This window comes from Rhodococcus sp. I2R (assembly GCF_020889545.1).
Lineage (GTDB): Bacteria > Actinomycetota > Actinomycetes > Mycobacteriales > Mycobacteriaceae > Rhodococcoides.
In genome coordinates this window covers 1-54,026 of record NZ_JAHUTG010000029.1, presented here as the reverse complement: position 1 = coordinate 54,026, position 54,026 = coordinate 1, and the positions used below count along the sequence as shown (strand labels likewise).

The following is a 54,026-nucleotide window of genomic DNA, read 5'->3' as shown; positions in this document are numbered from 1 at the left end:
GCAAACGCCGTCAACGGCGCCTCGGCAAGCTCACCCCTATCGAGTTTGAGACAATCAACCGGACCGCACACGCGGCCTGAATCGCTCAACCCCACTAGTCAACTGAAGTCGGGGCAGTCCCGACAGTCGATGCCGGCCCTTTGCATGCTTGGGGTCGAGACGTGATTGCCTTCGGGGCGTTGCCTCAGTCTGAATGGTGCAAGTCTGCCCACTACCTACGCACATTGTTCGCATGATCAAGCAGGACGCGAGAGGCTGCCTCACACTGAGTAGCTCTCTCACAAGTCGTACGCGACGGCGTCGCCGATGACGCAGATGGCGACTCTGTCGCCGGGCGTCAGAGCCGTGGTGCCGAAGCGACGTACGGTGATCCGCTGGGCCATGGCGGTGTCCGCGGTGTCGAGGCGGATCCCGAGCAGCATCTCCGATCCGAAGTACTGCACGTCGACGATGGTCCCCGATGCACCCATGCCGTCGGGTGCCACCTCGATTTGCTCTGGTCGCAACAGGATTCGGGCTGTGCCTTCGATGGCGTTGAAGGAGGGGGCGATGTCGACGTCGCCGAGGGCGCAGCGGGCACGGCCGTTCTCTATGTGGGCCGTCAAGATCACGGCGTCACCGATGAATTCCGCGGTGGTGACGTCCACAGGGCGGGAATAGACCTCACGAGGTGTACCGATCTGTGCGAGCCTGCCCGAGTTCATCACCGCAACCCGGTCGGCGAACGACAGGGCCTCGGGTTGATCGTGGGTGACGAGGATGGTGGTGATCGCGGCCTTGGCGAGGACGTCGGCGACGATCCGTCGGGTGTTCGCCCGCAAGCCGGCATCGAGTGCGGAGAACGGTTCGTCGAGCAGCATCAATTGAGGTTCACGCGCCAGCGCCCGCGCAAGGGCGACCCGTTGCTGCTGGCCGCCGGAAAGCTGGTCAGGTCGACGTGACGCGTAGGACGAATCCAGCGACACCATCTCGAGCAGTTCGGTAATCTTCGAGACGGTCCGGGCACGGCGTGGCAGGCCGAATCCGATGTTCGCGCCGACCGTGGCGTGTGGGAACAGTGCCCCGTCCTGGGCGACGTACCCGATGGACCTTCGGTGCGCAGGCGTCCAGCCGGTTCCCGCGACGACCTTCCCGGTCAGTGCGACGGTGCCTGCGTCGGGTCTGTCGAAACCCGCGATCAGACGCAGCAGCGTCGTCTTACCGCAACCGGACGGTCCGACGATGGCTGTGGTGGATCCAGCCTCGACAGCGAACTCAACTCGACGTAGCACCGTCACAGGACCGAACGACTTGTCCAGCCCATCCACCTCCAACGCGTATGTCATAGTCCTGCCGCCTTTTTCGACTGGGAGAAGAGAACGTAGGTCATGGGCAGCGACAGCACGATCATGATCAACGCGTACGGAGCAGCCCCCGAGTAGTCGATCTCGCTGCTCAGCGACCAGAACTGCATCGACAGCGTGCGGGTTCCGGTCGGTGCCAGCAGCAATGTTGCGGTCAACTCGTTCACGATCCCCAAGAACACCAACGCACCGCCCGCTGCGGTGGCCGGTGCAGCCAATCTGAGAGTCACCCGAAAGAAGCTCGACAGCGGTGACAGACCCAGTGACCGAGCCGCCTCGTCCAACCCGACGGGCGCTTGCGCGAGCCCGGCGCGCAGGTTGACCAATGCGCGTGGCAGGAAGAGCAATGCGTAGGCCGCGATCACGACGACAACTGTTTGATACAGCGGATTTGCGTACCGAATGGCGGTGGTGACGAACGCCAACGCAACGACGATGCCGGGCAACGAACTCGAGATGTAGGTACCGCCCTCGAGGACACGGCTGAACCGTCCGCGGTGGCGAATCGAGATCCACGCGACCGGGAACGCGAGTGCACACGTAATGACCGCACCGGCAATTCCGAACCCGAGCGTTTGCAGCAGCGCGGAAGAGACCTCGTCCCACTCCCACACCGCGCTGCCGCCGATGACAAGCCACCGCAGAACACTGGCGATCGGGACTCCGAGAGACAGTGCGATCAACATCCCCAGGAAGACGAGCGCGATCGGCGAGTACTGCCAACCGAGTTCTGCAGGCACGGCCGGGCGGGCTGCACCCGAGCCGATGCGGGCATACCTGGCACTGCCACGCACAACCGCTTCGATCACCAACAGCGTGAGGCACAGCAATACCAGCACCCCGGCGAGCATAGTGGCCGCAGCTCCGTTGAACGTCGATTGATACTGCTCGAAAATCGCTGTCGTGAAGGTGTCGAATCGGATGAAGACGAAGGCACCGTATTCGGCGAGTAGGTGCAACGCGACCAGAAGCGCTCCGCCGGCGATCGCCAGCCGCAACTGCGGCACCACGACGCGAAAGAACACTGCCCACGGTCCGATTCCGAGTCCTCGCGCCGATTCCTCGACCGCGGGGTCGAGCCTGCGAAGCGTCGCGGCAACGGGAATGTAGACGAGCGGAAAATACGAGAGCGTCGCAATCAGAACGCCGCCGCCCAGTCCGCCGAGGGAAGGGATCGCCGTCACCCACGAGTAGCTGTTCACGAACGCCGGGACAGCCAGCGGCGCGGCAAGCAATACCGCCCAACCCTTCGCTCCGAATACTCGTGTGCGCTCGACCAACCAAGCAGCCGCGACGCCGATTGCGACACAGATGGGCACCGTGATCACTACCAACATCACGGTGTTGGCCAACAATTCGCGGACCCGCGGCCGGAACAGCAGCGCCGACGCGGTGGCCCAGCCGGTGTCCACGCTCTCCACGATCACGTACCCGAGCGGGATGAGCGAGATCACCACGACAATCACTGCGGTGACAGCCAGAGGCAAGGGCATACGCGGCCGGCCTGCTGAGCGACGCAGCTTGTCGGCCGGCCCCCGTTGTTCTCGACCGTTCGTCGTTGGAATCAGAGCAAACCGGCTTCGGTCATGAGCTCGGTGACCTGCGGGCTGTTGAGCGTCGCCGGGTCCACCTGCGGTGCCTGCAGTTCGATCAGAGGAACCAGATCCGCGTTGGCCGGCACTGCGCTGCCCACCGAGTACTCGAACGACGTTCCGTCCCTGAGGATTTGCTGGCCTTTCGGTCCGGTGACGAACGCCAGGAACTTCTGTGCTGCATCTTGTTTCGCGCTGGATTGTAGGACGCCACCGCCGGAGACGCTGACGAAGGCACCGGGGTCTTCGTTCTTGAAGTAGTGCAGGGCGACGTTACTGCTGTTCTCGCCGGTCTTGGCCTGATCGCCGAACCAGTAGTAGTGGTAGATCACGCCGCCGGGGATCTCTCCGGCGTTGACGGCTTTCATCACCGTGCCGTTGCCGTTGTAGGCGCGGACGTTGTTCTTCATCCCCTCCAACCAGGTGCGTGTAGCGTCCTCGCCTTTCAACTCGAGCAGCGCACTGACTATGGCTTGGAAATCGGCTCCCGACGGCGATGCTGCCCAGCGGTCCTTCCAGGCGGGGTCCTGCAGGTCGAGGAGTGAGGCCGGGAGCTGATCGGGTGCCAGCATGTCCGTGTTGTAGGCGAACACGGTCGAGCGGGCGGCGATACCCGTCCACTTGCCGTTCGACGGGCGGTATTGGCTCGGAACCTGGGCCAGCACGGCCTGGTCGACGTCGGTGAACAGACCCGCGTTCTCGACGAGCGTCATCGCCGGAGAGTTCTCCGTGAGGAACACATCCGCTGGCGATCGGTCACCCTCCGCTACGAGTTGGTTGCCGAGTTCGGTATCGCTCCCTTGGCGCAGGTCGACCTCGATGCCGGTCTCCGCGGTGAACGCGTCGGCCCATTCTTTCGTCAGCGACTCGTGTTGGGCGTTGTAGACGGTGATCCGGTTGTCCCCGCCCGGGTCGGACTCAGCGCTCGAACACCCCGACACCGTCAACAGTGCTGCGGTCGCCAGTGCGAGGCCCGCCATCAGTTCGATCCGCTTGCTCATCGTCCGTCCTTCGCATTTACCGGACCACCTCCGGTCGTCCCCGCCGCCATGGTACTTAGAGGATTGGCAAACCTAATGCCCGGCCCTGCCCCGCTCCACGGTAGACGGGCGAGCACGAAGGTCGCAGCCTGCCAGTAGACAACCCCCACGACGATCGACAGGGCGAATGCTGTCCAGGGATGGTCGTCGCGCAGCGGTAGATAGACCTGAAAATGGGTCAGGTAGATGTAGAGTGACGCGCTTGCCAACACCCCCGCAACCCGGCCCACAACTGCGGGACATGGGACGGATGTGAGCCACACCAGCAGGCAAAGTCCGACAATCACGATGACTTCTCGCTGGATGTCGCCGAAGAAGAACCCGGGAATCGATAGCACGATCGCCGCGGTGACCCCCACTCGATGCCACACGGTCTGCGCCCGTGCGGCGGCCCAGCCGAGGGCGAACAACCAGAAGACAACCGCCGCGGTCAGAATGCGATTGCGGCTGTCGTCGATCTCGATCAATCCGTAACGGGTAACCAGGCCCAATGCCACCAACCCCATAGGAAACCAGAACGGGTGACGGCGTTCGAGACGTGCGACCGCCGGAACATAGAGCACAGCGGCGGCTACGAGGACGATGTACACAATCGCCTCGACGAACCAGTATCGCCATTCGACAGACCAACCGTCCGGGCCGAAGATTCCGTTGAGCAGCAATGCACTGGTGATGCGGTAGTCCCCGGTCAGAGCGATGACGGCCCCGATCCACACCATGCTGGGGATGGCGATCCGAGCGACGCTGCGCACCGCATTGCGTGCGCGGGCGGTGCGATCGACCGCGCCGAGGTGGAAGCGGGCGAAGTTGTAGCCGGCGATTCCGAGAAGCACGTGCGCCCCGCCGAGCACCGAAAACAGGTGTATGTGCGAGCCGGCGATCAGCACGATCGCAAGGGCGCGCAGCACAACGTTGGTCTCCACCCGTCGCCAGCCGCGGCGCAGGTGCGGTGCCTGAACGAAGTCCACGACTCGGGTGTTGTGCCAGTCCGCCGGGAGGTGACCGAGCAGCTCCTCCAGCCGAATGGACATCCGCACATACGACAAAGAGTCACCGCCCAAGCTCACGAACGTGCTGTCGTCGTCGACCCTTGCGTGATGCAGGACCTCGGCATACATCGCTTTGACATCGGTGGTCTCGGGCTTTGTCTTCGTCGAGGTGGGCTGAACAGGGCCGGGCTTGCCTGCGAATTCCGCGACCGCTCGCGCATCGGGTTTGCCGGTGGAGGTGCGCGGCAGCTCATCGACTACACACACCCGAACTGCTGTTGCGGGAAGGCCGCTGAACTGGGCTGTCAAGCGTCGCACGTCGTCGACGTCAGCGTTCTCCGCGACGACGACGAGTTCGTCCGTGCCGTCGGTGCAGCACACGGTCAATCCCAGGTGTGCGAGCGCGGACTCGACGCGGTGCAGATCGATACGTAGACCGAACACTTTCGCGAAACCGCTGCGTCGGCCGACCACTTCGTACAGTCCATCGGCCGTTCGCCGGGCCAGGTCGCCTGTTCGCAGCTCGCCGGCGAGCGTGTCACCCAGGCGCAAGTCGCCGGGGTCGTGTGCGTAGCCGAGCATGACGTTCGGCCCCGAATAGACGAGCTCACCCGTCCCGTCCGGGGCATCCGCGACCGGATCGAGCCGAAAGGACCCGCCGGGAATCGGCCGTCCGATGGAATGCGGATGAGCGGCGGCAAGATCCGGTGGCAGATACGCCATTCGGGCGGTCGCCTCCGTTTGCCCGTACATGACGAACAAGTCCCATCCCTGGCGTCGGCCCAGCTCGGCATACGTGCGGACGCGATCGGGCGACAGCTTTCCGCCGGCCTGCGTGACGTACCGCAGGTCGTGAAGATTCAGCTGGTCGAACCCGATACGGTCGAGCAGATCGAAGGTGTACGGCACACCCGCAAAGGTGGAGGCGCGGTGGGTGCGCGCAAGGCCCCACAGTCGAGGATCAGTGACCGAAGAGTTGGTCAGAATCAAGGCAGCACCGCGCAGGAGGTGGCTGTGGACGACCGAAAGCCCATAGCAGTAGTGCATGGGTAGCGTGGTCACGGCACGGTCGGTGGGTCGGATGCCCAGGTATTCGGCAATCGACTCGGCGTTGGCCTGCACGTTGTCGTGCGAGAGACGGACGAGTTTGGGTGATCCGGTCGAACCCGAGGTGCTCAGCAGCAACGCGAGATCAGGGTGCAGCTCATGTCTGGATTGTCGATCGAATTCCTCGACGACCGTGTTGCCGTCGAGGGTGCGCACCACCACATCGGGCCGATATGTGTCGATGAGCCCGTCGAGATGGTCGGGATTGTCGTCCGAGGCCAGCAGTACGGGGTGTCCTGCACGCAGCGCCGCGAGGTAGGTGACGACGACCTCGACCTTGTTGGTGCCGGCGATCAGTACCAGACGACGGCCACGTCCAAGTCTGGCCGCCTGCCGGTCGATGCGCTCGTCCAGGTCGCGGTAGGTGATCGTCTCGTCCACCGATATCAGACCCGGTGCGTCACCGAATCTGCCCAAATCGTGCGCTAAGCGCACACTGGGGCGTTTCGGGCGGTTGAAGTCTCTGGGCACCGAGCGAGTCTATAAGGGCTGCCGAACCTAACCTTCCGGCGACGAATACGACTCCGCGCCCGCGCGGACGAGCGTGGCTCGTCTGTCCACACACCGCTCGGACACAGATGATCGGGGTCAGCGACGCCTACTCGGCGGTCGATTCGGCAAGTCCGGTCCGATTGTCGCACCGTGGTCGATCTGATGATCGCCGACGGATCGACCGAGTATCGATGCGCCGCCCTTTGCTCACCCTCACGCTTCGATCGATGGCATGGAGGTGACGCCACCGGGCGGTGGCGGGAACCGATCTGAGTCGGGCCGTAGCGGTTCCGCAGGCTGCGCGCGAGCGGGTGTCGGTCATGACGCGGCGGCGATCAGCCGGGCGAGAACTCCGGATTCGAGGAGGATGAAGAGACCCAAGCCGATGAACACCGCTGGGACGAGCCAGTGCTCGACCCGTTCGAGAGTGTCGACGACCTTCCTGCGAGTGCCCAGCAGCCTGCCGGCGTAGCACCAGATCCCGACGCAGATCAGGAACACGGCGATGGTGACTGCGGTCTGTGGTGGACCGAGCGTCCGAAAGACCGGGGTGTAGACGGCGATGTTGTCGGCACCGTTGGCGATGGTGATGGCAGCAACGCCTGCCATTCCGGTGGCAGCGACCGGGGGTTCGTCCTCGTCGTCGCTGCGCAGCCAGCGGATCAGCGTCCAGAGCCCCAGCGACAGGGGCAGCACACCGAGTAGCCCGACCCATTCTTGCGGCACGATCACCAGTCCCAGAGCGGCGACGACGCTGGTCGCGACGAGGGTGATCAGGCCGAGGTACTGGCCGGTGACGATCTGCCACGCCCGCGGCCTACCCTGGCTGGCGGAGGCGACGAACAGCACCGTCAGCACGACGATGTCGTCGATGTTGGTGCCGGCGAACATCGCCACTGCCGCGGCGATGGTGGTGATCACTGCCGCACCGGGCGTCGGTGAGGATGTAACCGGACGCCCCCGGTGCCGCACGCGACCGTCATGGAGGTCGATCGGATTCGAGGTCGGGGAGCAGTCATACGGATCGTTGCTCCGTGCCCGTGGGATCGACGCGGGTTCGGCCCTCCCGGAGCGACGCGAGGACGACCAGGACTACGCCGCATGTGAGGTAGGTGTCGGCGAGGTTGAAGGTGGGCCACCATCCGGTGTGGAAGTAGTCCGTCACGCGGCCGTCGGCAGCGCGGTCGATGACGTTGGCGGCCGCTCCGGCGACGACCGCCGACAGCCCCACCGTCCCGGTCAGTGAGCCGACGGGGACGGTGCGCCACGCGTACACGGCGATGGCGAGAGTGATGATGGCGGTGACCGCGATGATGACCCCTGGCGGCAGCCCGTTCCCGACGCTGAAGGCGACACCGCTGTTGTAGGCAAGCCTGAGTTGCAGCAACCCCAGTTCGATGACGCGGCCGTCGGAGAGTGCGCGGCGGGCGACGGGGTCGGCCGCGAGTGCCGCCGCGACGAGGACGGCGACGACGATCGCCAGGGTCCACCGGGATCGAGTCGCCGAGCGTCCCCCGGTCGAGACACCCGGCATCGGGCCCGAAGTGGGGTCTGGGCTCATGTCCAGGCCTCGGCTGCTGCCGGGGCAGGTGCGGGCACCGCTGCGGCGGACAGGGGGTGGGTGCGGCCGGCGCGGACTCCGTTGGCGATGACCACGATCTCGGCGAGTTCGTGCACCAGCACCACCGCGGCCAGGCCGAGGATTCCGAACAGGGCGAGCGGCATCAGCACGGTGATGATCGCCAGCGACAGCCCGACGTTCTGCAGCATGATGCGTCGGGATCGGCGCGCGTGGGCCAGGGCGTGCGGCAGGTGCCGCAGGTCCTCACCCATCAGGGCGACGTCGGCGGTCTCGATGGCCACGTCGGTGCCCATGGCGCCCATGGCGATACCGAGGTCGGCGGTGGCCAGTGCGGGGGCGTCGTTGACGCCGTCGCCGACCATCGCGGTCGACCGGCGGCCCTTCAGGTCGCCGATGATGCGTGCTTTGTCCTCCGGTCGCAGATCCGCGTGGACCTCCTCGATGCCGACGTCGGCGGCCAGTGCGCGGGCGGTGCGTTCGTTGTCCCCGGTGAGCATCGCGACGTGGTACCCGTCGCGGCGGAGACCGGCGACGACTTCCGCGGCTTCGGGTCGCAGTTCGTCGCGGACCGCTATCGCGCCGAGGGTGCGGCCGTCCTGTTCGACGAGGACGGCGGTGGCTCCGGCGTGCTGCATCCGTTCCACGTCCGCGGCCAGCGGGCCGGGGTCGATCCACCCTGGTCGGCCGAGGCGGACGTCGTCGCCGCAGAGGCGGCCGGTGAGGCCGGCTCCGGTGACTGCGACGACGTCGTCGGCGGGTGTGTGGTCGTCGACGGCGGCGAGGATCGCCGCGGCCAGGGGGTGCTCGCTGCGCACTTCCAGCGCTGCGGCCACGGCGAGGACCTGTTCGCGGGTCGCACCGTCCGCGGTGGCGACGTCGATGACGACCGGCTTGTTGCGGGTCAGGGTGCCGGTCTTGTCGAGCGCGATCACGCGGATGCGGCCCAGCGCCTCAAGAGCTGAGCCTCCCTTGACCAGGACGCCGAGTTTGCTGGCGGCGCCGATCGCCGCGACGACGGTGACCGGGACGGCGATGGCCAGTGCGCACGGTGAGGCGGCGACGAGGACGACCAGTGCGCGTTCGATCCATACCCGTGGTTCGCCGAGCAGGCTGCCCACGGCGGCGATGAGGGCGGCGGCGACCATGATTGCCGGCACCAGGGGCCTGGCGATCGTGTCGGCCAACCGCTGAGCCTCACCTTTGCGGGACTGCTCGGCCTCGACGATCCGGACGATCTTGGCCAGCGAGTTGTCCTCGGCACGTGCGGAGACCTCCACCTCGAGAACGCCGGTTCCGTTGATCGCCCCGGCATACACGTCGTCGCCGGGCCCGGCCTCGACGGGCACCGATTCGCCGGTGATCGCCGAGGTGTCGAGCGCGGTGGTGCCGCGGCGGATGGTGCCGTCGGTGGCGATGCGCTCGCCGGGCTTGACGATCATCATCTCCCCGAGCATCAACTCGGTCGGCGACACCGCCTGCTCGAGGCCGTCTCGTCGGACTGTGGCGGTGTCGGGAACCAGGGACAACAGTGCCCGTAGACCTCGCCGTGTGCGGGCGACCGCGTACTCCTCGAGGCCCTCGCTGATCGCGAACAAGAACGCGAGCATCGCGGCCTCGCCGACCTCACCAAGGATCACGGCACCGACCGCCGCGATGGTCATCAGGGTGCCGACACCGATCTTGCCGCGCGCGAGCCGCCGAAGGGTCGACGGGACGAAGGTGTAGCCGGCGACGATCAACGCGAGTGATTCGAGCACCAGGGTCAGCCGATCAGGGCCGCCGATCCAGTCAATGATCAGCCCTGCCGCCAGCAGTGCACCGGCCACCGCGGCAGCTCGGATCTCGGTGATCTGCCACAGCTTGTCGGGTTCGTGCTCCTCGTCGCCGTCCAGGCGGGGTTCGTCGTGGCCGCAGCCGCATGCGTCGCTCATCCGGTCACCGCCGACCCGGCGGGCGCGGTGCCGTAAACCGGGCAGAGTGCCACCGCGTTCCCCGTGACGGCGAGGAGGGTCTCGGCCGAAGCGAGCAGGTCCAACAGTTCCGGCCGGACGAGGGAGTAGAACACCTGCCGGCCCTGGGGGCGACCGACGACCAATCCGCAGTCCCGCAGGCACGCCATGTGCGCCGATACCGTCGACTGTGCCAGCCCCAGCTCGCTCACCAGGTCCGCTACACGCACCTCCCTGCTGGCGAGACGGCGAACGATAGCCAACCGTGTCGCATCGGAAAGGCTGTGGAACAACGACACTGCCGCATCGAAAGTCGACGTGGAACCGCCGGGCAGGCGGCCATCCTTATTGATCGTCATGCAACGATGATAGCATCTAAGCCCGGTATGATCGCTATGCGTGAATGCTCGGCCCCGGTCTCGTCGGCACGAGTCCGATCCTCGTCGTGCCGTACTGAGACAGGACGACGGCACGACGAAGAACACCTCCGTGGTGTGGGACCCGGTCACCGGACCTGCGGACGCACGCGACAAACCGCAGTTGCTCCGTACGGCGCGGTCGAGATCGCCGACTTCCCGATCGCGGTGGCACCTGCTACGAAGGCGCTTTCGATTCCCTACTCGCCGAATCCGTCCGAGACGGCGAGGAGGCCGAGGTCAACCAGCTGCATTGCGGGTCGAACGGCGCGCCGACGCGTCGGGAGTGTCGTCGAGACGATCGAACGCACCGGTCATTGCGGCATGCAGCTCGGTGAGCTGCGCGATCGACTCCTCCTCCCGGGTGATGTGCTCGCGCAGTGTTGGCCGCAGCCCGGTCTTCACAGCGGCGCAGGAGTCGTTCTCCCATGCGCGCAGCATCGTCTTGATCTGTGGCAGCGTCAGTTTCGAGCTTTTCGCGGCGGTGATGAACGCCAACCGTTGCTGTGCTCGTTTGTCGTAGACGCGGTACCCGTTCGGGGCTCGGTCCGCCGGCAGCAGCCCCTCGCTTTCGTGGAAGCGCAGCGTCGTCGCCGGCACCCCGTCGCCGAGGAGAGTTACGAGATCAGATCAGCAGGGCTTCGGCAAGCCTGGTCTTCGTCCGTACGCAATCGTCAAAGACTGCGCTCGCCCTGTCGATTCGTTCTGTACGACGCCGCGCGAGAGGCTCGCCCGGCAAGCTTCCCCCGACTTTCGGGAAGTCGGGGGAAGTATCCTATCGCAGGTCGTCAGCCGGTCAGCAACACATCATTGCGGCGCACATGTCCCCACACATGCCGGTGGCCATCATGATCTGGCAATCCCACCACGTCTGCAGGTTGGTCATCAGTTCGGTCATCGGAATCTCCCTCAATTCTGGTCCCGAGGAGACGGGACATCACGACCATATACTGAGTACGTACATAGATAGTAGATGTCGTGTTACCGACGACCCTAGGATCAGGAGACGACAGGGCAGGAGGCGATAGGTGCGGGTGAACGGATTCGGTGAACTCGAGGCGGTAGTGATGGATCGCCTGTGGGCCCGCGGTGCGCGAAGCACCGTGCGGGAGTTGTTCGACGAATTGGCCGAGCAGCGGGTGATTGCCTACACCACGGTGATGTCGACGATGGACAACCTGCACCGTAAGGGCTGGTTGGAGCGCACCCGTAGGGGCAAGGCGTTCGACTACTGGCCGACGTTGTCTCGCGAGGAGCACAGTGCCCGGCTGATGCGTCACGCGTTCGCTGCGGGCGGCAAGTCGGACCTGGTGCTCACCCATTTCGTCGAGCAGATGAGCGACGAAGAGTCGGAGCGTGTGCGAAGAGCGTTGCGCAGACTGACCGACCCCGGCCAGTCGCGATGACTCTGACTCTGTGCCTGCTGCTCTACGGGCTCGTGGTCTCGGTAGCCGGTCCGCCTGTGCTCGCGCGACTGACCCGCCGGGGCATCGCTCCGCAGCTCGGGATAGCTGCCTGGAGTGCAGCAATGGCGGTGGTGATCCTGACCTGGACCGGCGCGGCGATCATGCTCGTCACCGAAGCGGTGCATTGGAACAGAGACGCTCACTGGGTGTCAGCGTGCGTCGTCGAGGTGCTCCGGTCGATCGACGGCCGTGCCGCAGCACTGCTTCAGGGAACACTGATAGCAGTCTCCGCGGTCGCTGCGGCGGCGCTTCCGTTGGTGGTGTGGAGGGCTGGGCGGGGCATGCTGCGGATGCGAACGCACACGCTTCGCCACGCCCGGACGGCGAGGGTGATCGGCCAACGCCTGCCCGGTACCGACGCGGTGGTCGTCGACACCGCGGATCGGCTCGCCTACTGCGTTGCTGGCCGTCCGAAGACCATCGTGATCACTACTGGTGCCCTGGATGCACTCGTCCCGGATCAGTTAGGCGCCGTCTTGGCGCACGAACGTGCTCACCTAATCGGTCGCCATCACCTGCTGCTCGCCTCTGTTCGCGGACTCGCCGCGGCAGCTCCATGGATGCGGTTGTTCCGCGACGGGGCGACCGAGATCGCCCTGCTGCTCGAGATGTGCGCGGACGACAGCGCTGCCCGCTCCCATGGTCGGCGGGCGCTACTCGGTGGTCTGCTCGCCCTCACTGGTTCGTCCGTCGCTCCCGCGGGTGCCCTCGGCGCGAGCGGAGGCGACGTGCTCGCTCGTGCTCATCGCCTCACCGTCGCTGTGTCCACCCCCGTGCACGCGCGGGCCCGCACCCAACTGTCCTTGATCGTCCTCTCGATCACCGCGAGTCCGATCGTGTTCGGTGCCCTCGCCGCTGCGGGTGTGATCATGTGTGGTCCGATGGGCTCTTGAGTGGTCCTGCCAAGAGCGGGTCGATCGGTCAGTGGTGACGGCAGTCGCCGCGCCGAGCCAATTTCAATCGTGCGCCCTCGTCCGTCGAGCGACGGGTAGAACTGTCCCTCGGGTGCGGGGGCGTCGTTATGCAAGGCGATCAGGTTGCCGTCGGTGTCGACGGTTGCGAACTGCGTCGATCCCTGGTCCGTCGAGACGGGACGGCCCGCATCTGCGGGATGAAGAACGCCCGCACGGGACATCTCGTCGGATCGACGACCGCCGGATTCAGCGACGTCCGCGACTCCGCACTCAAAAAGGGATGCGGGCCCCCGAGCACGGCTGTATCACCTTCATTGTTCGGTGTCACCGAAGGCATTAACAGCACGCCGAACACCGTCAGTGCTTTCAGCAAACCGGCCTCCGGAGCTGTGCCCCGTCGACCATGCCGATCAGCTGACTGTATGTCACCGACGATACCAATGAGTACCCCCTGGGGTATCCCGATTCGGGTGTCAGCCGAGGATGGCTTCCCGGAGCTGAGCCATGCTCGGCGCACCCGCCGGCCCGTCACCTGTCATGTACACACGGCAGGCCAGACCGACTGCGGCGGATGTGTCGCCCATGACGTCGACGCCGTCGACGAGAACGGTCGGAGAGCCACGAAAACGCACCTGTTCGGCCATGTCCACCGTGTCCACGCGTTGATAGACGAGCACGGCGTCCGAGTGTTCCGCGGCGAGGAGCTGCAACCGTTCAGCAGTGACCGTCCAGTTCGGGCAACCGTCGAAATACTGCAGGGTGATCTCCATCCACCCACGGTATATCCGTGCTGAAGTTGGCAGCGCACAGGTCGTAGAATTCGATTACGCGGAAGGAGACGGAGTGCCGAACTTCTCCCGTCACTCTCGACGGAAAGGGCTTGCTCATGAATCTGTCCAGTGAGAGTGACGGCACCTCGGCCTGTTCCTGCTGTGGTCGCGATTTCCCGACCGTGAAGTTGCACTCCCTGGCAGGGGGAGCTGCCTATATCTGCCGACGTTGCGGACTGTGGGTTGCGATCCGTCGACGCTAGAGAGAACAGCGTGGGTGTACCGCTCTTCAGTAGGCTGCCTGCACCGATACGTCGTCTCGGCCATGGCGTACCGCCGTACGCAACCGGCGCGCGTCGCCCGTGCGGCTCGATCCGGCCCGTACCAAAGCCCGGGTCGGCGGCGTCCACCGCCGCGACCTTTCGCGGCCATGTCGCGCAGATTCTGCGATTGGTTCCCGTCGACCACGTGAAGAGGCTGTTGCTGCGCCTCGTCCAGCGTCACTCGTACACAGATCGGGTTGTCGGACATGTGCAATGCGTTCACCGACTCGTCGATCGACCCACCGAGCGCGATGGCCAACGCGTAGCGATGCGGGCGAACCACCCGCGGTTGTCCACAGCGGGAGACCCAGAAAGCTGGCAAGGGACACGTATTCGAAGCATGCAGTATTCCCTTGCTCCTGCGGTCGCGGCTGTGCCCGGTGTACGTAGCAGACCACTTTCGCTGATCTTTGCGTTAGCTTTGCCCTGGGACTGTCTGAATAACGGTGGATCCGGTCCTTGGACAGTGGAAACCTCGTAGACAAGACCGCGAGGCACACTCGGTGGCAGTATTTTGGATCTGGGTCTCCTCACCGCAGCGGCCTGAATGTGGGCCGACCTCACCACAGTGTGAACGGCAGCCCGGCGTGCTCGGCCACGTGAATTCTCTCCTCGATAGTGTCGCGGTCTTCGTGTTGTTCAAGGCTGGTTCGGATGGCGTCGGCGATGGCGCGGGTGCGCCCGGCCGGTCCGCGGACGTCGGCCAGTGGGCTGGAAATGTTGCGGCGGCGTAGGTCGTATTCGCTGCGGTTGGTGCGGTTCGTTCCCAGACGTAGGTGGGTGGGGTTGGTGCAGCCGGCGAAATCGCACTGATGGCACAGCACCGCATCATCGGTGTTGGACCACCCCAACCGCGGAATGACGCCGTATTCGAGCTGGTAGGCGAACAAATGCGCCGGCACGGTCCCGCGGCGGGACGGCCCGGGCAGACTCGCGGCGCGGAACGATCCGTGCCCGGTCGAGGACACCCTGGCAATCCAGGGCCAGCACCGATCGTGTTGGCGTCGATAGCGTTTGGACTCGAACCGGGCGACAACAGCAGGATTGTCGAGCCAGGACCGCCACAGACGTTCAGGGATCCGGACCGGTTGCGGCTGCCCGATCAGCGTCATCTGGAACGCCGGCGGCGCGGGAATGGCGTCCGGCATGCCGGGAAGGGGCAGCGGAACATCGCTGACGAACGACATCACCGACCTCCTGAAATCTCGATTCAAGCTGTTACCGCAATTGACGGTAGGCGCGGGGTCCGACAGGAACCAGGGGCTGTGGCCTGGAAGTTTTCACTCGGGTGGGTTGTCGATGCGGGCGGCGAGGTACTCAGCGTTGTCGCGGCCGGCGAGAGCGGACCAGCGGGTCGCCGCAGCCACCGACACTCCGAGCAGATCAGCAAGGACCGGTGCAGGGAGATCAGCTGCCAGCGCGCACAGCGCCGCACCGCGGGCCGGCTTCGTGAAGATTCCGGCCGTCTTGTTGAGGTTGGTGGAGAGCCTGCTTCCCGAAAAGTGTGTTCCAGGCCGGTATCCGGGGAAGAGCCACACCGGGGCATCCGGCGGTTGCTGCCGCGGTTGTTGCTCGTTTTCTTCGAGGAGTTCGGCCACCAGGGAGGCCAACGGCGGCGGAATCAGCACCGGCACCGTATGCAATATCAGGTGCATGCCAGTGTCGTCGGTGACGACGTCATCTGCGGTGAGTTCGACGATGTGGGTAGGGATTTGGGCGTACAAAAGCAGCAGGGCACCGGCGACCCGAAGCGTGAGGTCCAGATTGGGGTCGCGCAGGCATCGTCGCAGCAAGGCCCAGCGTTGGTCGTCGCCGAGGATGTGTTGCGGCAACCCTTCGCGTCCGAGGCTCGGTACGTGGAGGTCGGCGGTGAGGTGGTGAGAGTTCGCCCAGAGGAGGAAGTCGCGCAGTCGCCACCGGGTGGTCGTCCCGTCGTCGAGCCAGCGATCGACGTCGGCTTGGCGCGCGCCGGCCAGGTCGCGGTCGTGGTCGGTGAGCCAGGTCAAAAACTGTGCCGCGGCGGTAATGCGGGCGCGGGCGTAACGCGAGACGCTTCCCGCCGCCGGTGGGTGTGCTCCGCCTCCCTGGGCACGGTGCCGGGCTCGGTGCAGCACGGACCAGGCTGCGTAGGGGCGCAGCAGCAGAGCGATGTCGCGGGGCAGACCGTCGAGCAGTTCGTCGATCCAGGCATCTACGGCGTCGAGGTCGTGGCTGCGGTCGTCGAGAACACCGGTGTAAACGAGGACAGTACGCAGGTGGCGCACGTGGGTGCCTTGTTTGAGCCGGTCGAGGCTGGCATGAGTGATCGGATCACCCGACTCGACCAGCGAGCGCAGAAGGGTGACCCACTGCGCGCGGTTGAGCAGCTGGTGAGAGCGTTCCCTCGGGGTTTCGTCGAGCAGAAATGTGGCAACACTGGCGAGTTGAGGATGAACGCGTCCGCCGGGGCCGGTGAGGAGATCCCGGACGCGGGATTCGACGCTGCAGGACAGGCAGAAGGTGTTCTCGATCAACAGGCCCACGATTCCACAATGGCGGCAACGCCAGTTCCGGCAGTCTCCGGAACAAGGTCCGCAGATCCGGTTGCCGTGGGTGTCGATCCCGACGAGCGGCCGACTCTGACCGCACCCGGCGCAGGGTGCGGGGGTGCGTCGCAGGTGCCGGTAGCAGGACCCGCAGATGGCACCGATCGGCAGCGTCGTCTGAATTTTCACTGTCCGTGAGCATTGGACGCACCGGCGTTTCTGCTGGCGGCGGGCCCGGCAGGTCGAGCAGATCGGTTTTCCGGATGTTTTTCGCCCGCAGGGTTTGTCGGCGCCGCAGACGCTGCAGGTTCGGGTCGGCGGCACCCAGCAGCGGTAACAGATCCACGCGTCCATCGTCTCGGTGACGCGTCGGGCATACTCGGTTTCTTGCCCGCATTCGCAGCACTGATGAACACGTCCGCGGTGGTAACAGCGTGAACAGAGCGGCCCGTGTTCGGTGAGAGCGTGTGCGGGTGTGTTCTCTCGTCCGCATGAGCTGCAGGTGTGCAGTTTTCGGGGACCGCAGTTCTGGCACACAGGGTTTCCGTCGACGCGGTAGTAGATGCGCGCAGCCTTGCCGCATATGTGGCAGGTGTGTATTCGGTTCGGATCGCGTGCTGCGCAGCGGCTGCAGATGGTGCCGCCGGGTTCGCGGACTGTGGGTATGCCGAGTTCGCCGCACCGTACGCAGGTCGTCAGCCGCGTCTTGTTGTAGCAGCTTCGGCAGATGCCGGCGCCGTCGTCGCGGTACGGCAACGTCCGCACTTTTCCGCAGCGATGACAGTGGACTCGCCGCACACTCGGGTGCTCGGCGGCGAGCAGATCGAGAAGTGTCCGCAAGACGGCCGGCCCGGCCGGATCGCCGGCGGTGAGGGCGCCCGGGTGCTCGCTCAGATAGGTGAGCAGCCGCCGGGCGTTCGCCGGTAACAGTCCCAGAGCCGCGATCTGGGTGTGGAGGCGATCGGGGTCGGATCCGGGGATCCGCTCGGTCAGGAGTGCGACGATCTCCGCGCAGGTGTCTTCCGCGTTTGGGGGCGGGCGGCTGGTCACAGACCTTCGGGACGACGGATGGTGGTGCGCCGCACCACCGGCTGCGGGCGGGGTGCGTGGGTGTCGCCGGATGTTTTGGGGACTTGATGGTCGGCGGCGGTGATGTCGATCAGATCGGCGACGCCGACGTCGAGGATGTCGCACAGGGCGGCGAGGGTGTCCAGGCTCAGGCGCTGTGGGGTGGTGGTGACGAGGCGGAAGACTTGTTCGCGGGAGAGGTGGATTCCGCGTTCGGCCAGAAGCGGGACGAGGTCGGTGGTGGCGAACATGTTCCGGGTGGCCATGAGTTGGCGCAGGTTCCACCGGTAGGTCATCTTCTTGTTCACGGCTGCTCCCACAGGTCGGGGTGCCGGCTGAGGGCACGGAGGAGGAGTCGGTTGCGGTACTCGTCGGAAACTCCGGTGTAGATGGCGGTCGTGGCGGCGTAGGTGTGCCCGACCTGGGTGGAGACGAACTTTTCCGGGTAGTCGAACTCGACCAGATGGGTGATGTAGGAGTGCCGCAGACAATGCAAATCCAACGTCGGATCGAGGCCGGCGGCGTCGCGGGCGGTGACGAACGCTTCGTTGATCCGGCGCAGCGAGATCCGTCCGGCGCGTTCGGTCACCCACACCGCGGGATGCGCGCCGACACCGAACGCGGGCCGGATCTCGCCGCACCACTGTTCGAGGACGGGAACGATCCAGTCCATTTCCGGGACGGTGAGCACGGTCCGGCGTTTCGGGGCGCTCCCGCGGGACGATTTCCCCCAACGCACGAACAGAGCGCCGCAGCGCCCGAAGGCGGGCGCTTTCGGATTGTGCCGCAGGTCCGCGAGGTCGAGTCCCCAGGCTTCGCGGCGGCGGAGCCCATAGGCGTAGATCGTTTTCAGGAGCGCGGCGTCGCGCATCGCGGCCAACGATCCTTTGCGGCGGTGGGCGCGGATGTCGTCGACGCGGCCGTCGGCGGCGTCGAAGAGGGCTTGGATTTCGTCGTAGGTCAACGGTCGCCGGCGGGGGTCGCCTTCGTAGTCGGCGACGTGGACGATGCTGTTCCATTCGTGCAGCACCTGTGAGGGGGCGACGCCGAACCGGTCGAGACATTCGGTAGTCCAGCCGTAGCGGGGATCGGTCAGATATTGCAGGAACATCCGCAGAGTGGTCTCGTAGAGGCGTGCGGTGGTAACGACGATCGGCTGCGGCCTGCTCCGGCAGTGGCCGATGAATGCTTCGATGTCCGCGCACGTCCACTGCCACGGGTATTCGTTGGCGAATTCCATGACTCGGCGGACCAGGATCAGGCGGGAGTCGATGGTGGCTGCTTTGAGGAATCGGGTTCGTTGTTGCAGCGCCCATCCGGCGAGCATCGCCTCGAACACCGCGGTGTGCGGGTCGAGGTGGGTGACCCCGCCGGCGAGGACGAGGTGCGCGGCACCGGGAAGATCGACCGTATCGACCATGTTGTAAACGATGCAACATTGCTGCACTGTTAGCAACAGCTAACCGATTTCCTACTCATTCGAGCGGAAACGTTGCGGCGCCGTCCCCAGATGGGCAGTCATACGGAAACAGCGCACGGCACCGAAAAACCGACACATTGGTAGACACAATCATGACGAACGTCGAGGGGCCCTGAGGGGGCGGGTGCCCTAGCCGGTGAGGATGCGGTAACGCGGTGAAACGAGATGGTAACGGATTAAATCGGTATTTGTAATACTGATTTGCGATCTTGGTGTGAGCTCCGCAAGCGACGAAGCTCGCGGCAGCCTGGTAGGTCACCGAATCACTTCCCCCACAATGGAGTCAGCCATGACCATCAACTTCACGATGTCCACCGAACAACGGAAGCTTCAGCATGAAGTACGCGAGTTCTCGGAAAACGTGCTCGCTCCTGTGATCACAGCGGCCGATGCAGAGGTTGACCCCCTCATTGGTTTTCAGATGACGAAACCCGCTTATATCGAGGCCTATCGCGCAGGAATTTCTATGTGCATGCTACCGAAAGCGTATGGCGGCGGCGGGGTCTCATGCGTCGACCTGGTTATTGCCGCCGAAGAGATTTGCGTCGTGGACCCCGGGTTCGCCTGCACGGTTCTCTGTAACGGCCTTGGCCTGATGCCAATTGCCTGGTACGGCAACGACGAGCAGAAGGAAAGGTTCCTGACCGCAGCAACTTCCGATCCTACCGGCGAATACCTCGGCGGCTGGACTGCGAGCGAGCCACCCGGAAACCCCTCCGGCACAGCCAACTTCGATATCGATCTACCACGGCCAGCCGGAGTCGGGCTCACCGCAGTTCTCGACGGCGACGACTACGTAGTGAACGGACGAAAATACTGGCCCTCCTCCGCGGGATGGGACGAGCAAGGAACCAACGCAGGGACGCTGATCGTGCGCACCGACTCGGAGAAGGGAGGTACGCAGGGGTTGTCGGCGTTGATCCTCGAACGAGGAACTCCCGGCGTCACCTACCGCCACCTGGACAAGATCGGCCACCGACTTGCCTCGAACGCGGAAATCGTCTTCGACAACGCCCGAATCCCCGCTGCCAACCTCCTCCCCGGTGCAGCCGGCAACGGCGACCTGGTCATCAACCGCAACTTCGCCTGGTCAGGACCCGTCGCGGCCATCGCCGCCGTCGGCATGGCACGCGCGGCGTACGAAATGGCGCTCACCTGGGCGAAGACGAACACTGGCGGCGGTTTGAAGCCCATCATCGGCTTCCAGAACGTCGGGTACGTACTCGGTGACGTGGCATCCAAGATCGAGATGGCGCGGTACTTCTCCTGGCGAGCTGCCGATTATTTGGACAAGCACGACCAGCACGCCGAACTGGTCGGAGCGATGAACAAGATCCAGGTCACCGAGCTCATGTTTGACTGCGTGTACAAATGCATGCAAATCGTAGGCGTCAACAGCCTCGAGACGCAGAACGGATTCGGCAAAATCCTGCGCGAGGCCGCCGTGCTCCCGATTTACGACGGCGGAAACATGGGCATGCAACGTCGCCGCGTCCACGGAATCCTCGCCGATCCAACATTCAACCCGCGGGCCATCATGGAAGACGAGTACGTCAGGTTCGGTAAAGAGCACGAAGGCATCGGAACACTCGCAGGCTGATTTTCTCGGGATCGCTTGTTCGGCCGGTAGAGGAACTGTCCTCTGCCGGCCGAGTCCCCTGAGGTTCGTCGAGTCCATGCTCAGCAAGCAATGCACTGACCCGCACCTGTAGAGTCCGGACCAGTAGCAACGGAGGCGAACAGGATGAAACACACGAGTCACGCCGACTACGCATTGCGGGTTCTACTGTACTTACGTGTCGCGCCTGGACAGCGCGGTTCGGTCAGCGAGATAGCTACAGCCCACAAGATCTCACGAAACCACCTCGACAAGGTCGTGCAAAAACTCGCCGGCGCCGGATTGGTCGAGACTGTGCGCGGTAGAGCGGGCGGGGTGAGTCTCGTCAAGGACCCATCGGACATCACCGTCGGCGAGATCATGAGAACGATGGAAACCGATTACGCCGTCGTCGAGTGCCTCGGCGCCGTTCGGTTCTGCCGCGTTGCCGGCGTCTGCGGCGCACGAGATGTCTTCAGTCGCGCCCTGGACGCATACTTCGAAGTCCTGGACCAGTCGACACTCGAGGAGATCGCAACAAACGATTACGGGCTGCGCGGCGCACTCGGCCTATCCGGACGCGCAACCACACACTAATCGACACCGACCCATCGACAATCCGATCTCACACAACCCTTCACCACACCGTACGTGAACATCGAAGCCGTACAGCGGCAACGCTGTTGACACGAAGGTCCTCCTATGCCCATCGACTTCGATCTGACCGACGAGCAAAAGCAACTCAAATACCACGCGCGAGATTTCGCAACCGGCGTTCTGCGCCCAGTCTCGGAACACGCCGACGCCATTACAGACCCCCAACACGCGTTCGCCACGATGAAACCGGTCTACCGCGCTGCCGCCGAAGCAGGTTTCACCACAATGTTTCTCCCCCGAGAATTCGGGGGCGGTGGAGCATCGAACATCGACTTCCTCATCGCAATCGAAGAACTGTGCGCGGTCGACCCAGGCTTTCCCACCATCGTGCTAGTGAACGGACTCGCGCTCATGCCCATCGTGTGGCTGGGCAGCGACAGTCAGAAGGAAAAATGGCTGCGCAGAGCCACATCGGACCCGGACGGCTCGTTTCTCGCAGGATGGGTTGTCAGCGAACGCGGAGGAACTGCTAACTTCGACCACCCAAGCCCATCCGCTGGAATACAGTTGCTGGCCGACCACCACCCGCGCCAAAGAAACTACGCACTGAACGGCGAAAAACACTGGCCCTGCAATGCGGGCGGTTGGGACTTGAACGGCGCCGATCTCAACGTCTGCGTGGCACGAACCGACCGAACTAAAGGCGGAGAGAGCGCCCTCAGCGTATTCGTCATCGAACGCGGCACCCAAGGCATCGAATACGAAGTCATCGACAAGATGGCCCATCGGACATGCCAAAACGTGACAATGACCTTCCGCGATGTACGTATCCCGGAAGAGAACATCTTGACTCAGGGTGACGGCGACCTGCTCATCCAACGCAACTTCACCTGGTCCTCCCCTATCGCCAGCATCGCCGCCGTCGCGGTGGCACGCAGCGCCTACGACTTCACCCTCAAATGGGCCAAAACCTACACCGGAGGTGGAACCTCACCGATCATCAACCATCAGGCCGTCGGAAATCTCCTCACCGAGGTTGCATCACGCATCGAGGCCGGCCGCTACTTCTGCTGGAAGACCGCCCATTACATGGATAAACATCCAGGCCAGGGACATGCGCTGGGTGGGATGAACAAAACCTTCTGTGGTGACCTCATGCAAAAAGTTGTCTACGACTGCATGCGTATCGTCGGCGTCAACGCCCTCGACCGCCGCTTTCCCTTGGAGAAGCTCTACCGCGAAGCAATGGTCTTTCCGCTCTACGACGCGGGAAACCTCGCCATGCAACGGCGCCGCGCGTGGGGCGTCATGGCCGATAGCTCGTTTTCCGCCGACACCTTCGTAGATGGGAATCCACTCGAATTCACGCGCTCGATGCAGGGTTACGGTTCCCGTATCGATCACAGCTGAAGCCAGGACCCCAGGAGCACTTCGAACTGTGCTTGTCGCGCACTTCGTGAATCGCGAACTCGGAACCGGTCAACGGCCGGCTGAGTTCGAGCATCAACGCGTACCGATGCGGGCGCACGACCCGCTGCCGTTCGTCGTGCATCAGCCAAAAGCCGGCAACGCGTAACTATTCGAAACATAGATCCGCGCAAGGTTTGAGAATCTCCTGCGGTAAGTTGGTATCGGTCGAATGCGTCCCCGGATGCAATTCCGCTCAGTTTCTGCCGTATCCGTCGTCGGCAATGGCTCCGATCCGGATCGCACACGGGGACCGATGCGGCCGTGCACGACGTAGCTGCGAAACCGAGCTCGCTCGTCGGCGTCGCCGACTATTGACGGTTTCGGCACCGACCTCCCAACCCACCTAGCAACTACCGGCATCGCTGACGCCTTGGCGAAGAGATCAGGGCCAAGCGAGAGATGGTGTGTATCGAACATCCTCTCCACACGCTCAAACCGATTGATTCACGTTGCGACAGTGTTTCTGTTGGTCGAGTCCGCCGGTGGAGCAGAACGATCTCGGGAGCGCGGACCCGTAGGTTTTCGCTGGCCGGGAATAGACCTATCCCCATAGGGATCGTCGCTCGGTGTGAGTGAAGGTGAAGATGCTTGCAAGCAGGCTGATGGCTGCGGTAACCAGGAGTACTTGAGGTCCGGTGATCGCGGCACCGATCAGAGCCCCGGCTGCGCCTCCGGCTGCGAAGGACCCGAGAAGCATTGCATAGCAAAGCCAGTCGAGGTAAGTACCGCCGCCCAGTAGGTGTCTTTCGATCCCTTGGCCCAGTTTGACGACGGTGCCGGTGACGTAGCTCAGGGGGATGTAGGTTTCTTCTCGTTTCGTGAATGCTGTGTTGAGCGCGCCGAGAGCGAACGCAACCAACAGAATGGGATAGAAATTTACGTCGTCGGACGCCCAGCCGGATATCCCGATATCGATGAGCCCTGCCGCGGCGAGGGCGATGGTCGTGACAACTGTTGCTCCGTGTGGGTGATTGGACCAGTATCGGCGGCGGCAGATCGACGCGATCACCACTCCCGCCAGAAAGGCACCCATCAAAGCCAGCGCCGCCCACGGCGATGCGCCGGGTGCAACGGGCTTACCTTCCGGACTGCCGAAATGCCCGATGACGGCGCGTTCGGTGTTGCCGGTCATGAACGTCACGAAATACCCCGCCGAATGCAGAAATGCGACAGCACCCACCATTCCGGCCAGCGCGGACAGTATCCACGACAGTCGCGCCTCCGCGCCGACGGCTGTTTCGCGGCTGAGTGCCACAGAAGATGTCATGCAACCAAGTCTCCCGGCCGTGTACGGAGCCGCAAGTCGATGAGGTGCAGCTCACTCGGCGGTTCTTCGGTGTTCGTATTCCCTTCGGAAGCAATCGAACTCCCACCTGCACCTCGTCTGCCGACCTCGGTGACAAGCCCACCCAGCGGTGTAATTTGCGTGCTCAAGTAGCACGAACTCGCGGCCCATCCGCGCGTGGTCAGTTCCATCCCTGTGGATCGGTGGGCGGCACAGTGTCCGGATATCAGCCGATGAGTCGGAAGGCTTCCGTCCCGCCGAGATGTGGGAACGCTGGCGTACTGTCCTGCGGTTCTATCGCTACCCCTCGACGCTACTACTCACCGAGCACGTACCGGGGGAGACTTTTCCCGGTATGTGCAGGTGGCCGGTGCGTCCAGGCCCCGTCGCCGTTCCGATCGACCGGTGGGGTCGTGCCGTTTCCCGCCGACCCGATGCCCCAGGTAGCGGTCGGGGCGGTCATCGCTGCTCACCGCTCCGGGCGACTGCCCCGGCGCGATCCACGCCCGCCCCTGTCGTGGCGACGCGGTCGTGGCGAGCGGGAAACTGACGTCACCGGCACACCACCGCACCCGGTGTCAGCTGCACCAGGCTCGGACTACTAGCTAATCGGTGTCGATGCCCGCCGCCGTGCCCACGCCGCTCTGGCCGATGTGCCTGACCTCGTCGATGATCTCGAGTATCGGATCGAGACTCTGATGCACCGCACCCTGGAACTACTAGACATCGAGCCGGACGCCGAAGCGTCCGTCGAATGGGTCGGCGAACAGTGACCGACACGGACGATCCGCCAACGCCAACGCCAACGCCAACGCCGAAGTCCGTGCGCCGACGTCACGGTTTGTCGGTGCCGGGTCGTCCCGCCGCGGGGCCTCGCTTCTTGATCGAGCGCGTGCGATCGACTGCTTCGATGTCCGCATTGATGGTTCGGCGGAGCTTCCTCAGGGTCAGTGCCGACAGCGGCAGGCTTGCTGCAAGTGCGCCAAGCAGTACCAACACGAAGGAAATGTCAAGGCTCGTCAGTGCGTCGACGGCCAAAAGCACTCCTGCGGCGACACACACGAAGAGCAGGCGTGCACCGTTGTAGGCCAGCACATGAAGGGCAAGCTGCCCGCGAGCAGTTGAGGGTGCGCGGAACACCGGCATCGGCCGTCCTGTCGTGCGTAGGGGCTTCCTGGGACCTTGATTCAAATACTATGGTGCATAGTATTTGATGGAGGAGCAATATGAACAGCAGCAGAAACCCCGCCCGAGGCCGACGGAGCTCGACTCGGCGATCACGCCCAGCCGGAGTGCCCGGGGGCGTGCGCGCTCCCTGGGCGGTGATAGGCGCGGGTGTCGTCATCGTCGTGCTCGTCGGTGCGATCGGATACAACCTGGCCCCCCGCGTCCTCGAACGCAATCAGGCCGAGCGGTTCGCGCCGACCGCCGACGACCCGGACCCCTCCCGCGGCATCGACGGCGTCGTCGAGGTCGAGTATCCGGCCGCGCGGCACGTCGAACCAGCTCAGAGAGTTGCCTACGATCAGAGTCCGCCGTTCGGCGGCCCTCACGACCAGACCTGGGCGACGTGTACCGGAGTGGTGTACCCCGTCCCGCTACGCAGCGAGAACGCGGTTCATTCGCTCGAACACGGGGCGGTGTGGGTGACGTACGACCCGAACCGGGTCTCCTCCGACGAGGTCGGTTCACTCGCCGGGCGGGTCGAGGGCGAGCCCTACACGATGATGTCGCCCTACCCGGGCCTGACGGCACCGATCACGCTGCAGTCGTGGGGCCATCGACTCGAGCTCGACAATGCCTCCGACCGGCGCATCACTCAGTTCGTCGCTGCTCTGCGACAGAACCCCTCGACCCACCCCGAGAGCGGAGCCAGTTGCTCGACCATTCCCGGCGCGTTCGATCCCGACAACCCGCCGCCGTTCGACGCCAGCGAGCCAGGACCGGACGCGGTGCCCCTCGAGGAAGACCCGGCCCTCGACAGTGCGCCAGCGCCGATGGGGGAGGGGAGTCGATGACCGTGCACGGCCAGGCCGACGATGCCCAGATCGACGATGCACAGAACGACAGTGCACAGAATGACGCCGCGGAAACGGGACCCAGATCCAGGCCCAGGGCACTGCTCATCGGCTTGGCGGTGACAGCTCTCGTCCTGTCCGGCGTCCTCATCGGCGTACTGCTCACACCGGACAGCGCACGAGTGGCCGTACCGGCATCGAATTCGGTGGATGTGGGTTTCGCGCAGGACATGTCGGTCCATCACAACCAGGCGATCGAGATGTCGGCGATGGCGTTGGGACGCTCGACGGATCCGGTCATCCGGACCCTCGCCTTCGACGTGTTGACCTCGCAGCAGAGCCAAGTCGGCACGATGCAAGGCTGGTTGACACTGTGGGACAGGCCATATCTGCCCGACGGCCCGACGATGACGTGGATGACCGGGGCCAGCTCGACAGGGGGTCACCCGATGGACATGAGCGCGTCCGCGAACGACAGCGGACAGGACGCGACGTCGATGCCCGGCATGGCCAGTACCGCCGAGCTGACGGCACTTCGCCGGATGAACGCCGAAGAATTCGACGGCCGGTATCTACAACTGCTCCGCCGCCACCATCGTGGGGGAATCCCGATGGCAGAGCAGGGAGCAGCGAACGCGACAGTTCCCGCTGTCGCCGCGCTCGCGGGCTCGATCGCCTCCGCGCAAACCGCCGAGGTCGGTCAGATCGATGTCCTGCTGAGCGCACACGGGGTCTCACCGTTGCCGGAGAGCTGACGCCGATATCTAAATACTATGTTGCATAGTAATAACGATTGGGATGACCCCCATGACCGGCATCGGCACGCATGAAAAGGCGTCGAATCGTCGAGTTACTGTGCAAAGCACTCACTTTCGACGCCGAATCGATAGGCGAAACAGCGACGAATGCAGTCGAGAGTGTGACAGAAGGGGCTTGTGGTGTCGATGGGATCACGCAACACTGACCCACGGCCGACACGGCATCCACTGCGATCGTGACCGGCATTCAACGAGAAGGGTGGGGTGACCACGTGAACAACGCGGGAAAGACGACGCCGAGCGGCGGGCGACGTCGCGCATGCCGAGGTGCGCGGACATACGTGATCGTCGGTGCCGCACTCGGTGCGGTGTTCCTGCACGCCCCGGTAGCCGAAGCGAATCCGGGTCAACCGGCCGTGGAGTCCGGGGACGAGGTCGAAGGTCAGCAGACCGCCGACGCCGTCAGCCGGTTGATCCGCCTGGCCGATCGGGCCGCGACAATCGGTACCGATCCGATCGCGGTGGCAGACCTCGCAGCCTTCGCATCCTCGACGTGGGCCGCCGCCCAGGCCGGCGGCGTCATCGCGGACACCGCCGGCCCGGTGTCCGCGTCGGCAGGATGCATCGTCGACGCCATCGCCCGTGGAGTCTCGAATGCCCCGGCGCAGTCCCTGTCCTGCCTGGCCCCGTTGGCGACTCTCGACCCACTCCTGGCCCTTCGTATCGCCGCATCGCTCCAGGTCGACGCCCTCGACCCCGCAGTCCCGCATGACGGCGACCGAGGTGGGGAACAGGATCCGGTGACGGGCAACACCGGCCGCGATTCGCCCGTGCCCGGCACCACCGACACCCCTCCCGCATCCGAGACGACCGCGCCCGAAGATTCTGTTCCTGATGCAGCACAGCAGCGCGGTTCCACGTCCGGTGGCTCGGCCACCTCCCGAGGTACTGCGTCTGCTGTCGCACCCAGCAGCGGACTGGTCACCTCGAATTTCGGCACCCGAAGCGGGACACAACACGGCGGTGTCGACATCGCCGACTCACTGGGCTCACCGATCGTCGCCGCGGCCGATGGAACGGTCATCAGCGCCGGGCCCGCACAGGGCTTCGGGCTGTGGGTTCGGATCAGACACGACGATGGATCGATCACCACCTACGGGCACAACAACGGAAATTCGGTCACGGTGGGTCAGCGCGTCCGTAAGGGCGATCGGATTGCAGAGGTCGGGAACCGCGGTAACTCGACGGGTCCGCATCTGCATTTCGAGGCGACTTCTCCCGCGGGACAGAAGGTCGATCCGCAAGCCTGGCTCGGTGAGCGTGGAGCCAGAATCGGGGTGGGCACACGTGCGCGATGAATGCGCCCGATCAGGCCCTTGCCAGTAAGCGCGATCAGGCGATGAGCTCGCGGCAGTCCCCGAGCGCGGGACGGCCGCGACAGCTCAGGTCCGTTGACTGGTCTCGCTACCGATCTTTTTCAGAAAGTCGTTGTAGGCGTTGAGTTCGCTGTACCCGTCTTCTTCGGCGTGCCGGTCCGCGGCAGCCGATTCCTCCTTTTCGTCCCGGTTCCACCGAATGCAGAAGATGAGCACCACCAGCAGGGCCACCGGCTCACCGTAGGACCACGCAAGCGCCCCGGCGAGCTTCTGATCGGATACCGGATCGACACCCCACTGCGGGGGAGGGGAGGCGAACGTGGCGAGCATGGGGGTGCTCGACATCATCAGGATGACACCGAAGAACACATGCAACGGCATCTCGACGAACAGGTCGAACAACCGGCCCAGATTGCTCTGCCGAACGGGGAGGGGGCCGACGGCGAGCACAGGGATGATGAACAGCAGCCCGCTGGCGAAGAAGAAGATCTCCATCGATACGTGCCCGATGACTGTGATGGCGAGAACATCGAAGATCGACGACAGATACAGCCCGTAATAGCTGAAGAGGAACAACGGGATCGTCAGACCTGGATGTAGTGCGATGCGCCCGGCGCGGCTACGCAACCCCGTCAGCGCCGCGATCAGTACCCACCGCCCGGCTCCGTGATGAGCGGTGGCACGCAACAGAAGTCGTCCGGGCGAACCCACCACCAACAACGGTGGGATGGTCATCGACAACGTCAGATGCTGGAACATGAAGACGCTGAACAGGCTGTATCCGTAGCGTTCGACCTGCAGTCCGGTCACCAGGACCAGCGCCGCGCAGCCGAGCAGAAAACTCGCACTCCGCCACCGTGACCATGCGATACCCCGGCCGCGGATCCGGTAGAGCCCCCAGCAGTACAGTCCGGCCATGACGATGCCGGCGATCGGCAGGATCGGGAGCGGCGGAAGATCGAAGCTCAGCAACGCTGCCAGGGTCGGCGGGCCTTCCGGGGGAGTTACGGCGGCGATGTTCATCGGGCCCCTGTCATTGCTTGTCCTTGCCTCGGATCACCAACGTCAGGGCGATGGCAGCGAGACCGAGGACAGTCAGGCCCACGATGGAGAGCAGCATCATGGTGTTCTGTTTCGGTGGCCGGTCCTCGCTGGCGGACGGGTTGTTCGGATCGTAGGCCTGCGTCGGCGTGGTCGAGGGAGCCGGCGAGGTCGCACCGCCCTGCGATTGCTGTGCAGCAGCGTCCGGGCGGGTGGCGGTCTCCGCGACGTCGACCGAAAAGCCGTACGACCCGGTGATCGGGTGCCCGTCCGCGGAGGTGACGCGGTAGCCGACGGTGTACTGCCCGTTGGGTAGGCCGTCCTCGAGCAGGACCGATACGTCGGGGCCCTCGACCGTGGCCGTACCCTGCGTCCACTGAGTATCGCCAGGACCTACCACGCTGATGGTCGCGAACGATTCGTTGATGTCCTGATTGAACTTGAGGCCGACGCCGATCGGTGCGAACTCGAGCGTCACATCGGCCGGGGGGTCGGAGCTGACGAGTTCACTGTGCGCCGATGCCGGGGCCGCGGAGAACAGTGCTGTGCCGCACATGAGCACGGCGACCAGCATCCATCGTTTCACGTTCGGTTCTCCTCTGGTCGTACTGATTCTCCTTACTACTATGCGCACTAGTAGTAAGGGGGTGTGAGCCTACGGGGGTCGGTCGACCGTGTTACTTGTCGACGTCCGGCCGTTTCGATACGTCCGGTCCGGCAATCGCTTCGGTGATCACTTCCGAGGGCGCGATCGAATCCGAGTGCGGGCCACCGACGTGCTGCTCGGCGCGGATGCGTTCGACCATGTGCGGATAGTGCAGCTCGAACGCCGGCCGCTCGGAGCGGATCCGGGGCATCTCGATGAAATTGTGCCGCGGGGGTGGGCAACTGGTCGCCCACTCGAGGGAGTTACCGAAGCCCCAGGGGTCGTCGACGGTGACCACTTCGCCGTAGCGGTAGCTCTTGAACACGTTCCAGATGAACGGCAGCGTCGAGGCCCCGAGGACGAACGATCCCACGGTCGAGATCTGGTTGAGGGTGGTGAATCCGTCGGACGGGAGGTAGTCGGCGTAGCGGCGCGGCATTCCTTGGGCGCCGAGCCAGTGCTGGACGAGGAAGGTGGCGTGGAAGCCGAGGAACGTCAGCCAGAAGTGCCACTTGCCCAGTCGTTCGTCGAGCATGCGGCCGGTCATCTTGGGGAACCAGAAGTAGATGCCGGCGTAGGTCGCGAACACGACCGTTCCGAACACGACGTAGTGGAAGTGCGCGACGACGAAGTAGGTGTCGGTGACGTTGAAGTCGATGGGCGGGCTCGCCAGGAGCACTCCGGACAGTCCACCGAAGACGAACGTGATCAGGAATCCGATGGAGAAGAGCATGGGGGATTCGAGGGTGACCTGGCCGCGCCACATGGTGCCGATCCAGTTGAAGATCTTCACCCCGGTCGGCACGGCGATGAGGAAGGTCATGAACGAGAAGAACGGCAGCAGCACGGCACCGGTGGCGTACATGTGGTGCGCCCACACCGCGATGGACAGGGCGGCGATGCCGACGGTGGCGTAGATCAACCCCTTGTACCCGAAGATGGGTTTGCGGGAGAAGACCGGGAAGATCTCCGAGACGATTCCGAAGAACGGTAGCGCGATGATGTAGACCTCGGGGTGTCCGAAGAACCAGAACAGGTGCTGCCAGAGCAACGCTCCGCCGTTGGCGGGATCGAAGATGTGGGTGCCGAGTTTACGGTCGGCGAGCAGGCCCATCAGTGCTGCGGTCAGCAGTGGGAACGCCAGCAGGATCAAGATCGAGGTCACCAGGATGTTCCAGGTGAAGATCGGTAGCCGGAACATCGTCATTCCCGGTGCGCGCAGGCACACCACGGTGGTGACCATGTTGACCCCGCCCAGGATGGTGCCCAGGCCGGCGACGAGCAGGCCCACGATCCACAGGTCGGATCCGATACCGGGGGAGTAGACGGCGCTGCTCAACGGGGTGTACGCGGTCCAGCCGAAGTCTGCGGCACCGCCGGGGCTGATGAAACCTGCGGTGGTGACCAGTGCGCCGAACAGGTACAGCCAGTAGGAGAAGGCATTGAGCCGGGGGAAGGCGACATCGGGTGCGCCGATCTGCAGCGGCAGGATGTAGTTGCCGAAGCCGAAGACGATCGGGGTGGCGTAGAGCAGCAGCATGATCGTGCCGTGCATGGTGAAGAGCTGGTTGTACTGCTCGTTGGAGAGGAACTGCATTCCCGGGACCGCGAGCTCGGAGCGCATGATCAACGCCATCAGGCCACCGACGAGAAAGAACCCGAACGAGGTCACCAAGTACATCAGTCCGATGACCTTCGGATCGGTGGTGGTGACCATCGTGTGCAGGAACGACCCCTTGCGGGCCCCGCGGGGTGGATAGGGGCGAACCGCCGGCGCAGCCGGAGGAGATGTCAGCGCCGTCATGGAACCACCTTCGTGTCGCACGCGAATTACAGGACGCGTCCGCCAGTGTAACCCAAATACTATGCAGCATAGTATTTGGGGTTGTTCAGATCAGCAGGACCGCGCACGCTGCGGCGGAGACCGCGCTGAGCGAGACGACGGCCAACACGGCCGGCACGACGAGGGGCAGCACGGCGGCGGCAGCATAAGCGCCCGCTCGGGTTCGGCTCGGTGTTTGCGCGCTCGTGTCGAGGTGATGCAACCGCTCGGTGGTCGAGTCCCCGATCAGGCCCAGTGCCCACAGTGGCCGCGCAGAATGCGCCTGCGAGACCGTCGACAATGCCGAACGTACAGTGTCGGCGCTGGTGACTGCGGCCGCGGACCGGTCGGCTGCGACCTCGACCAGGACCCGTACCGCCGCGGGTGCCGCGGCGAAGAGGGGAACGCGAGGAAGCGCTTTGGCCAGGATCTCGCAGATGTTGACGATGCGGTGATGGCGCCCGCGCAGGTGGGCACGTTCGTGTGCGATCACTGCTCGCTGTTGTTCGGGATCGAGATGGGCGAGCAGGCCTTCGGTGGCCACGACGTAGCCGGGGCGACCGTCGATGCTGTAGGCCAGCGGGAGTGGGTGGTCGAGCCACATGATCGGTTCGGGTCCGGGGTCCGTGCGCGCCACGACGGCGATGACATCGCGGTGATAGTCGCGGACTTTGGACCGCGCTCGAAGCTGACGGCGAGTCGAGCGCAGGACGCGCGCCGATGCCGACGCCGCGAGGACGACCGATGCCCCGGCGACCGCTTCCCCGATCCACGGCTGGGCCGCGTGTTGCAGCGAGCCCAGGCAGCGGACGGCGAGTTCGACCATGCCCTCGGCCGGCGCATGGCCGGGCCAGAGCAACACCGCCACCGCGGATCCCACGAGAAACAGCACCCCGGCGATGCTGCCGATCCAAGCGGTCAAGGCGAGAGAGGGGCCGACGGTGCGGGTGAGTGAGGTCAGCAGCGGCGGCATGGCAACGGCCACCAGGGTCGCGGCGAGGAGTAATGCCAGTGCGACGATCACCGGTTCGCGTCCGGCAGGTTCCCCCGCAGGGCGTCCAGTTCGTCGTCGGTGACGGTTTTCGCGAAATGCATCAGCACGGCGGCCGAGTCGGTGCTGGTGTCGAGGATTTCGCGCAGCGCTTGCGAGGTGGCCTCGGCCCGAGATTGCACGGGCGAGTAGAGATAGGCGCGTGACTGCTTGGTCCGCTCGACCCACCCCTTCTCGTGGAGATGGGTCACGACGGTCAGGATCGTGGTGTAGGCGGGGTTTCTGTCGGCCATGCGTTCACGCAGGTCGTGGACCGACTGCGGTCGATCACATTGCCAGAGCACGTTCATCACCTCCGCTTCGAGATCACCGAGCCTTTTCATCGCCAGTTCTTCTTTCCTCGTCGTGTCAGGTGATATCGACTCCGCGTGCCGACAGCCACGCCGTCGGGTCGGACTTGGCACCGTCGGGTTGCCACACTTCGTAATGCAGGTGGGGTCCGGTGGATTGGCCTCGGTTGCCTACCGTAGCAATGAGCTCGCCGGCTTTCACGCGTTGACCGGCGGTGACGAGCGCCTGGTCTATGTGGCCGTACACCCCGATCGTGCCGTCGTCCTGACGAATACGCACCCACAGGCCGAACCCTTGCGCCGGCCCTGCTTCGATGACCTCACCGTCGGTCACCGATACGATCGGCGTCCCGATCGTATTGGCGATGTCGAGTCCGTAATGCGTTGTCCCCCAACGCGGCCCAGAACTGGAGGTCAATGTGCCCGACACCGGCACCACCGAGAGCGGGCGCCGCGCCTCGGCATCGCGTGCGGCGCGCTCCGCCGCCCGAACTCCCCCCTCGGCGAGTTGCTCGGTCATGCGCTGCGCGAGCCGGCCGACATCGAGATCGGGCATTTGCAACACCTGCGGGGGTGAGGCGACGACCGGGCTCGGCGGCAGGACGCCGGCGGGAGGGCTATCGATACTCGCAGCGCTGAGCGCCACACTGTCCTGCGACCCGGTGTTCGGAGACGTCGCTGCCGCGGACAGAAAGGCACCGACCGCGACCGACGCAGCGATGGCGCGGCCACCCGGCTTCGGCACCCGGCGGCGATGAAGTCCGCGGCGAGCACGTCGCGACACGGCCTGCACTACATCGCGGCCACCGTCGCCGTGTGTCGTCTCGTCCGGACCGGCCACGTGCACCCACATCGACGCGGCAGTGTCCGCGGCCGCGGTGTCCCAGGCGGCGCTGACCGCGTGAGCGGGTACATCCGGTGCGGGCGTCTGCGCCGAAGGCGTGTGCTCGTCCTGCGACCGATTGTCGGAGTACACGGTCTCGGCGGGCGACTCGGTCACGAAACGCGAGGGTGCGAACCCGGCGTGTCGATGACGGGGGTGATCGATGAGCGCCGTCGGCCTGTTGCCGACGGGCATCGAGACCGCGACGCCGGGTGCCGGCGCTGCGTAGTCGTCGTCGATCGGATCGGGTGTGCGGTGTCGGGCCAAGATCACAATCCTTGGTGGCTACGAGGCCGTGGCCTCGCTCGAGATAACGAAATGGTGACGGTCAGGCCACAGGTTACTACTATCGAGCATAGTTTTTCCATCCCACTCGACCCGGATTCGTCCGTACCGCTGGTCACGGTCCTCGGAGGACATCCCGCCGGGCTACGACATCCCGCCGGGCTACGACATCCCGCCGGGCTACGACATCCGCACCGGAACAGGGCTGGGCGTTTCGGGTATCAGGGGTGATCGCGCCGAGAGGACAGGCCACCGAGCATGGTGTTGTACGCCTCGAGTTCGGTATCACCTTGATCGTCGACTCGGCGGTCTCGTTGCCGTGCCGCGCTCTCGTCGGCCGCCGACCACCGGACCGCGGCGAGAACCGCGGCAGCGAGCAACGGCAACTCCCCGATGCCCCACGCCAGAGTGCCGCCGCGCCGCTGGTCGGCCAGCAGGTCTGCGTTCCAGTCCAGACGCAGTCCGCTGTAGAAGCTCGCTCCGAGCGCGGTCTCGAGATCGATCGTCACGACGAGGAAGAATGCGAACCCGGCCAATGCGGTGATACTCGCGAGCAACTTCGTCAGTCCCGCGATCGGTCTCGGTACCGGGTCTTCGCCGACCGTGCCCCAGAACATCACCATCCCGACGGTCAGGAACCAGCCCTTCATCACCATGTGTGCCACATGCGAGTCGGCGACGGTGTCGAACAGTCCGCCGGGGTAGAGCAGGTAGAAGCTGCTCAGGAACACCGTGGTGCTGACCCACGGGTGTATCGCGATCCGGGCTGCTCGGCTCTGCCATGCAGCCCGGAGCCATTCGCGCGAGCCCGGTGCTTCGGCGGCCGACGCGGTCGGCAGGACCGAGGCGAACAAGGTTGCCGGTCGGCCGAGGACCAACAGCAACGGCACGGCGACGGCGACCGCGGTCAGTCCCGCCATGTGCACGCTGAACATCGCCGGGCTGTAGAACCCGACCCCGGACGAGGTCGCCACGAGCAGCACCGCAGTACCCGCCAACCAGCTCGCTGTCCACCGCCGCCGCCATGACAGGCCTGCCCGCCGACGGCGCCGCACGGCCACCAGATACAGGACGGCCGCGATCACCGCCGCGGAGCCGAACACCAGGTCGAAACGCCACTCGAACGCCAACCGCGCAGCGGTGGGCGGGCCGTCCAACACGTAGCCCAAGGCCTCTTCGTGCGCCTGGGGCAGCGAGGTGTCCTGCGGCGGGGGCGGGGGAGTGCGGCCCAGTGCGACCGCCAGGCCCACGGTGGTGACGAGAACGAGGGTCTCGATCATCGACAACGTGATCAGGGATCTGCGCCTCGCGGGGTCGTGAGCCAGAGCGCGGACCGTTCGTCGTCGCTGTATCCACCCGAGGGTCCCCACGATCGCCAGAGCTGCGATCTTCGCCAGTATCAGAGCGCCGTACGTCGAATCCCACAGCGACGTCACGGGCACTCGCACGGCAGCGTTGACCACTCCGGAGACCGCCATGATCACGAACGCGACCAGAGCGAGCGTCGAGTAGCGGCGGGTCGCGACGGCAAGGTGCCCACCTCCGCGCAGCGCATGAGCGAGAAGTGCGAGGAGTCCGCCCACCCACAGCGCGGCAGCGAGGATGTGCAGGATCAACGAGTTCGTCGCGATGTCGTGATTGCCGCCGGTCGAGGAGTGGCCGGTGACCGCGCGCGGGATCAACGCGAGCATCGACAGGGCGAACAAGGCGGGGGTCCATCGATGCCGCAACACCGCCGCGCATGCTGCGGCGGTGATCGCCGCGACCGCAGAGGTGATGGCCCATGCAGTGGAGGCCTCGACATCGCCGATCGCACCGAGGAACTGCACCGGTTGCGCTGCAACGGATCCGACAGGTTGACCCGAGGCGTCCGAGAGTGTCAGCGGCACCAACGCCGCCGCGCACACCGCCCACACTGCGGAGGCCTTCGCCGCGGTGCGGACGGCTACGTACCCGTCGATGTCGAGCACACCCGACCTCTGAGGCGGAACGAGAAATGCCGCGAGGAGCAGCGACCCCGCCGCCACGACGGCAGCCACCTCGCCGATCGCGGTCAGTGCCGGGATCCCGTACGTGGTGATCGGGCCCGGATCGGGCAGACCCAACAGCACGAGCGCTTGCGACGTCGACATCGCTGCGAGCAGTGCAGCGACCACCGCGGCAATCGCTGCGCACAGCACCATCACCTGCGATCCGGAGCGTCGATCCACTGCGCCGCGGGTCGAATGGGCCGCTTCGGTGGCCATGGTGTGCGCCTCTTCCCGGTGGATCGTGTTTCCGGCATGGGCGCGAGGCAGTCCGACCTGCGCCGACAATGAACTACTACGAATGATAGTTGTACGAGTCCGGGCAGCCACCGCCGGATGATCCTTCAACACTTGCATGTATGCGCATATCGCAATATGTTGTCGTTCTGCGGATCTGACACGACGAAGGAGCAACGATGGGGCACGGACATGGCCACGGGATAGAGCCGGGTTCACCGGCCAGCGCGTCCGGTAAGCACCTCGGGGGACTGTGGATCGCTGTCGGTCTGGGGGCGGTCACCCTGGTGACGCAGGTCGTCGTCGGCCTGTCCACCTCGTCGCTGGCGTTGCTCTCCGATTCCGCACACGTGTTCACCGACGTGTTCGGGGTGCTGATGGCGATCGTGGCGATCACACTCGCACAGCGACGATCGACCAAGGCTGCCCGCACGTTCGGGCTCTACCGAGCCGAGGTGTTCGCCGCATTGTTCAATGCACTTCTGCTGTTCGGTGTGGCCGGTTGGATTCTCTACGAAGCCGCGCAACGCATCACGAATCCGCCCGAGGTCCCCGGCGTCCCGGTGATGGCGGTGGCCACCCTCGGGCTCGTGATGAACCTCATCGCGTTCGTCCTGCTGCGCAGCGGCGCCAAGGACAGCCTCAATGTTCGGGGTGCGTATCTCGAGGTGATGGCGGACATGCTCGGCTCGATCGGCGTACTGGTCAGCGGACTGGTCACCGTCCTGTTCGGGTGGCGGTACGCCGACCCGGTCATCGCGGTCGCCATCGGCGTGTTCGTCCTGCCACGCGCGTTCAACCTGGGCCGTCACGCCGTACGAATTCTGCTGCAACATGCTCCGGCGGGCATTGATGTCGCCGCCGTGGAAAGGGCCCTGACCGATGTCGACGATGTCGAAGAGGTGCACGATCTGCACATATGGACACTGACGTCGGGGATGGAGGTCGCGTCGGCGCATCTGACGGTCGCCCCGGAGGCCGAGACACCGCGGGTGCTCGCTGCAGCGCAGCAGGTTCTCCGCAACGAGTTCGGTCTCGAACACGCCACTGTGCAGGTCGAACCCCGGGAAGGCGAAGGCCGGTGCCGAGAGGTCAATTGGTAGGCAGGTCTCGACCCGGTGCGCGATCGGCACGCTGTGCTGTCGTCGACACGGCAGCGATGTACCGAACCGGCACCCGTCGGGTGGGGGCACAGAGTGGGTCCTCGAGTGCCGCACATCGGCCCGGTCGAGACCGTTCACCCCGAACCCGTCCACCTCGCATGTTCGCGCCCGGTGATGGATCAGTCGACGGTGAGGGTATCGACGGTTCTGGTCACGGCACGGTTCGGCAGTGGCTCGGTGGCGGGGCTGCGCATGACCGCCCCGTCGGTGATCGAGAACGCACTGTTGTGGCAGGGGCACTCGATCGTGCCGTTGCGAACTCGGTTCACTGTGCACCCTCGGTGAGAACAGATAGCCGAGAAGGCCCGGAAGATACCGGGTTCCGGTTGGGTGACGACGACCTGCCGGTCGGCGAGCACGATTCCACCGCCGACAGGAACATCGTTCACCGACAAGGTGACGGGACCGTCGGAAGCGGTGTCCTCACCGGACGGGGCTTCGCCGACGCTGCATCCGGCGGCAGTCAGGCACGCTGTAGCGCAGCTCGTAGCGAGAAAAATACGGCGCGGTAGCGCCGGGATGTCCTCGCTCATACAGCAGGCTCCCCTCGGTACGCCTCGGTGAGCGAGAGGCGACGATCGCGTGTCGGTGGTTGTAGTCGACTATGTTTCGAGCAGTTCCGGTGTCGATCACCCTCACTGTTCGAGCGGATCAGCATGATTGTCCTGTCGCGAATGTATGTGCACTGCAGGGCATTCGATTCGAACGCCGAGATATCTCATGCACGTTCACGATCCGGCGCTGTCGGGCACTGCGGGCAGAGGGGCAACCCTTGTGCCCTCTCGCGTGCCAGTGCCGCCCCGATCATCAGCACCACCCCGCAGGTGATGTAGATGTCGGCGAGGTTGAATGTCGGCCACCAACCGGTGTGAAAGTAGTCCGTGACCGCACCGTCGACAAGCCGGTCCAGAACGTTGGACAGCGCGCCGGCGAGGATCAACGCCAGCGCCACCGTGGTCCACTGCTCCCCGTGCCGAGCGCTGTGCCATCCGTAGGCCGCGACCCCGGCGGTGATCGTCGCCGTGACCGACACGATCACCCATAGGGGCAGCGAATTGCCCAGACTGAAGGCCATTCCGCGGTTGAAGGCGAGCCGCAATTCGAGGATCGGTAGTGGGATCGGAGAGCCGACCAATGCTTCTTGCGCCCAGTAGTCGACGGTCAGCGCGGTAGCGACCAATGTCAGCACGAGAGTCACTGCGTAAGCACGCAGCCGCGTGGGAGACGTGGTGGGCGAGCGGTTCACGGATCCTCGTTCTCGGGTGTGTATCTCGGACAGGTGCTGGGTGTCGACGGAAGGGGATCGGTCACCGCCGCAGAGTTGCCATCACATAAAATACTATGCACCATAGTAGTTGATGAACGGCAGAGGCTCCTCCGGTACCGGCTGCACGCGCGTGCCGTCATGAGATCGGCTCCCGGCATCGAGCCCGGGCCTCGACCTCTCGTCTACGACCCGAGCCGGGCGCGGTGGGTGACCGGCAGCAACGGAGTCCGCGCGTGGATCCGGCTCCTCGCCGCCGCCTCATCCGGGCTGATGTTGTATGCCACATTCCCGCCCATCGATCTGTGGTTTCTCGCTCCGGTAGCACTTGCAATGCTGCTGTTGGCTGTGCGCGGGCGAGGGGCGCGTGCGGGGGCCGGCTACGGCTTCGTCGCCGGCTCGGCGTTCTTCGTGCCTCTGCTGCCGTGGGTGGGGGGAGTACGTCGGATCGGTGCCGTGGCTGGCGCTGTCCGTCGTTCAAGCACTCTTCGTGGCACTGTTCGGTGCGGTAGCGGATCGGATGTCCCGACTGCCGTGGGCGCCGGTCTGGGTGGCGAGCGCCTGGGTGGCGATGGAAGCGGCACGATCTCGGGTCCCGTTCGGCGGCTTCCCTTGGGGCCGCATCGCATTCGGTCAATCCGACGGGCCGCTGCTGCCTCTGGCTGCGGTGATCGGCGCGCCGGGGTTGTCGTTCGTCGTGGTGCTGATCGGGTCCGCTCTGGCCGGCGTCGTTGCCTCCGGTCGCATCACCCGCAGAACTGCAGCAGCGTCGTGCATCGGTGTGGCCACTGCTGTAGGGGCGCTCACGGTGGTGGCTCCACTGTTCGCTCCGCCGCAGCAGGACACGGTCACCGTCGCCTTGGTGCAAGGCAACGTCCCGCGTCTCGGTCTCGACTTCAACGCCCAACGACGCGCGGTTCTCGACAACCATGTTCAGCGCACCATCGAGCTCGCCGCCGACATCGACTCCGGCCGCGTACGCGCACCCGACCTGGTCATCTGGCCGGAGAACTCCTCCGACATCGATCCCCTGCGCAACCCCGACGCCGCCGCACGTATCGACGCCGCGGCCCGCGCCGTCGGAGTCCCCGTACTCGTCGGCACGGTTCTCCGCCGAGACGACGGCACCACGAGCAACACCTCGATCGTGTGGGATCCCGTCACCGGGCCCGGGCAGAGGCACGACAAGCGGCAACTGGTGCCGTTCGGGGAGTACCTGCCGATGCGCACGATCGTCACCGCACTCTCTCCCTATGCCGCCCAGGCAGGAAACTTCACCCCGGGCCAGGGCAACGGCGTCCTCGACCTCGCCGGAGTGCACGTCGCGGTGGCCACCTGCTACGAGGTCGCCTTCGACTCGTTGCTCACCGACTCCGTGCGCGCCGGTGCCCAGCTGATCGCAGTGCCCACCAACAACGCCACTTTCGGTCGGACGAACATGACCTATCAACAACTCGCCATGTCGCGGGTACGAGCGGTCGAACACGGGCGCAGCGTCGTCGTGTCGGCCACCAGCGGCGTCAGCGCCGTCATCGATGCACGCGGGGAGGTCGTCGAGCGCACGGAGCTGTTCACCCCCGCAGCTGTCGTCACCGAGGTGTCACTGAGCACCACCCTCACCCCGGCGACGATCACCGGCAGCGTTCCGGAATGGATTGCCGCCACCGGCGCTGGTGCAGCACTGGCGTTCTCGCTGCTGCGCCGACCACGCTCCATCACACCGAACCCCGCAAACTACTATGTCGCGTAGTATTTAGATGGTGGTCGGTGAAGGGCGTGCGGAGATGACGATCGACGAACACCCCCGTGCGCACTCGCCGGGACTGGTGCGCAGAACAGTGGCGATGCTGCGCAACCGGTGGCGACAACTGACGTCGATGCGGACAGCGTTGGTGCTGCTGTTCCTCCTCGCCGCCGCAGCTGTCCCCGGCGCTTTGCTGCCGCAGCGCAATCTCAATACCCAGGCCGTCGATTCTTTCATTGCCGCGCGTCCGGTTCTCGGGCCGGTGATGGACACGCTGGAATTGTTCGACGTGTTCGCGAGTTCCTGGTTCACCGCGATCTACGTCCTGTTGTTCGTGTCGCTGATCGGCTGTCTGACTCCCCGGTTGATCGAGCACGGCAAAGCTCTTCGCGCACAACCTGTTCGAGTACCGCGAAACCTCACTCGACTACCGTTGCATCATTCGGGCACCCTCGCCGGTGACCCCGAGAAGGTGATCGCCGACATCGCGCGGCACTTGAAAGGGTGGCGTACCGCCGTTCGACCCGAGCCCGATGGGGCACTGACTCTCTCGGCGGAGAAGGGCTACACCCGCGAGGCCGGGAACCTGCTGTTTCACTTCTCGCTGATCGGTCTGCTCGCGGCCATCGCGATCGGCAAACTGTTCGGCTACGAAGGCTCGGTCATCGTCATCGCCGACAACGGGCCCGGTTTCTGCAACACCTCGCCCGCGATCTACGACTCCTTTCGCGCCGGCAACAGCACCGACGGCACCGGACTCGAGCCGTTCTGTATCCGGGTCAGAGATTTCACCGCCGACTACCTCGAGAACGGTCAGGCCGAGATGTTCACCTCGAACATCTCCTACCAGAGCGCCGACGACATCGCCGCCGACACCTGGCGCGACTATCAACTCAAAGTCAACGAACCCCTCCGGCTCGGCGACGAACGCATCTACCTCACCGGACACGGCTACGCCCCCGAGTTCACCGTCACCTTCCCCGACGGCCAGACCCGCACCGAAGCGCTGCAGTTCCGCCCCGACGACGCCACCACGTTCCTCAGCAGCGGCGCGCTGCGATTCGACCCACCCGGGGGGACCTACGCCACCGCCGAGGAGCGCCGCCGAGGGCAGATCGCCATCGAAGGACTCTTCGCGCCCACCGCGCAATTCAACGGCAACCTGCTCTCCTCCCGCTTCCCGGAACTGGTCGATCCCGCGGTGGCAGTGGACATCTACAAAGGCGACACCGGTCTCGACACCGGCATCCCGCAGTCGATCTTCTCCCTGGACCAGGAGATGATCAACCAGGGCCGGCTGGTCAAGCAGGACCGGGTCAACCTGCGGCCCGGAGAATCGACGACCCTCTCCGACGGCACCGTCGTCCGGTTCGACGGTGCCAAGGAATTCGCGAACCTCCAGGTCGGATACGACCCCGCGCAGCGGTGGGTGCTCGTGTTCGCGGTCACGATGATGACCGGACTACTGGTGTCCCTGGTCATCACACGTCGCCGTGTCTGGTTCCGGGTCCACCCCGGCGAGCGCGGTCTCTCGCCAGTGGACATGGGTGGCCTGGCTCGCACCGATCACGCCGGCTGGGGACCGGAATTCCAGACCCTTCGGTTGAAGATCTGGCCGCACACGCAGAGCCCGTCCGAGAACCACGACAGAGAAACGGTGTAGCACCATGCCGATCGACGACACCCTCGCCCGGTGGAGCGACATCAGCTTCGAGACCGCCTTCGTGGTCTATCTCCTCGCCGCGATCGCATTCCTCGCACAGCTCGCAACGACCCGTAGCGCGGAACTGCACAATACGGAGCGACTTCGTGCTCGGATCATTGCTGCCACGTCGACGACGCCCGGACGCATTCCCGACGCACCCCGGCGAGTTCCATCCGAACGTTTCGGGCGTAGCGGACTCGGGCTGGTGATGGTGGCACTGACCCTGCATATCGGGTCGATCATCCTTCGCGGGATCGCCACCGGCAGGCCGCCGTGGGGCAACATGTACGAATTCGTCTCGGTCACCTGCGCAGCAGGTGTAGTCGCTGCACTGGTGGTGCTGCGCTCGACGCAGCTACGCACCCTGTGGTTGTTCGTTCTGGTGCCGACGTTGATCCTGCTGTTCGTCGCCGGCACCGTGCTGTACGCCGACGCAGCACCGGTGGTACCGGCACTGCAGTCGTACTGGCTGCCGGTGCACGTCTCCATCGTCTCGCTCGGCAGCGGGGTGTTCCTGATCTCCGGGGTTGCGAGCATACTGTTCCTGATCCGCATGAAGCATCCCGAGGACTCGGGCAGCCGCGTGAGCCGGATCGCAGCCCGCCTGCCCTCCGCGCAGACACTGGACATCGTGGCCTACAAGACCACGATCTTCGCCTTCCCGCTCTTCGGCGTCGGCGTCATCCTCGGCGCTATCTGGGCCGAAGCCGCGTGGGGCCGGTTCTGGGGCTGGGATCCGAAAGAAACGGTCTCCTTCATCACCTGGATCGTCTACGCCTCCTACCTGCACGCCCGCGCCACCAGCGGGTGGCGCAACACCCGCGCAGCATGGATCAACATCGCCGGATTCGTGGCGATGCTGTTCAATCTGTTCATCATCAACATGGTCGTCTCCGGCCTGCACTCCTACGCAGGCCTGAACTGATGACCGCTATCTGCCTCTCAGCGCGTCCGTACGGTCCTGCGGAATGGGCATCGGCGACATCGGTCCCGCCTCGACCCGGCCGGTGTTACCGGCCGGGTATCGCCCCGACCACGATCCTGGAGCAGCGATCACGATCCGGATCACCTGACCCCAGGATTCGCGCCGATCATGTTCTACCGCCGCAGCTTTCACCATCGCGGCGTGGTTGAGAGCATGCAATCACGGATAGTGCTGCGAGAGGATGTGTGTTCGTTCGAGGTGGTGCCAGCGCACCTCTGTTGTCGATGCCGCTGCTGCTGGGGTCATGTCGATCCCGTAGAGCCTGCATGCAGTCCGATCACCGCCCGCAGGTCTCTACCTTCCCTGACCGAGTTCGCTTCGCGCGGGAGTCGATGTGCAGCAGGTACATCCATCCGAGCACCCGGAGCTGCTGCCGTCGTCTGCTCCGATCGCCGAGGGTGACGGTGCGGTGGTGGCGGCCAGTAGGTTCCCAGATGCGAGAGGCGCAGCGTTCCTCGGCGTCGGGGCCGGAGCGCAGCAGGCATCCTCGAAGGCCGCTGCGGGTGCGATCGTGACATTGAGGGCACCGGATGCCGTAGGCGGTGGGACGAACCCGTCCAACGGTGTGGTGCGGGCGGCACGAATCGCATTGGCGATCACCAGGACTTCGGCGAGTTCGTGGACGAGCACCACAGTCGCCAAACCGAGGACGCCGGTGGCAGCCAGTGGGACGAGCACGCCGATGATCGCGATCGACAGGGCGATGTTCTGGACCATGATGCCGCGGGCATGCCGAGCGTGGGCCAGCACCTGCGGTAGATGCCGGAGGTCTTCCCCCATGAGGGCAACATCGGCGGTCTCGATGGCAACGTCGGTTCCCATTGCGCCCATGGCGATACCGACATCTGCGGTCGCCAAGGCGGGAGCGTCGTTGATGCCGTCGCCGACCATGGCAATCTTGCGTCCGGCCGCGATGTCGGCGAGCAGGGCCGCTTTGTCCTCGGGCAGTAGTTCGGCGTGGACGGCGGTGATACCCGCCTGGGTCGCCAGGGCCTGCGCAGTGAGTGCGTTGTCGCCGGTGAGCATCGCAGTGTCGATACCGAGCGCGGTGAGTTGGCGGACAGCCTCGGCGGCCTCGGGCCGCAGTTCGTCGCGGACGGCGATCGCAGCGATCAGGACTCCGGCGCGTTCGACGAGAACGACTGTGGCACCGCTGCTTTGGAGACGAGCGACGTCGGCGCGGAACTCCTCGGAGCTGGGGTGGGTGTCGAACCAGCTCGGTTTCCCGAGCCTGATCGCGGCTCCGTCGAGGGTGCCGGTCAGGCCGTGTCCGGCGATGGCAGTGACATCATCGGCTGCCGCGACGGTCGATACGGAAGCGAGGATGGCGCGGGCGAGTGGATGCTCGCTGCGCGCTTCGAGCGCAGCAGCAACGGCCAGCGCGGCGTCGCGGCCGATTCCCGCAGCGGTGACGACGTCGACGACCTCCGGTCGTCCTGCGGTGAGGGTGCCGGTCTTGTCCACGGCGACGACGCGGATGCGGCCCAGCTCTTCTACTGCTGCACCGCCTTTGATCAATGCCCCGTTGCGGCTCGCAGCCCCGATCGCCGCCACCACCGACAGCGGCACCGAGATGGCCAACGCGCACGGTGATGCCGCGACCAGGACCACCAGTGCGCGTTCGAGCCACAACATGGGGTCACCGAGCACCGCACCGACGCCGGCGACGAGGGCGGCGAGAATCATGATCGAAGGCACGAGGGGACGTGCGATCCGGTCCGCGAGCCGCTGGCCGGCCCCTTTGCGGTCCTGGGCCTGTTCGACGATGCGGACGATGCGCGCAAGCGAACTCTCCGATGCCGGCGCGGTGACGGTGATCTCGATGGCTCCGCCGCCGTTGATGGCACCGGCATGCACCTCGTCGCCGACACCGGCTTCGATGGGCACGGACTCGCCGGTGATCGCGGACACGTCCAGATTCGTCGAACCGCGTGCGATGGTGCCGTCCGTGGCAGCTCGCTCGCCCGGTCGCAGCACCATGGTGTCCCCGATCACGACATCGTCGGGGGGCAGGGCCTGCTCGGTTCCACCGCGCAGGACCGACACTGTCGGCGGCACCAAGGACAGAAGTGCGCGTAGTCCGCGGCGGGTCTTGGTGACCGCGTACTCCTCGAGTCCCTCGGCGACGGAAAACAGGATGCCGAGCATCGCGGCCTCGGGGATCTGGCCCAATGCGATGGCACCGAGGAGCGCGATCGTCATCAGCGTGCCGACACCGATGCGGCCGTGTCGCAGATTTCTCACCGTCGCGGGAACGAAGGTGACGGCCGCGATCGCGGCAGCGATCAGACCGCCGACGGTCGCGACCGCATCGGCACCCGTTCGACCGAGCAACCACGATGCGGCGAGGATGATCGCGGCTACCGATGCGAGTTGCAGCTCGCGGACCTGCCACAACCTCTGGGGTACGTCGGTCGGAGCCGGACCTGCCGTGCCCGTACCGTCGGCGGCCGGTTCGGTGGTCGGCGCAGCGGGGGTCGGTCCGCAGCACGCGTCAGCCATGATCGACCCCGGTGAGATCAGCGGTGGCCGAGGCGGTGGCCAGTGGCTCGGTCAGTATCGAGAGCAGTCGGGCGCCGCGATCGGTGAGCGAATACATGACCAACTTTCCCTCTCTGTTCGATGTGACGGCGTCCGCGGCTTTGAGTTTGCGGAGATGGTGGGAGACCAGCTTCTGGCTCTGTCCCACGATCCACGCAACATCGCAGCCGCACATCTGCCCGCCGGCGTTCAACGCGAGCGCGATGGTCAGTCGGGTGGGGTCACCGAAAGCTCGGGCAGCGTCGGCGACCGGTTCGATATCGCCGAGAGCAGGCAAGGCTGCGCGCACCCTCTCGGCGTGAGGGAGGTCCATACACAACAGATCGCACGAGTCCAAAGGTTCCAAGGCCATGGGCACAATCTAACAATCATGCGATCGTCAGGGAAGACCTTTCGGTCGACGTTCGTACGATTGTTAGTCTCACAACGGGTCGAAACGCCCATATCGGGCCCGTTGATCAGTCCGAACGAGTCGAGAAGGTAGTTGTATGAGCCGAGCGTTGAAGATTTCCCTGTCCCTGGTGGTCGTGTTCGCCGCCGCGTTGGCTGTATTTCTGGTGGTGGACCGATCGGGCACGCCGGATGCTGCCGCCGCCGAGCAGGCCGCCGCCGACCCTGCCTCGATCGCGGTGCGCGAGAACAGTCATCGGTTGAACTCGGTGCCCGACGGCCGGGTCACGTTCGTGGAGTTCCTCGACTTCGAGTGCGAGGCCTGCCGGTCTGTCTACCCAGCGATCGAACAATTGCGTGAGGAGTACGGCGACCGGGTGAGCTTCGTGGCCCGCTACTTTCCCATCGCCTCGCACTTCAATGCCGAACGCGCCGCACGCGCTGTCGAAGCCGCAGCACAGCAGGGCGGCTTCGAGGACATGTATCAGCGCATGTACGAGACGCAGGCGCAGTGGGGCGAACAGCAGGTTCCGCAGGACGAGTTGTTTCGGAGCTTCGCCGTCGAGCAAGGACTCGACATGAGCGCCTTCGATGCCGCTTACACCGACCCTGCGACGCTCGAACGCATCGAGGCCGACGTCGCCGACGGGATCGCGCTCGGCGTCCAGGGCACCCCGACGTTCTTCCTCAACGGCACCAAGATCGAACCCACCACCTACGGAGACCTCACCGATGCCCTCGACGCTGCACTCGGCTGACCGCGCAGCCGCTCTCACCCGACGCAGCGGACCGTTCGCCCGAAGCCTGCCCTGGCTGCTGCTGGTAGGAGGCGTGATCGGACTGGCCGCCGCGTTCGTACTCACGGTAGAGAAGTTCGCCCTTGCGCTCGATCCCGCCTACGCCCCGACCTGCAGTATCAATCCGGTACTCAACTGCGGATCGGTGATGGACACCCCGCAGGCGTCTGCGTTCGGATTTCCCAATTCCCTTCTCGGGATCGCGGGCTTCGCCGTCGTGGCGGCAGTGGGTGCCGCCCTGCTCGCCGGAGCCGTGTTCGCGCAGTGGTTCTGGAGTGCACTGCAGGTCGGTGTCACTGCTGCTGCGGTCTTCGTGCACTGGCTGATCGTGCAGAGCCTCTACGACATCGGCGCGCTGTGCCCGTACTGCATGGCGGTGTGGGCGGTCACCGTACCGATCTTCTGGTACGTCACGCTGCGCAACCTCGACCGCGGGGCTCCGAGTGCGGGCCGGCGGCAGTGGGCGGGAGTGTTGATGCGCAATCACTCGATTGCGCTGACCGTGTGGTTTCTCGTCCTCATCGCCCTGATCGCGCAGCGTTTCTGGTCGTACTGGTCCACGCTCCTATGATCCGCGACGTACCGTTCGCCCCTCTGCCGATCTCTCGAGAAAGAAGGTCACGGCGATGACGCGCGGCTGGTCGATCGTCATGCTCGTCGTTGTCGTTGCATCGATCGTCGCACTGTGGCCCCGCTCCGGTGGCGTCGAGGGCGGCCCATCCGACGTCATCGCCAACAATGTCGCGCCGGTCGGACCCGAACCCACACTGTCCCGCCCGCCGGATGACGCGGCACGAGCAACAGCGCTACCGCTGTGTCCGCAGCCGGTGCCACACGAAGGTGGGCCGCTGGCGGGAGTGATGGCGCGCTGCATCGGCAGTGCCGACGATGTCGATCTCGTCGACGTTCTCGGCAGCGAGGTGACGCTGATCAACCTGTGGGCATCCTGGTGCGGCCCGTGCCGCACCGAGATGCCCGTAGTCGATGCCTACGCCGCAGAACCCGACGCGATCCCAGTCATCGGAATCAACGTCGAGGACCGACCCGCGGACGCGGCCGCGCTGCTCACGCAACTGGGCATCCGCTATCCGAACTACATCGACGGCGGCAGCGTCCAGGACGCGCTCTCGGCACCGCCGGTCCTTCCCCTGAGTTTTCTCGTCCGCCCGGACGGAACGATCGAGCGCATCACCGACCCGACAGTGTTCGAGACGACAGACCAGATCCGCACTGCAATAAAGGACTTCACCTCATGACACGTTTCCTACCCGTGTGGGTCGGTACTCGACGACAAGGCGGCACGCCCACCGCGGCAATCGGATCGATTCTTGCCGTCGTACTACTGATCTCCGGATGCTCCGCTGGTGCCGACGCTGCACCGTCCGGCGGGAGCTTCGACTTCGTCGCGCCCGGTGGCCGAACCGACATCGTCTACGACCCTCCCGAAACACGCGGAACCATAGGCGAGCTCGCCGGCCCCGATCTGATGGAGGAGGGCAAGACGACCGCTCTGGCGGACTACGACGGAAAGGTCGTCGTGATCAATCTCTGGGGTCAATGGTGTGGCCCCTGCCGCGGCGAAGCCGACGACCTCGAAGAGGTCTACGAGGCCACCCGTGAGCGCGGTGTGCAGTTCCTCGGTATCAATGTCCGAGATCCGCAGAAGGACAAAGCGCAGGACTTCGTGGTCGACAACAACGTCACTTACCCTTCGATCTACGACCCCTCGATGCGGACGCTGATCGCCCTCGGCGGGAACTATCCGACCAGCGTCATTCCCTCGACGCTGGTACTCGATCGCCAGCACCGGGTGGCCGCGGTCTTCATGCGAGCCCTGCTCACCGAAGACCTGCTTCCCGTCGTCGAACGGATAGCCGCGGAATGACGACTCTTCTCGCCCAAGACATCGGGTCGACGTTCCAGAACGCGGCATCGAGTGGGCCCCTACTGCTGGCGATCGCGGCATGCATGCTCGCCGGGTTGGTCTCGTTCGCCTCACCGTGCGTGGTGCCGCTGGTGCCGGGATACCTGTCCTACCTGGCAGGCATCGCCGGCGCCGACGCCCAATCAGCCCGCGACGCCCAATCAGCCCGCGGCACCCAATCGGCCTGCGAGGCTCAGTCAGCCGATGCCCGGACACCCAGCACCGCGACCGCCGGTACGTCGTCGACGGGTCTCGTGAATCGCTGGCGTGTGGCCGGTGCAGCGTCGTTGTTCGTCGCCGGGTTCACCATCGTCTTCGTCCTCGCCACAGCCTCGGTCTTCGGAGTCATCGGCACCTTGCGCATCAACGAGCAAGTACTCCAACGCGTGGGCGGGGTCATCACGATCATCATGGGTGCGGCGTTCATCGGGTTGATACCCGCACTGCAACGCGACACCCGATTCGCACCCCGGCAGATCTCGTCCCTTGCAGGAGCGCCGCTGCTCGGTGGGGTGTTCGCGCTCGGCTGGACGCCGTGCCTGGGTCCGACCCTTGCCGGCGTGCTGTCCGTGGCGGCAGGCACCGAAGGTGCAACCGCAGCCCGCGGGGTCACTCTCATCGTCGCGTACTGCCTGGGACTCGGCCTACCGTTCGTCGTTCTTGCGTTCGGTTCGAGTTCGGCGATGCGCGGTGTGGGGTGGCTTCGGAGGAACTCTCAGAGGATCAAGGTGGCGGGCGGTGTCATCATGATCGCCGTCGGCATCGCACTGCTGACCGGGGTGTGGGGGTTGTTCATCGCCTGGATCCGCAACGAATTCGTCAGTGCAGTGATCCTGCCCATCTGATCGTGATGTCGCCGAACCGCCACGCCGCATTGCATTGTTCGGGAGGCCGAACTATATTTTCAGGGTTCTGACATATTGTTGGTGCCGGAGGGTGTGGTCATGTCTGTGCTGCAGCGCCGATCGTCTCGGCCGCCCTCGAGGTTTCGGTCTGGCCTCGTTCTGCTCGGTCCTGCTTTCGTCGCCGCGATCGCCTACGTCGACCCCGGCAATGTCGCCTCCAACGTCAGCGCCGGCGCGCAGTTCGGGTACCTGCTGGTCTGGGTGATCGTCGCCGCGAACGTGATGGCCGGCCTCGTGCAGTTCCTCTCCGCCAAACTCGGCATCGTCACCGGAATGACACTGCCCGAAGTGGTCCGCGAGAAGTCGAGCAAGAGTGTGCGACTGGCATATTGGGGGCAAGCAGAAGTGGTCGCCATGGCGACCGACCTCGCAGAGATCGTCGGCGGTGCGATCGCTCTTTACTTGCTCTTCGACCTGCCGCTCCTGATCGGCGGCCTCATCACCGGAGCCGTATCGATGATCTTGTTGCTGGTCCAGGATCGCCGGGGCCAGCGCCCGTTCGAGTTCGTGATTCTCGGTCTACTCGGTGTCATCGCCGTCGGATTTCTTGCCAGCGTCGTCGTGGAACCGCCATCGTTCACCGCCGCTGCCGCCGGGTTGATTCCGCGGTTCGACGGCGCGGAAAGCGTATTGATAGCCGCCGCTATGCTCGGTGCGACGATCATGCCGCACGCGGTCTATCTGCACTCCGGCCTTGCACGTGACCGGCACGGACACCCCGAGGCAGGGCCTGTCCGGCAGCGGTTGTTGCGGATCACCCGGATCGATGTCGGGTTGGCGATGCTGCTGGCCGGTGCAGTGAACATGTCGATGCTGCTGTTGGCGGCCTCGACGCTGGGAGGCCGAGAGGGCGTCGATTCCATCGAAGGAGCTCACACAGCAGTAGGAGACACTCTGGGGCCGGTGGTAGCGCTGCTGTTCGCGGTGGGCCTGCTGGCCTCGGGCCTGGCATCGACATCGGTCGGGGCATACGCCGGCGCGATGATCATGGACGGCCTACTACGTCAGCGCATTCCGATTCTGGTGCGACGACTGGTGACACTTGTTCCCGCACTGGCAATTCTGGCCGCGGGGGTCGACCCCAGTCGGGCACTGGTCGTCTCACAAGTCGTCCTGTCCTTCGGTATTCCGTTCGCGCTCATTCCCTTGGTGCGGTTCACCTCGGACCGCATCCTGATGGGCGGCGATGTCAATCACCGGATCACGGCATACGCGGCATGGCTCATCGCGGGAATCGTCGTCGCACTCAATGTCGCGTTGATCTATCTGACCGTCGCCTGACTGCGCGCGGGTGGACAAGTCCAGCATGCGCTTATTTCAGGACGATGACCACGCGTAGCGCGTCGACGGACGTCCGGGTCATCGAGTTTCTGCTCGAGGGTGCGGTCAGGGTGCGCCGTTGCCTGCCGTGGTGGGCTCGTGTTGGCTTTTTTCATCGGTATGGAAAGTGATCAGATTGCCGTCGGTGTCGACAGCTGCGAACTCCGTCGTTCCCCAGTCCGTCGAGACGGGACGACCCGCGTCTGCGGGATGGAGCACTCCCGCGCGGGACATCTCGGCGTAAAGGTCGTTGATCTCGTCCACGGCGATGCGGCAGCTGGCTGTGCCGGCAAGGAACGTCTCGGCTCCGCTGCATACCGGCCATGCCGCAGGGTCTGAACGGGTATTCCAGCTGTCGTCGTCGGCGGCCCACAAGTGGATCTCGACGTCGTCGCGGGTAAGTCTCGCGAAAGTCGGGTCGGTGTACCGGGTCGTGAAGCCGAACGCGCGGACGTATATCTCTACAGCGGTGTCGATGTCTCGTACCGGCAGCGCAGGTACCACTTTCGACATGCCCATAGGCAACACTAACGCCGACGAGCCGGAGTAGGAGCCGAACCCACATCAATTGCTGGCGCTCAGTGCATTCGACTTCTGACACAGTGAACGCGACTCCTGAAACTGACAGGATCGATATCGAGACTCAATCGTGATGTGTCTCAGAAACCTGTCTCAAGCTCTGACGCGCCGCCTGTGCCTTGTCGGCCGTTTCTGAGACAGTCATCCTCGTGAGCGCCGTTTTGGGATACATGAGGGTCTCGACCACCGATCAGTCGCTGGATCTACAGAGAGACGCACTGACAGCCGCCGGCTGCTTCCGCATCTGGGAAGAGGTCGCATCCGGAGCAGACAAAGACCGACCTCAGTTGCAGCTGCTCCTCGAGAGCGTGCGCGCCGGCGACGTCGTCGCAGTATGGCGACTCGATCGACTCGGCCGCTCACTGAGCCACCTCATCGAAACCGTCAACCTCATCGAAACCAAAGGTGCAACACTGCGCAGCATCACCGAAGGCATCGACACCTCGACAGTCGGAGGACGCCTGACCTACAACATCTTCGGCTCCCTCGCCGAATTCGAACGAGACCTCGTCAAAGAACGCACCATGGCCGGCCTCGCAGCCGCACGAGCCCGCGGCCGCATCGGTGGCCAACCAGCCAAGATCGACGCCGACAAAGCTCGTCACATCCGCAGAATGCTCGACGACGGCACACCCAAAACCGAAATCGCATCAGTACTCGGAATCGGCCGCGCCACCCTCTACCGGCACCTCAGTTCGCCTGCGGGTTAAGCGATTAGCTCCCATCACGGTGTACGTCCGGCCCCGGGTTCCTTTGGCGAGACACTTCCACCGGGTACACCAAAACGGCGACAGGAGGGGTCGCACGTCCTCTGTCTCTGCCAAGGAAAATTGGCGGCTCGCAAGGTCAGGACCGGAACAAATTTCCGTACAGCTGTGCAATGGATTCGAAGACTTCTACGGGATCCACATAATTGTTCTTGTCTCGTAACGCGTCTTCGAGGGCATCTTCGTTCACGATGTTGTCGGGGACCAGCACGTGCCACTTGTAACCCCGCGGTTGTGGACGAACTCCTGCCGAGGCCAAGTATGCATTGATGTCCTCGTTCTGTGCACGCAAATCTTCTTCAGTGAAGGCCTCGAACCAAACTTCCTGCGGGTCACCGGTTGCCTGGTGACCGCGTGACACTTTCACGGGCGGATGCAGCGCCGCTGGATACGACGTCCGAAAGCATCGGCCCGGACCCGCAGCCCAGGCAGTCAACGCCCCATGACCGTTGGCGACGAGCGGTACGTATCGACCCGTGGGCAGACCTTCAGGTATTTCACCCTCGTCATCCGCGACCGGGTAATCGCCCCAGTATTGAGCCATACCGTCTCCTTTAGGCTGAAACGAACTCTGGCCTCGGCCGCCGAAGCGCCGAGGCCAGAGGCGACGATCAAGATGCTAACCGATCTGGAACGACCCGATGGGGTCCCCGGTCTGTGACAGCAGGGGAATCGTCCGGGGAGCTGGCGTCGCGGCAGCGTCGACTACCGAACCAACCAAATCGTCCGACCTGACGTACCCCAGCTCACCATCGGTACCGATGGCGCTGACCAGGTCAGGGAGTTCAGCATCTGCCTGCGCGGCCTCGCCGGTTCCGTAGCTCTCACCGTCCGGATTTGTTCCTTGTGCGCGCGCAGCGTCGCCGTCTGCGCGAGGTGCAGCCAGGGCAGCGGGGGCAGGGTACTGGAGGGGGTCGGACGGGAAGGTGACGTACTCCGACATGTTTCCACCGGACGGCCACACCGCCACGAATCCATGACTGTTGTAGAAGCCGGGTCCGCAGTCTCGAGTGGACGTAGCGGTCTGAGAACTCGTGTTGAACAGGTTGAACTGGTAGTCCGTCGCCGAGCACAACGCACCCTCCCGGAAGAGGCGGGCTTTGGAGCCGATAACACCCTGCGGCACAGTGCTTCCGAAGGCCGTGTAAACACGCGTCGACGCTTTGGGAACTCCGGCGTTGTTCCTGACTTGTCATTGGTCGACATATTCGAGCGCGAACGGAATCAATGCAGAATGCACCGAATGCGTTCTCTACCAACAGGTCTGCAGCAATCCGCCTCGGTTGCAGACCGGCCGGTTTTACCTACCCTAGCGGCAAAGTTGCCGATTACGCTAGCGCAAGTAATGAAACGGTCAAAAGTATTGAATCGAGTCGAATCATAGACGGTATGGAGGTCTTGGCTGGGGCCCCTCCGCATGTAAGCGTGGGTTGCCGACAGGAGTGGGTCCTGGCCGGTAGAGCCACAGATGTGGGAGGCCCCAGTGAAGAATCATCGTACGAG

General features: G+C 64.8%; 49 protein-coding genes and 2 pseudogenes. 20 read left to right on the top strand and 31 right to left on the bottom strand.

Going from position 1 to position 54,026, the window contains the following annotated elements; translation table 11 throughout:
- Positions 1-278: 278 nt before the first annotated feature.
- From KVY23_RS22115 to KVY23_RS22075, 9 genes are all read right to left on the bottom strand, one after another.
- Positions 279-1,325 (bottom strand): ABC transporter ATP-binding protein, encoded by a 1,047-nt coding sequence (locus tag KVY23_RS22115; protein WP_008709885.1) that lies wholly within the window; start codon positions 1,323-1,325, stop codon positions 279-281.
- Positions 1,322-2,836, bottom strand: coding sequence for an iron ABC transporter permease (locus tag KVY23_RS22110; RefSeq protein ID WP_206497471.1), 1,515 nt, complete (start codon positions 2,834-2,836; stop codon positions 1,322-1,324). The genes KVY23_RS22115 and KVY23_RS22110 overlap by 4 nt, the downstream gene beginning before the upstream one ends.
- A 71-nt stretch (positions 2,837-2,907) precedes the next feature.
- The gene (locus KVY23_RS22105) at positions 2,908-3,936 is read right to left on the bottom strand and encodes an iron ABC transporter substrate-binding protein (RefSeq protein WP_008709882.1); all 1,029 of its coding nucleotides are present in this window, start codon (positions 3,934-3,936) and stop codon (positions 2,908-2,910) included.
- The gene (locus tag KVY23_RS22100) at positions 3,933-6,542 is read right to left on the bottom strand and encodes an AMP-binding protein (protein WP_230558229.1); all 2,610 of its coding nucleotides are present in this window, start codon (positions 6,540-6,542) and stop codon (positions 3,933-3,935) included. Before KVY23_RS22100 ends, KVY23_RS22105 begins: the two co-directional genes overlap by 4 nt.
- A gap of 339 nt (positions 6,543-6,881) precedes the next feature.
- On the bottom strand, positions 6,882-7,484 hold the full coding sequence (locus KVY23_RS22095; RefSeq protein WP_008720461.1) for a cadmium resistance transporter: 603 nt from the start codon (positions 7,482-7,484) through the stop codon (positions 6,882-6,884).
- A 94-nt stretch (positions 7,485-7,578) separates the two neighbouring features.
- Positions 7,579-8,124 (bottom strand): signal peptidase II, encoded by a 546-nt coding sequence (locus tag KVY23_RS22090; protein ID WP_008720462.1) that lies wholly within the window; start codon positions 8,122-8,124, stop codon positions 7,579-7,581.
- Positions 8,121-10,076 carry a cation-translocating P-type ATPase gene (locus KVY23_RS22085; protein ID WP_008720463.1) on the bottom strand — a complete coding sequence of 652 codons (1,956 nt, stop codon included), beginning with the start codon at positions 10,074-10,076 and terminating at the stop codon, positions 8,121-8,123. Before KVY23_RS22085 ends, KVY23_RS22090 begins: the two co-directional genes overlap by 4 nt.
- Entirely contained in the window at positions 10,073-10,453 is a 381-nt protein-coding gene (locus tag KVY23_RS22080) for a helix-turn-helix transcriptional regulator (RefSeq protein ID WP_008720464.1), read from the bottom strand. The genes KVY23_RS22085 and KVY23_RS22080 overlap by 4 nt, the downstream gene beginning before the upstream one ends.
- Positions 10,454-10,750: 297 nt before the next feature.
- The gene (locus tag KVY23_RS22075; protein ID WP_008720465.1) at positions 10,751-11,110 is read right to left on the bottom strand and encodes a MerR family transcriptional regulator; all 360 of its coding nucleotides are present in this window, start codon (positions 11,108-11,110) and stop codon (positions 10,751-10,753) included.
- Between the two features lie 428 nt (positions 11,111-11,538).
- Here KVY23_RS22075 and KVY23_RS22070 point away from each other — a divergent pair, with 428 nt between their 5' ends.
- Both KVY23_RS22070 and KVY23_RS22065 read left to right on the top strand, forming a co-directional pair.
- Positions 11,539-11,916: a BlaI/MecI/CopY family transcriptional regulator gene (locus KVY23_RS22070; protein ID WP_008720466.1), complete on the top strand. Its 378-nt coding sequence runs from the start codon at positions 11,539-11,541 to the stop codon at positions 11,914-11,916.
- Entirely contained in the window at positions 11,913-12,869 is a 957-nt protein-coding gene (locus KVY23_RS22065; protein ID WP_008720467.1) for a M56 family metallopeptidase, read from the top strand. Before KVY23_RS22070 ends, KVY23_RS22065 begins: the two co-directional genes overlap by 4 nt.
- A gap of 494 nt (positions 12,870-13,363) precedes the next feature.
- Here KVY23_RS22065 and KVY23_RS22060 read toward each other — a convergent pair whose 3' ends face one another.
- The 3 genes from KVY23_RS22060 to KVY23_RS22050 form a co-directional block, all read right to left on the bottom strand.
- Positions 13,364-13,660, bottom strand: a complete 297-nt coding sequence (locus KVY23_RS22060; protein ID WP_008720468.1) for a hypothetical protein — start codon at positions 13,658-13,660, stop codon at positions 13,364-13,366.
- A gap of 883 nt (positions 13,661-14,543) precedes the next feature.
- Positions 14,544-15,170 carry an HNH endonuclease gene (locus KVY23_RS22055; RefSeq protein WP_008720508.1) on the bottom strand — a complete coding sequence of 209 codons (627 nt, stop codon included), beginning with the start codon at positions 15,168-15,170 and terminating at the stop codon, positions 14,544-14,546.
- 93 nt (positions 15,171-15,263) lie between these two features.
- A complete protein-coding gene (locus tag KVY23_RS22050) occupies positions 15,264-16,505 on the bottom strand; it encodes a hypothetical protein (protein WP_042940323.1) in 1,242 nt (413 codons plus the stop codon).
- Positions 16,506-17,012: 507 nt separating this feature from the next.
- Here KVY23_RS22050 and KVY23_RS22045 point away from each other — a divergent pair.
- Positions 17,013-17,435, top strand: a complete 423-nt coding sequence (locus tag KVY23_RS22045) for a hypothetical protein (protein WP_157226213.1) — start codon at positions 17,013-17,015, stop codon at positions 17,433-17,435.
- A 119-nt stretch (positions 17,436-17,554) separates the two neighbouring features.
- Here KVY23_RS22045 and KVY23_RS22040 read toward each other — a convergent pair whose 3' ends face one another.
- Positions 17,555-17,884 (bottom strand): helix-turn-helix transcriptional regulator, encoded by a 330-nt coding sequence (locus tag KVY23_RS22040; RefSeq protein ID WP_008720505.1) that lies wholly within the window; start codon positions 17,882-17,884, stop codon positions 17,555-17,557.
- Positions 17,881-18,996: a site-specific integrase gene (locus tag KVY23_RS22035; RefSeq protein ID WP_042940320.1), complete on the bottom strand. Its 1,116-nt coding sequence runs from the start codon at positions 18,994-18,996 to the stop codon at positions 17,881-17,883. Before KVY23_RS22035 ends, KVY23_RS22040 begins: the two co-directional genes overlap by 4 nt.
- Positions 18,997-19,333: 337 nt before the next feature.
- Here KVY23_RS22035 and KVY23_RS22025 point away from each other — a divergent pair, with 337 nt between their 5' ends.
- The 3 genes from KVY23_RS22025 (at position 19,334) to KVY23_RS22015 (ending at position 22,660) form a co-directional block, all read left to right on the top strand.
- A complete protein-coding gene (locus KVY23_RS22025) occupies positions 19,334-20,656 on the top strand; it encodes an acyl-CoA dehydrogenase family protein (RefSeq protein WP_308071112.1) in 1,323 nt (440 codons plus the stop codon).
- A 144-nt stretch (positions 20,657-20,800) separates the two neighbouring features.
- Positions 20,801-21,250, top strand: coding sequence for an Rrf2 family transcriptional regulator (locus KVY23_RS22020; RefSeq protein ID WP_008720498.1), 450 nt, complete (start codon positions 20,801-20,803; stop codon positions 21,248-21,250).
- Positions 21,251-21,355: 105 nt separating this feature from the next.
- The gene (locus KVY23_RS22015) at positions 21,356-22,660 is read left to right on the top strand and encodes an acyl-CoA dehydrogenase family protein (protein ID WP_008720496.1); all 1,305 of its coding nucleotides are present in this window, start codon (positions 21,356-21,358) and stop codon (positions 22,658-22,660) included.
- 601 nt (positions 22,661-23,261) lie between these two features.
- On the opposite strand, the gene KVY23_RS22010 is transcribed toward KVY23_RS22015, so the two are convergent.
- Positions 23,262-23,987, bottom strand: coding sequence for a YoaK family protein (locus KVY23_RS22010; protein ID WP_008720488.1), 726 nt, complete (start codon positions 23,985-23,987; stop codon positions 23,262-23,264).
- Positions 23,988-24,839: 852 nt separating this feature from the next.
- Positions 24,840-25,151 (bottom strand): DUF4229 domain-containing protein, encoded by a 312-nt coding sequence (locus KVY23_RS22005; protein WP_008720486.1) that lies wholly within the window; start codon positions 25,149-25,151, stop codon positions 24,840-24,842.
- 80 nt (positions 25,152-25,231) lie between these two features.
- Between KVY23_RS22005 and KVY23_RS22000 the strand changes: the two genes are divergently transcribed.
- The 3 genes from KVY23_RS22000 to KVY23_RS21990 all read left to right on the top strand — a co-directional run bounded on the left by KVY23_RS22000 (position 25,232) and on the right by KVY23_RS21990 (position 28,139).
- Positions 25,232-26,023 (top strand): DUF3105 domain-containing protein, encoded by a 792-nt coding sequence (locus tag KVY23_RS22000; RefSeq protein WP_032373348.1) that lies wholly within the window; start codon positions 25,232-25,234, stop codon positions 26,021-26,023.
- Positions 26,020-26,778: a DUF305 domain-containing protein gene (locus KVY23_RS21995; protein WP_008720482.1), complete on the top strand. Its 759-nt coding sequence runs from the start codon at positions 26,020-26,022 to the stop codon at positions 26,776-26,778. The genes KVY23_RS22000 and KVY23_RS21995 overlap by 4 nt, the downstream gene beginning before the upstream one ends.
- A 239-nt stretch (positions 26,779-27,017) precedes the next feature.
- Positions 27,018-28,139, top strand: coding sequence for a M23 family metallopeptidase (locus KVY23_RS21990; RefSeq protein WP_230558228.1), 1,122 nt, complete (start codon positions 27,018-27,020; stop codon positions 28,137-28,139).
- Between the two features lie 84 nt (positions 28,140-28,223).
- Here KVY23_RS21990 and KVY23_RS21985 read toward each other — a convergent pair whose 3' ends face one another.
- From KVY23_RS21985 to KVY23_RS21955, 7 genes are all read right to left on the bottom strand, one after another.
- Positions 28,224-29,180: a cytochrome c oxidase assembly protein gene (locus KVY23_RS21985; protein WP_008720478.1), complete on the bottom strand. Its 957-nt coding sequence runs from the start codon at positions 29,178-29,180 to the stop codon at positions 28,224-28,226.
- Positions 29,181-29,190: 10 nt separating this feature from the next.
- Positions 29,191-29,784 carry a copper resistance CopC family protein gene (locus tag KVY23_RS21980; protein ID WP_008720475.1) on the bottom strand — a complete coding sequence of 198 codons (594 nt, stop codon included), beginning with the start codon at positions 29,782-29,784 and terminating at the stop codon, positions 29,191-29,193.
- Between the two features lie 91 nt (positions 29,785-29,875).
- Complete coding sequence (ctaD, locus tag KVY23_RS21975) at positions 29,876-31,648, bottom strand: cytochrome c oxidase subunit I (RefSeq protein ID WP_072692203.1); 1,773 nt, start codon at positions 31,646-31,648, stop codon at positions 29,876-29,878.
- An 85-nt stretch (positions 31,649-31,733) separates the two neighbouring features.
- Positions 31,734-32,690 carry a M56 family metallopeptidase gene (locus tag KVY23_RS21970; protein ID WP_008720986.1) on the bottom strand — a complete coding sequence of 319 codons (957 nt, stop codon included), beginning with the start codon at positions 32,688-32,690 and terminating at the stop codon, positions 31,734-31,736.
- The gene (locus KVY23_RS21965) at positions 32,687-33,040 is read right to left on the bottom strand and encodes a BlaI/MecI/CopY family transcriptional regulator (RefSeq protein ID WP_027494220.1); all 354 of its coding nucleotides are present in this window, start codon (positions 33,038-33,040) and stop codon (positions 32,687-32,689) included. The genes KVY23_RS21970 and KVY23_RS21965 overlap by 4 nt, the downstream gene beginning before the upstream one ends.
- 25 nt (positions 33,041-33,065) lie before the next feature.
- Positions 33,066-33,860, bottom strand: a complete 795-nt coding sequence (locus KVY23_RS21960) for a M23 family metallopeptidase (RefSeq protein WP_080733228.1) — start codon at positions 33,858-33,860, stop codon at positions 33,066-33,068.
- A 536-nt stretch (positions 33,861-34,396) separates the two neighbouring features.
- Positions 34,397-36,421 (bottom strand): cytochrome c oxidase assembly protein, encoded by a 2,025-nt coding sequence (locus tag KVY23_RS21955; RefSeq protein ID WP_032373357.1) that lies wholly within the window; start codon positions 36,419-36,421, stop codon positions 34,397-34,399.
- A 197-nt stretch (positions 36,422-36,618) separates the two neighbouring features.
- Between KVY23_RS21955 and KVY23_RS21950 the strand changes: the two genes are divergently transcribed.
- The gene (locus KVY23_RS21950; protein ID WP_230558227.1) at positions 36,619-37,542 is read left to right on the top strand and encodes a cation diffusion facilitator family transporter; all 924 of its coding nucleotides are present in this window, start codon (positions 36,619-36,621) and stop codon (positions 37,540-37,542) included.
- Between the two features lie 179 nt (positions 37,543-37,721).
- Here the strand turns inward: KVY23_RS21950 and KVY23_RS21945 are convergent, their stop codons facing one another.
- Positions 37,722-38,135: a Rieske (2Fe-2S) protein gene (locus tag KVY23_RS21945; protein WP_008720941.1), complete on the bottom strand. Its 414-nt coding sequence runs from the start codon at positions 38,133-38,135 to the stop codon at positions 37,722-37,724.
- Positions 38,136-38,320: 185 nt separating this feature from the next.
- Positions 38,321-38,848, bottom strand: a complete 528-nt coding sequence (lspA, locus tag KVY23_RS21940; RefSeq protein WP_052061206.1) for a signal peptidase II — start codon at positions 38,846-38,848, stop codon at positions 38,321-38,323.
- A 291-nt stretch (positions 38,849-39,139) separates the two neighbouring features.
- Here lspA and lnt point away from each other — a divergent pair.
- The 3 genes and pseudogenes from lnt to ccsB all read left to right on the top strand — a co-directional run bounded on the left by lnt (position 39,140) and on the right by ccsB (position 43,240).
- A pseudogene (lnt, locus tag KVY23_RS21935) lies at positions 39,140-40,616 on the top strand (apolipoprotein N-acyltransferase).
- A 34-nt stretch (positions 40,617-40,650) separates the two neighbouring features.
- Complete coding sequence (locus KVY23_RS21930) at positions 40,651-42,273, top strand: cytochrome c biogenesis protein ResB (RefSeq protein WP_045841170.1); 1,623 nt, start codon at positions 40,651-40,653, stop codon at positions 42,271-42,273.
- Positions 42,274-42,277: 4 nt separating this feature from the next.
- Positions 42,278-43,240: a c-type cytochrome biogenesis protein CcsB gene (gene ccsB, locus KVY23_RS21925; protein WP_032373342.1), complete on the top strand. Its 963-nt coding sequence runs from the start codon at positions 42,278-42,280 to the stop codon at positions 43,238-43,240.
- A 6-nt stretch (positions 43,241-43,246) separates the two neighbouring features.
- Here the strand turns inward: ccsB and KVY23_RS21920 are convergent.
- The 3 genes and pseudogenes from KVY23_RS21920 to KVY23_RS21910 form a co-directional block, all read right to left on the bottom strand.
- A pseudogene (locus tag KVY23_RS21920) lies at positions 43,247-43,546 on the bottom strand (DUF3703 domain-containing protein).
- 48 nt (positions 43,547-43,594) lie between these two features.
- Entirely contained in the window at positions 43,595-45,802 is a 2,208-nt protein-coding gene (locus tag KVY23_RS21915; protein ID WP_032373341.1) for a cation-translocating P-type ATPase, read from the bottom strand.
- On the bottom strand, positions 45,795-46,193 hold the full coding sequence (locus KVY23_RS21910; protein ID WP_032373340.1) for a metalloregulator ArsR/SmtB family transcription factor: 399 nt from the start codon (positions 46,191-46,193) through the stop codon (positions 45,795-45,797). The genes KVY23_RS21915 and KVY23_RS21910 overlap by 8 nt, the downstream gene beginning before the upstream one ends.
- A gap of 136 nt (positions 46,194-46,329) precedes the next feature.
- Here KVY23_RS21910 and KVY23_RS21905 point away from each other — a divergent pair, with 136 nt between their 5' ends.
- The 6 genes from KVY23_RS21905 to KVY23_RS21880 all read left to right on the top strand — a co-directional run bounded on the left by KVY23_RS21905 (position 46,330) and on the right by KVY23_RS21880 (position 51,138).
- Positions 46,330-46,989: a thioredoxin gene (locus KVY23_RS21905; RefSeq protein ID WP_008720127.1), complete on the top strand. Its 660-nt coding sequence runs from the start codon at positions 46,330-46,332 to the stop codon at positions 46,987-46,989.
- Complete coding sequence (locus tag KVY23_RS21900; protein WP_008720128.1) at positions 46,964-47,599, top strand: vitamin K epoxide reductase family protein; 636 nt, start codon at positions 46,964-46,966, stop codon at positions 47,597-47,599. The genes KVY23_RS21905 and KVY23_RS21900 overlap by 26 nt, the downstream gene beginning before the upstream one ends.
- A gap of 55 nt (positions 47,600-47,654) precedes the next feature.
- On the top strand, positions 47,655-48,284 hold the full coding sequence (locus tag KVY23_RS21895; RefSeq protein WP_008720130.1) for a TlpA disulfide reductase family protein: 630 nt from the start codon (positions 47,655-47,657) through the stop codon (positions 48,282-48,284).
- Positions 48,281-48,913, top strand: a complete 633-nt coding sequence (locus tag KVY23_RS21890) for a TlpA disulfide reductase family protein (RefSeq protein WP_080733221.1) — start codon at positions 48,281-48,283, stop codon at positions 48,911-48,913. Before KVY23_RS21895 ends, KVY23_RS21890 begins: the two co-directional genes overlap by 4 nt.
- Complete coding sequence (locus tag KVY23_RS21885) at positions 48,910-49,797, top strand: cytochrome c biogenesis CcdA family protein (protein ID WP_032373339.1); 888 nt, start codon at positions 48,910-48,912, stop codon at positions 49,795-49,797. The genes KVY23_RS21890 and KVY23_RS21885 overlap by 4 nt, the downstream gene beginning before the upstream one ends.
- A 99-nt stretch (positions 49,798-49,896) precedes the next feature.
- Complete coding sequence (locus tag KVY23_RS21880) at positions 49,897-51,138, top strand: Nramp family divalent metal transporter (protein WP_008720147.1); 1,242 nt, start codon at positions 49,897-49,899, stop codon at positions 51,136-51,138.
- A 105-nt stretch (positions 51,139-51,243) separates the two neighbouring features.
- Here KVY23_RS21880 and KVY23_RS21875 read toward each other — a convergent pair whose 3' ends face one another.
- Entirely contained in the window at positions 51,244-51,690 is a 447-nt protein-coding gene (locus tag KVY23_RS21875) for a VOC family protein (protein ID WP_197077431.1), read from the bottom strand.
- Between the two features lie 215 nt (positions 51,691-51,905).
- Between KVY23_RS21875 and KVY23_RS21870 the strand changes: the two genes are divergently transcribed.
- A complete protein-coding gene (locus tag KVY23_RS21870) occupies positions 51,906-52,466 on the top strand; it encodes a recombinase family protein (RefSeq protein WP_094642704.1) in 561 nt (186 codons plus the stop codon).
- A gap of 136 nt (positions 52,467-52,602) precedes the next feature.
- Here KVY23_RS21870 and KVY23_RS21865 read toward each other — a convergent pair whose 3' ends face one another.
- Entirely contained in the window at positions 52,603-53,067 is a 465-nt protein-coding gene (locus KVY23_RS21865) for a DUF5956 family protein (RefSeq protein WP_032373337.1), read from the bottom strand.
- Between the two features lie 75 nt (positions 53,068-53,142).
- Positions 53,143-53,649: a hypothetical protein gene (locus KVY23_RS21860; protein ID WP_032373336.1), complete on the bottom strand. Its 507-nt coding sequence runs from the start codon at positions 53,647-53,649 to the stop codon at positions 53,143-53,145.
- Positions 53,650-54,026: the final 377 nt, after the last annotated feature.

Excerpts from the sequence above, each read along its gene's own strand:
- KVY23_RS22090 (WP_008720462.1), bottom strand. The coding sequence starts at position 8,124 with ATGAGCCCAGACCCCACTTCGGGCCCGATGCCGGGTGTCTCGACCGGG.
- ctaD (WP_072692203.1), bottom strand. The coding sequence starts at position 31,648 with ATGACGGCGCTGACATCTCCTCCGGCTGCGCCGGCGGTTCGCCCCTAT.
- KVY23_RS22010 (WP_008720488.1), bottom strand. The coding sequence starts at position 23,987 with ATGACATCTTCTGTGGCACTCAGCCGCGAAACAGCCGTCGGCGCGGAG.
- KVY23_RS21950 (WP_230558227.1), top strand. The coding sequence starts at position 36,619 with ATGGGGCACGGACATGGCCACGGGATAGAGCCGGGTTCACCGGCCAGC.
- KVY23_RS21875 (WP_197077431.1), bottom strand. The coding sequence starts at position 51,690 with ATGTCGAAAGTGGTACCTGCGCTGCCGGTACGAGACATCGACACCGCT.
- KVY23_RS21930 (WP_045841170.1), top strand. The coding sequence starts at position 40,651 with ATGACGATCGACGAACACCCCCGTGCGCACTCGCCGGGACTGGTGCGC.
- KVY23_RS21995 (WP_008720482.1), top strand. The coding sequence starts at position 26,020 with ATGACCGTGCACGGCCAGGCCGACGATGCCCAGATCGACGATGCACAG.
- KVY23_RS21900 (WP_008720128.1), top strand. The coding sequence starts at position 46,964 with ATGCCCTCGACGCTGCACTCGGCTGACCGCGCAGCCGCTCTCACCCGA.
- KVY23_RS22115 (WP_008709885.1), bottom strand. The coding sequence starts at position 1,325 with ATGACATACGCGTTGGAGGTGGATGGGCTGGACAAGTCGTTCGGTCCT.
- KVY23_RS21895 (WP_008720130.1), top strand. The coding sequence starts at position 47,655 with ATGACGCGCGGCTGGTCGATCGTCATGCTCGTCGTTGTCGTTGCATCG.
- KVY23_RS21960 (WP_080733228.1), bottom strand. The coding sequence starts at position 33,860 with ATGTGGGTGCACGTGGCCGGTCCGGACGAGACGACACACGGCGACGGT.
- KVY23_RS22065 (WP_008720467.1), top strand. The coding sequence starts at position 11,913 with ATGACTCTGACTCTGTGCCTGCTGCTCTACGGGCTCGTGGTCTCGGTA.
- KVY23_RS22015 (WP_008720496.1), top strand. The coding sequence starts at position 21,356 with ATGCCCATCGACTTCGATCTGACCGACGAGCAAAAGCAACTCAAATAC.
- KVY23_RS21865 (WP_032373337.1), bottom strand. The coding sequence starts at position 53,067 with ATGGCTCAATACTGGGGCGATTACCCGGTCGCGGATGACGAGGGTGAA.
- KVY23_RS22025 (WP_308071112.1), top strand. The coding sequence starts at position 19,334 with ATGGAGTCAGCCATGACCATCAACTTCACGATGTCCACCGAACAACGG.
- ccsB (WP_032373342.1), top strand. The coding sequence starts at position 42,278 with ATGCCGATCGACGACACCCTCGCCCGGTGGAGCGACATCAGCTTCGAG.
- KVY23_RS21985 (WP_008720478.1), bottom strand. The coding sequence starts at position 29,180 with ATGAACATCGCCGCCGTAACTCCCCCGGAAGGCCCGCCGACCCTGGCA.
- KVY23_RS21880 (WP_008720147.1), top strand. The coding sequence starts at position 49,897 with ATGTCTGTGCTGCAGCGCCGATCGTCTCGGCCGCCCTCGAGGTTTCGG.
- KVY23_RS22035 (WP_042940320.1), bottom strand. The coding sequence starts at position 18,996 with ATGGTCGATACGGTCGATCTTCCCGGTGCCGCGCACCTCGTCCTCGCC.
- KVY23_RS21945 (WP_008720941.1), bottom strand. The coding sequence starts at position 38,135 with ATGAGCGAGGACATCCCGGCGCTACCGCGCCGTATTTTTCTCGCTACG.
- KVY23_RS22005 (WP_008720486.1), bottom strand. The coding sequence starts at position 25,151 with ATGCCGGTGTTCCGCGCACCCTCAACTGCTCGCGGGCAGCTTGCCCTT.
- KVY23_RS22055 (WP_008720508.1), bottom strand. The coding sequence starts at position 15,170 with ATGTCGTTCGTCAGCGATGTTCCGCTGCCCCTTCCCGGCATGCCGGAC.
- KVY23_RS22105 (WP_008709882.1), bottom strand. The coding sequence starts at position 3,936 with ATGAGCAAGCGGATCGAACTGATGGCGGGCCTCGCACTGGCGACCGCA.
- KVY23_RS21905 (WP_008720127.1), top strand. The coding sequence starts at position 46,330 with ATGAGCCGAGCGTTGAAGATTTCCCTGTCCCTGGTGGTCGTGTTCGCC.
- KVY23_RS21965 (WP_027494220.1), bottom strand. The coding sequence starts at position 33,040 with ATGAAAAGGCTCGGTGATCTCGAAGCGGAGGTGATGAACGTGCTCTGG.
- KVY23_RS22080 (WP_008720464.1), bottom strand. The coding sequence starts at position 10,453 with ATGACGATCAATAAGGATGGCCGCCTGCCCGGCGGTTCCACGTCGACT.
- KVY23_RS21890 (WP_080733221.1), top strand. The coding sequence starts at position 48,281 with ATGACACGTTTCCTACCCGTGTGGGTCGGTACTCGACGACAAGGCGGC.
- KVY23_RS21910 (WP_032373340.1), bottom strand. The coding sequence starts at position 46,193 with ATGGCCTTGGAACCTTTGGACTCGTGCGATCTGTTGTGTATGGACCTC.
- KVY23_RS22110 (WP_206497471.1), bottom strand. The coding sequence starts at position 2,836 with ATGCCCTTGCCTCTGGCTGTCACCGCAGTGATTGTCGTGGTGATCTCG.
- KVY23_RS22000 (WP_032373348.1), top strand. The coding sequence starts at position 25,232 with ATGAACAGCAGCAGAAACCCCGCCCGAGGCCGACGGAGCTCGACTCGG.
- KVY23_RS22020 (WP_008720498.1), top strand. The coding sequence starts at position 20,801 with ATGAAACACACGAGTCACGCCGACTACGCATTGCGGGTTCTACTGTAC.
- KVY23_RS21885 (WP_032373339.1), top strand. The coding sequence starts at position 48,910 with ATGACGACTCTTCTCGCCCAAGACATCGGGTCGACGTTCCAGAACGCG.
- KVY23_RS22060 (WP_008720468.1), bottom strand. The coding sequence starts at position 13,660 with ATGGAGATCACCCTGCAGTATTTCGACGGTTGCCCGAACTGGACGGTC.
- KVY23_RS22085 (WP_008720463.1), bottom strand. The coding sequence starts at position 10,076 with ATGAGCGACGCATGCGGCTGCGGCCACGACGAACCCCGCCTGGACGGC.
- KVY23_RS21955 (WP_032373357.1), bottom strand. The coding sequence starts at position 36,421 with ATGGCCACCGAAGCGGCCCATTCGACCCGCGGCGCAGTGGATCGACGC.
- KVY23_RS21915 (WP_032373341.1), bottom strand. The coding sequence starts at position 45,802 with ATGGCTGACGCGTGCTGCGGACCGACCCCCGCTGCGCCGACCACCGAA.